This is a genomic window from Altererythrobacter chaiwopuensis, from assembly GCF_054957755.1.
On record NZ_JBTXJG010000002.1, the window covers coordinates 172,148 to 227,238 of the forward strand.

The 55,091-nt window shown below is 61.7% G+C and carries 60 protein-coding genes (2 of these 60 running past the window's edge); 46 read left to right on the top strand and 14 right to left on the bottom strand.

Features of this window, described 5'->3' with window-relative positions; genetic code table 11:
- Window positions 1–763: the 5' portion of an MFS transporter gene (locus tag ACX2DJ_RS11385; RefSeq protein WP_462572758.1), read on the bottom strand. The gene continues 698 nt to the left of window position 1, outside the view; only the first 763 of its 1,461 coding nucleotides appear in the window; it begins with the start codon at window positions 761–763; its stop codon lies beyond the left edge, outside the window.
- A gap of 123 nt (window positions 764–886) precedes the next feature.
- Between ACX2DJ_RS11385 and ACX2DJ_RS11390 the strand changes: the two genes are divergently transcribed.
- The 39 genes from ACX2DJ_RS11390 (at window position 887) to ACX2DJ_RS11580 (ending at window position 29,311) form a co-directional block, all read left to right on the top strand.
- Entirely contained in the window at window positions 887–1,507 is a 621-nt protein-coding gene (locus tag ACX2DJ_RS11390) for a TetR/AcrR family transcriptional regulator (protein ID WP_462572760.1), read from the top strand.
- A gap of 118 nt (window positions 1,508–1,625) precedes the next feature.
- The gene (locus ACX2DJ_RS11395; protein ID WP_462572761.1) at window positions 1,626–3,527 is read left to right on the top strand and encodes a flavin-containing monooxygenase; all 1,902 of its coding nucleotides are present in this window, start codon (window positions 1,626–1,628) and stop codon (window positions 3,525–3,527) included.
- 79 nt (window positions 3,528–3,606) lie between these two features.
- Window positions 3,607–4,254: a 2-hydroxychromene-2-carboxylate isomerase gene (locus ACX2DJ_RS11400; protein ID WP_462572762.1), complete on the top strand. Its 648-nt coding sequence runs from the start codon at window positions 3,607–3,609 to the stop codon at window positions 4,252–4,254.
- A gap of 153 nt (window positions 4,255–4,407) precedes the next feature.
- Window positions 4,408–4,680, top strand: a complete 273-nt coding sequence (locus tag ACX2DJ_RS11405) for an EF-hand domain-containing protein (protein WP_462572763.1) — start codon at window positions 4,408–4,410, stop codon at window positions 4,678–4,680.
- Window positions 4,681–5,482: 802 nt separating this feature from the next.
- Window positions 5,483–5,854: a 30S ribosomal protein S12 gene (gene rpsL / locus ACX2DJ_RS11410; RefSeq protein WP_007164630.1), complete on the top strand. Its 372-nt coding sequence runs from the start codon at window positions 5,483–5,485 to the stop codon at window positions 5,852–5,854.
- Window positions 5,855–6,032: 178 nt separating this feature from the next.
- Window positions 6,033–6,503, top strand: coding sequence for a 30S ribosomal protein S7 (gene rpsG / locus ACX2DJ_RS11415; RefSeq protein ID WP_462572764.1), 471 nt, complete (start codon window positions 6,033–6,035; stop codon window positions 6,501–6,503).
- Window positions 6,504–6,566: 63 nt separating this feature from the next.
- Window positions 6,567–8,660 (top strand): elongation factor G, encoded by a 2,094-nt coding sequence (fusA, locus tag ACX2DJ_RS11420; protein ID WP_462572765.1) that lies wholly within the window; start codon window positions 6,567–6,569, stop codon window positions 8,658–8,660.
- 92 nt (window positions 8,661–8,752) lie between these two features.
- Window positions 8,753–9,943, top strand: coding sequence for an elongation factor Tu (gene tuf / locus ACX2DJ_RS11425; protein ID WP_462572766.1), 1,191 nt, complete (start codon window positions 8,753–8,755; stop codon window positions 9,941–9,943).
- Between the two features lie 352 nt (window positions 9,944–10,295).
- Window positions 10,296–10,607 carry a 30S ribosomal protein S10 gene (rpsJ, locus tag ACX2DJ_RS11430; RefSeq protein ID WP_006831877.1) on the top strand — a complete coding sequence of 104 codons (312 nt, stop codon included), beginning with the start codon at window positions 10,296–10,298 and terminating at the stop codon, window positions 10,605–10,607.
- Window positions 10,608–10,871: 264 nt separating this feature from the next.
- The gene (gene rplC, locus ACX2DJ_RS11435; protein ID WP_462572767.1) at window positions 10,872–11,690 is read left to right on the top strand and encodes a 50S ribosomal protein L3; all 819 of its coding nucleotides are present in this window, start codon (window positions 10,872–10,874) and stop codon (window positions 11,688–11,690) included.
- Between the two features lie 3 nt (window positions 11,691–11,693).
- Window positions 11,694–12,329: a 50S ribosomal protein L4 gene (gene rplD, locus ACX2DJ_RS11440; RefSeq protein WP_462572768.1), complete on the top strand. Its 636-nt coding sequence runs from the start codon at window positions 11,694–11,696 to the stop codon at window positions 12,327–12,329.
- Window positions 12,322–12,630: a 50S ribosomal protein L23 gene (locus ACX2DJ_RS11445; RefSeq protein ID WP_462572769.1), complete on the top strand. Its 309-nt coding sequence runs from the start codon at window positions 12,322–12,324 to the stop codon at window positions 12,628–12,630. Before rplD ends, ACX2DJ_RS11445 begins: the two co-directional genes overlap by 8 nt.
- An 11-nt stretch (window positions 12,631–12,641) precedes the next feature.
- Complete coding sequence (rplB, locus tag ACX2DJ_RS11450; RefSeq protein ID WP_462572770.1) at window positions 12,642–13,478, top strand: 50S ribosomal protein L2; 837 nt, start codon at window positions 12,642–12,644, stop codon at window positions 13,476–13,478.
- A 6-nt stretch (window positions 13,479–13,484) separates the two neighbouring features.
- Complete coding sequence (gene rpsS / locus ACX2DJ_RS11455) at window positions 13,485–13,760, top strand: 30S ribosomal protein S19 (RefSeq protein WP_165197486.1); 276 nt, start codon at window positions 13,485–13,487, stop codon at window positions 13,758–13,760.
- Window positions 13,760–14,137 (top strand): 50S ribosomal protein L22, encoded by a 378-nt coding sequence (rplV, locus tag ACX2DJ_RS11460; RefSeq protein WP_462572772.1) that lies wholly within the window; start codon window positions 13,760–13,762, stop codon window positions 14,135–14,137. The genes rpsS and rplV overlap by 1 nt, the downstream gene beginning before the upstream one ends.
- Before the next feature lies 1 nt (window position 14,138).
- Complete coding sequence (gene rpsC, locus ACX2DJ_RS11465; RefSeq protein WP_462572773.1) at window positions 14,139–14,834, top strand: 30S ribosomal protein S3; 696 nt, start codon at window positions 14,139–14,141, stop codon at window positions 14,832–14,834.
- Window positions 14,835–14,855: 21 nt separating this feature from the next.
- Window positions 14,856–15,293: a 50S ribosomal protein L16 gene (rplP, locus tag ACX2DJ_RS11470; RefSeq protein ID WP_462572774.1), complete on the top strand. Its 438-nt coding sequence runs from the start codon at window positions 14,856–14,858 to the stop codon at window positions 15,291–15,293.
- The gene (gene rpmC, locus ACX2DJ_RS11475; protein WP_462572775.1) at window positions 15,290–15,499 is read left to right on the top strand and encodes a 50S ribosomal protein L29; all 210 of its coding nucleotides are present in this window, start codon (window positions 15,290–15,292) and stop codon (window positions 15,497–15,499) included. The genes rplP and rpmC overlap by 4 nt, the downstream gene beginning before the upstream one ends.
- A gap of 11 nt (window positions 15,500–15,510) precedes the next feature.
- Complete coding sequence (gene rpsQ / locus ACX2DJ_RS11480) at window positions 15,511–15,801, top strand: 30S ribosomal protein S17 (protein ID WP_462572776.1); 291 nt, start codon at window positions 15,511–15,513, stop codon at window positions 15,799–15,801.
- Between the two features lie 59 nt (window positions 15,802–15,860).
- Window positions 15,861–16,229 carry a 50S ribosomal protein L14 gene (rplN, locus tag ACX2DJ_RS11485; RefSeq protein ID WP_066765590.1) on the top strand — a complete coding sequence of 123 codons (369 nt, stop codon included), beginning with the start codon at window positions 15,861–15,863 and terminating at the stop codon, window positions 16,227–16,229.
- On the top strand, window positions 16,229–16,549 hold the full coding sequence (rplX, locus tag ACX2DJ_RS11490) for a 50S ribosomal protein L24 (protein ID WP_462572777.1): 321 nt from the start codon (window positions 16,229–16,231) through the stop codon (window positions 16,547–16,549). The genes rplN and rplX overlap by 1 nt, the downstream gene beginning before the upstream one ends.
- Entirely contained in the window at window positions 16,542–17,132 is a 591-nt protein-coding gene (rplE, locus tag ACX2DJ_RS11495) for a 50S ribosomal protein L5 (RefSeq protein WP_462572778.1), read from the top strand. The genes rplX and rplE overlap by 8 nt, the downstream gene beginning before the upstream one ends.
- A 42-nt stretch (window positions 17,133–17,174) precedes the next feature.
- A complete protein-coding gene (gene rpsN, locus ACX2DJ_RS11500) occupies window positions 17,175–17,480 on the top strand; it encodes a 30S ribosomal protein S14 (RefSeq protein ID WP_462572780.1) in 306 nt (101 codons plus the stop codon).
- Between the two features lie 11 nt (window positions 17,481–17,491).
- Window positions 17,492–17,887: a 30S ribosomal protein S8 gene (rpsH, locus tag ACX2DJ_RS11505; RefSeq protein WP_462572781.1), complete on the top strand. Its 396-nt coding sequence runs from the start codon at window positions 17,492–17,494 to the stop codon at window positions 17,885–17,887.
- A complete protein-coding gene (rplF, locus tag ACX2DJ_RS11510) occupies window positions 17,887–18,420 on the top strand; it encodes a 50S ribosomal protein L6 (protein ID WP_462572782.1) in 534 nt (177 codons plus the stop codon). The genes rpsH and rplF overlap by 1 nt, the downstream gene beginning before the upstream one ends.
- Before the next feature lies 1 nt (window position 18,421).
- A complete protein-coding gene (rplR, locus tag ACX2DJ_RS11515; RefSeq protein WP_462572784.1) occupies window positions 18,422–18,766 on the top strand; it encodes a 50S ribosomal protein L18 in 345 nt (114 codons plus the stop codon).
- On the top strand, window positions 18,766–19,608 hold the full coding sequence (gene rpsE / locus ACX2DJ_RS11520) for a 30S ribosomal protein S5 (protein WP_462572785.1): 843 nt from the start codon (window positions 18,766–18,768) through the stop codon (window positions 19,606–19,608). The genes rplR and rpsE overlap by 1 nt, the downstream gene beginning before the upstream one ends.
- A gap of 5 nt (window positions 19,609–19,613) precedes the next feature.
- On the top strand, window positions 19,614–19,799 hold the full coding sequence (rpmD, locus tag ACX2DJ_RS11525; protein WP_462572786.1) for a 50S ribosomal protein L30: 186 nt from the start codon (window positions 19,614–19,616) through the stop codon (window positions 19,797–19,799).
- Window positions 19,800–19,877: 78 nt separating this feature from the next.
- Window positions 19,878–20,402, top strand: a complete 525-nt coding sequence (rplO, locus tag ACX2DJ_RS11530; RefSeq protein ID WP_462572787.1) for a 50S ribosomal protein L15 — start codon at window positions 19,878–19,880, stop codon at window positions 20,400–20,402.
- A 115-nt stretch (window positions 20,403–20,517) separates the two neighbouring features.
- A complete protein-coding gene (secY, locus tag ACX2DJ_RS11535; RefSeq protein WP_462572788.1) occupies window positions 20,518–21,882 on the top strand; it encodes a preprotein translocase subunit SecY in 1,365 nt (454 codons plus the stop codon).
- Window positions 21,883–21,915: 33 nt separating this feature from the next.
- Window positions 21,916–22,560 (top strand): adenylate kinase, encoded by a 645-nt coding sequence (locus ACX2DJ_RS11540; RefSeq protein ID WP_462572789.1) that lies wholly within the window; start codon window positions 21,916–21,918, stop codon window positions 22,558–22,560.
- Window positions 22,561–22,653: 93 nt separating this feature from the next.
- Window positions 22,654–23,337: an SRPBCC family protein gene (locus tag ACX2DJ_RS11545; RefSeq protein WP_462572790.1), complete on the top strand. Its 684-nt coding sequence runs from the start codon at window positions 22,654–22,656 to the stop codon at window positions 23,335–23,337.
- 320 nt (window positions 23,338–23,657) lie between these two features.
- The gene (rpsM, locus tag ACX2DJ_RS11550; protein ID WP_462572791.1) at window positions 23,658–24,026 is read left to right on the top strand and encodes a 30S ribosomal protein S13; all 369 of its coding nucleotides are present in this window, start codon (window positions 23,658–23,660) and stop codon (window positions 24,024–24,026) included.
- A 64-nt stretch (window positions 24,027–24,090) separates the two neighbouring features.
- Window positions 24,091–24,480 (top strand): 30S ribosomal protein S11, encoded by a 390-nt coding sequence (gene rpsK, locus ACX2DJ_RS11555; RefSeq protein ID WP_462572792.1) that lies wholly within the window; start codon window positions 24,091–24,093, stop codon window positions 24,478–24,480.
- A 101-nt stretch (window positions 24,481–24,581) separates the two neighbouring features.
- Window positions 24,582–25,637, top strand: coding sequence for a DNA-directed RNA polymerase subunit alpha (locus tag ACX2DJ_RS11560; protein ID WP_462572793.1), 1,056 nt, complete (start codon window positions 24,582–24,584; stop codon window positions 25,635–25,637).
- Between the two features lie 171 nt (window positions 25,638–25,808).
- The gene (gene rplQ, locus ACX2DJ_RS11565) at window positions 25,809–26,228 is read left to right on the top strand and encodes a 50S ribosomal protein L17 (protein ID WP_462572794.1); all 420 of its coding nucleotides are present in this window, start codon (window positions 25,809–25,811) and stop codon (window positions 26,226–26,228) included.
- A 137-nt stretch (window positions 26,229–26,365) separates the two neighbouring features.
- Entirely contained in the window at window positions 26,366–27,727 is a 1,362-nt protein-coding gene (locus ACX2DJ_RS11570; RefSeq protein WP_462572795.1) for a serine hydrolase domain-containing protein, read from the top strand.
- A 135-nt stretch (window positions 27,728–27,862) separates the two neighbouring features.
- The gene (locus ACX2DJ_RS11575; RefSeq protein WP_462572796.1) at window positions 27,863–28,420 is read left to right on the top strand and encodes a hypothetical protein; all 558 of its coding nucleotides are present in this window, start codon (window positions 27,863–27,865) and stop codon (window positions 28,418–28,420) included.
- Between the two features lie 120 nt (window positions 28,421–28,540).
- Window positions 28,541–29,311: a hypothetical protein gene (locus ACX2DJ_RS11580; RefSeq protein WP_462572797.1), complete on the top strand. Its 771-nt coding sequence runs from the start codon at window positions 28,541–28,543 to the stop codon at window positions 29,309–29,311.
- Here the strand turns inward: ACX2DJ_RS11580 and ACX2DJ_RS11585 are convergent, their stop codons facing one another.
- The 3 genes from ACX2DJ_RS11585 to ACX2DJ_RS11595 are packed head-to-tail and all read right to left on the bottom strand — an operon-like array spanning window position 29,312 to window position 31,977.
- On the bottom strand, window positions 29,312–29,950 hold the full coding sequence (locus tag ACX2DJ_RS11585) for a trimeric intracellular cation channel family protein (protein ID WP_462572798.1): 639 nt from the start codon (window positions 29,948–29,950) through the stop codon (window positions 29,312–29,314).
- Window positions 29,947–30,624, bottom strand: a complete 678-nt coding sequence (locus ACX2DJ_RS11590; RefSeq protein WP_462572799.1) for a PepSY domain-containing protein — start codon at window positions 30,622–30,624, stop codon at window positions 29,947–29,949. Before ACX2DJ_RS11590 ends, ACX2DJ_RS11585 begins: the two co-directional genes overlap by 4 nt.
- 6 nt (window positions 30,625–30,630) lie before the next feature.
- Complete coding sequence (locus ACX2DJ_RS11595; RefSeq protein ID WP_462572800.1) at window positions 30,631–31,977, bottom strand: amidase family protein; 1,347 nt, start codon at window positions 31,975–31,977, stop codon at window positions 30,631–30,633.
- A 155-nt stretch (window positions 31,978–32,132) separates the two neighbouring features.
- Here ACX2DJ_RS11595 and ACX2DJ_RS11600 point away from each other — a divergent pair, with 155 nt between their 5' ends.
- Entirely contained in the window at window positions 32,133–33,803 is a 1,671-nt protein-coding gene (locus ACX2DJ_RS11600; RefSeq protein WP_462572801.1) for a DUF8614 domain-containing protein, read from the top strand.
- A 115-nt stretch (window positions 33,804–33,918) separates the two neighbouring features.
- Window positions 33,919–35,733 carry an SLC13 family permease gene (locus ACX2DJ_RS11605; RefSeq protein ID WP_462572802.1) on the top strand — a complete coding sequence of 605 codons (1,815 nt, stop codon included), beginning with the start codon at window positions 33,919–33,921 and terminating at the stop codon, window positions 35,731–35,733.
- Window positions 35,734–35,785: 52 nt separating this feature from the next.
- Here ACX2DJ_RS11605 and lpdA read toward each other — a convergent pair whose 3' ends face one another.
- The 7 genes from lpdA to ACX2DJ_RS11640 form a co-directional block, all read right to left on the bottom strand.
- Window positions 35,786–37,186: a dihydrolipoyl dehydrogenase gene (lpdA, locus tag ACX2DJ_RS11610; RefSeq protein ID WP_462572803.1), complete on the bottom strand. Its 1,401-nt coding sequence runs from the start codon at window positions 37,184–37,186 to the stop codon at window positions 35,786–35,788.
- 99 nt (window positions 37,187–37,285) lie between these two features.
- Window positions 37,286–38,542, bottom strand: a complete 1,257-nt coding sequence (gene odhB / locus ACX2DJ_RS11615; protein ID WP_462572804.1) for a 2-oxoglutarate dehydrogenase complex dihydrolipoyllysine-residue succinyltransferase — start codon at window positions 38,540–38,542, stop codon at window positions 37,286–37,288.
- A gap of 12 nt (window positions 38,543–38,554) precedes the next feature.
- Window positions 38,555–41,392, bottom strand: a complete 2,838-nt coding sequence (locus tag ACX2DJ_RS11620) for a 2-oxoglutarate dehydrogenase E1 component (RefSeq protein ID WP_462572805.1) — start codon at window positions 41,390–41,392, stop codon at window positions 38,555–38,557.
- Window positions 41,393–41,456: 64 nt separating this feature from the next.
- Window positions 41,457–42,347 carry a succinate--CoA ligase subunit alpha gene (gene sucD / locus ACX2DJ_RS11625; protein ID WP_462572806.1) on the bottom strand — a complete coding sequence of 297 codons (891 nt, stop codon included), beginning with the start codon at window positions 42,345–42,347 and terminating at the stop codon, window positions 41,457–41,459.
- An 83-nt stretch (window positions 42,348–42,430) separates the two neighbouring features.
- Window positions 42,431–43,393, bottom strand: a complete 963-nt coding sequence (mdh, locus tag ACX2DJ_RS11630; protein WP_462572807.1) for a malate dehydrogenase — start codon at window positions 43,391–43,393, stop codon at window positions 42,431–42,433.
- A gap of 205 nt (window positions 43,394–43,598) precedes the next feature.
- Entirely contained in the window at window positions 43,599–45,563 is a 1,965-nt protein-coding gene (locus ACX2DJ_RS11635; protein ID WP_462572808.1) for a putative bifunctional diguanylate cyclase/phosphodiesterase, read from the bottom strand.
- Window positions 45,564–45,691: 128 nt separating this feature from the next.
- Window positions 45,692–46,015, bottom strand: a complete 324-nt coding sequence (locus ACX2DJ_RS11640; protein WP_462572809.1) for a hypothetical protein — start codon at window positions 46,013–46,015, stop codon at window positions 45,692–45,694.
- A 189-nt stretch (window positions 46,016–46,204) separates the two neighbouring features.
- Here ACX2DJ_RS11640 and ACX2DJ_RS11645 point away from each other — a divergent pair, with 189 nt between their 5' ends.
- The 4 genes from ACX2DJ_RS11645 (at window position 46,205) to ACX2DJ_RS11660 (ending at window position 51,250) form a co-directional block, all read left to right on the top strand.
- Window positions 46,205–47,092, top strand: coding sequence for an ABC transporter substrate-binding protein (locus ACX2DJ_RS11645; RefSeq protein WP_462572810.1), 888 nt, complete (start codon window positions 46,205–46,207; stop codon window positions 47,090–47,092).
- Window positions 47,089–48,066 (top strand): FecCD family ABC transporter permease, encoded by a 978-nt coding sequence (locus ACX2DJ_RS11650; RefSeq protein ID WP_462572811.1) that lies wholly within the window; start codon window positions 47,089–47,091, stop codon window positions 48,064–48,066. Before ACX2DJ_RS11645 ends, ACX2DJ_RS11650 begins: the two co-directional genes overlap by 4 nt.
- Window positions 48,066–48,815 (top strand): ABC transporter ATP-binding protein, encoded by a 750-nt coding sequence (locus tag ACX2DJ_RS11655; protein ID WP_462573083.1) that lies wholly within the window; start codon window positions 48,066–48,068, stop codon window positions 48,813–48,815. Before ACX2DJ_RS11650 ends, ACX2DJ_RS11655 begins: the two co-directional genes overlap by 1 nt.
- A gap of 332 nt (window positions 48,816–49,147) precedes the next feature.
- Window positions 49,148–51,250, top strand: coding sequence for a TIR domain-containing protein (locus tag ACX2DJ_RS11660; RefSeq protein ID WP_462572812.1), 2,103 nt, complete (start codon window positions 49,148–49,150; stop codon window positions 51,248–51,250).
- Window positions 51,251–51,252: 2 nt separating this feature from the next.
- Here the strand turns inward: ACX2DJ_RS11660 and ACX2DJ_RS11665 are convergent, their stop codons facing one another.
- From ACX2DJ_RS11665 to ACX2DJ_RS11675, 3 genes are all read right to left on the bottom strand, one after another.
- Window positions 51,253–51,903 carry a hypothetical protein gene (locus ACX2DJ_RS11665; protein ID WP_462572814.1) on the bottom strand — a complete coding sequence of 217 codons (651 nt, stop codon included), beginning with the start codon at window positions 51,901–51,903 and terminating at the stop codon, window positions 51,253–51,255.
- Between the two features lie 296 nt (window positions 51,904–52,199).
- Complete coding sequence (locus ACX2DJ_RS11670; protein WP_462572815.1) at window positions 52,200–53,753, bottom strand: serine hydrolase; 1,554 nt, start codon at window positions 53,751–53,753, stop codon at window positions 52,200–52,202.
- A 78-nt stretch (window positions 53,754–53,831) separates the two neighbouring features.
- The gene (locus tag ACX2DJ_RS11675) at window positions 53,832–54,863 is read right to left on the bottom strand and encodes a helix-turn-helix domain-containing protein (protein WP_462572817.1); all 1,032 of its coding nucleotides are present in this window, start codon (window positions 54,861–54,863) and stop codon (window positions 53,832–53,834) included.
- Between ACX2DJ_RS11675 and uvrA the strand changes: the two genes are divergently transcribed.
- A protein-coding gene (gene uvrA, locus ACX2DJ_RS11680; protein ID WP_462572818.1) for an excinuclease ABC subunit UvrA crosses the window boundary here: on the top strand, window positions 54,825–55,091 show its 5' portion. The gene runs 2,658 nt beyond the window's last position; the window shows 267 of its 2,925 coding nt (coding positions 1–267); the start codon lies at window positions 54,825–54,827; its stop codon lies off the right edge, out of view. The genes ACX2DJ_RS11675 and uvrA overlap by 39 nt on opposite strands.

A 55,091-nucleotide genomic window follows, 5' to 3' on the forward strand; every position in this document is an offset into this window, starting at 1 on the left:
GCGTTTCGAACAATTCGCCGAAAATCAGACTGAGGGTGAAGCGGCGCTTGGGCGGCGCGGGGCTGAGGTAGGGAATGCGAGAGTGAGTCCCAACCGATCCGATCAGGATCGACAGCAGGATCACCACCGCCGCCGCGATGCCATAGGTGACGTAGGCTTCCGGGTTGAAGCGGCCATCGGCAATCGCCTCGGTCGAGGAGCGCGGGAACAGGATAAAGAACATCCACACCGCAATGGCATTGCCCCCCGTCCATCCGAGGAAATAGCGCAGGCTGATCAGCTTGGTACGCTCGCCGTAATCGGGGGTCAAATCGGGGGTCAGCGCGGCCGAAGGGGTGCGGTAAAACGTGATCGCGGTCCGCACCGTGACGGCCAGCACCAGCAGATACCAGAACAGCACCGTCTGGCTCGCGCCTTCGGGCGGCGACCACAGCAGGAAGAAGCCGACCGCTACCGGGATAGCTGAAGCATACATCATCGGGTGGCGTCGGCCCCAGCGCGAGCGGAAATTGTCCGACCAATAGCCGACAATCGGATCGCTGATTGCATCGCAAACGAGCGCAATCAGAATCGCCAGCCCCACCAGTCGCGCATCAAGCCCGACCACCTGGCTGTAATAGATGAGCAGGAAAAACTCGAAACCGCCCGTCGTCACGCCCGGCGCGACCGCGCCGAAACCAAACGCCAGCTTCGTCCAGCGCCCCAGCGGCTTCGAAGCTGCCACAGGCTTTACGGCAACAGCGCCGTGATCAGCTTCATTCACAGGCGCTCTCCCAAGGACGCTCCACGCCTTTGCCTTATCATTGCCCTCCGCTTGCTATCTCCTTGGGAGCAATGATAAGACACGACATTGCCATTCTAATGCTTGGCATTATTAGCGGGTGTTATGGAAGTATCAAGTCGTCAGGACACCAAGGCCGAATTGCTGCGATCGGCCGAGCGGCTGATCGCCGAAAAGGGGATCGGCTCGGTCTCGGTGAAGATGATCACGACCGATGCTGGCGCGCGCAATCCCAGCGCGGTGCATTACCATTTCGGCAGCATCGAGGGCCTGATCAGGGAAGTCTTTGCCCAGCGCTATCGCGCGATCGAAGCTGAGCGGGTTGTTCGGTTTCAGAATATCGACGAAAGTGATCCGGATCGCCGTTTGGTGGCGCTTATCGAGGCGGCAATCGGCCCCTTCATGGAGGCATGCCTAGAAGAAAGCGGCCGGATGTATGTCAGCTTTGCCCTGCAGTTCGCCACCGACCCGCGTTTTGACTTTTCGCAGTCGACAGTGGAGGCTGGCATGCAAAGCCTCGTATGGCTGCGCGATGAACTGGTCTCATCCCTGCCGAACGTGCCGCTCGAAAAGCTGGCGTCGCGGATGCGACACAGCTTTATGATCTCGCTGGTTCAAGCGGCCGATTATGCCGGTAAGGTCGAGGCCGGAACCGCGCCGCCGCTTGAAGATGCAGTCAAGGAGGCGGCCACCTGCATTGCAGCCTATCTTGGGGCATCGGCTTAGGCGCAGGTGATCACCCTGCCCGCTTGACTTTATAATGTGATACATTAATTCTCTGGGCGTCGCAGTATCGGCGCTGCGGCGGCGCTTTGGCGCGCCGGAATTCGCGACTGGACCCTGCATGGGTCGGCGAGAAGCCCGGCGCGAGGACCAGATCAGACATGAGGCAAACACGATGACGACGGTGCTCGACAAGGCTGACATCAAGGCGAAATACGCCGCCGAGCGCGCAAAGCGCCTCCGCCCTGATGGGAACGATCAGTATCAGAGGCTCTCGGGCAAGTTCGCCGCGCTCGCCGCCGATCCCTACACGCCGTATACCGAGCGCGAGCCGGTGGCCGATCATGTCACGTTCGCCTTTGTTGGTGCAGGCATGTCGGGGCTCGTGGTCGGCGCGCGGCTCAAGGAAGCAGGGATCGACAGTTTTCGCCTGATCGACAAGGCCGGCGGCGTGGGCGGCACCTGGTACTGGAACCGCTATCCCGGCGCACGCTGCGACACAGCGGCGATGATCTACCTGCCGCTGCTCGAAGAGACCGGCTATCGCCCAAGCGAGAAGTATGTGCGCGGGCCCGAAATCCTCGCGCATTGCGAACGGATCGCCCAGCATTACGACCTCTATGACAAGGCACTGTTCCACACCGAGGTGTCGAGCATGGCATGGCAGGAGGCCTCACGCCTCTGGCGGATCACCACCAATCGGGGCGATAACTTCACCGCCAAATATGTCGCGATCGGCACTGGGCCGCTGCACGTGGCGAAGCTGCCGGGCATTCCGGGGATCGAGACCTTCAAGGGCAAATCGTTCCACACCAGCCGCTGGGATTACGACTATACCGGCGGCGATGCGCTAGGCGCGCCCATGGACAGGCTCGCCGACAAGCGGGTCGCCATCATCGGCACCGGGGCAACCGGCGTGCAATGCATCCCGCAGGTCGCCAAGACCGCCAAGCAGCTCTACGTGTTCCAGCGCACGCCGTCCTCGGTCGATGTGCGGAACAACCATCCGATCGATCCCGAATGGTTCGCCAGCATTGCCCAGCCCGGCTGGCAGAAGCGCTGGATGGATAACTTCGTCGAGAACATGGGCGGCGGCCTCCCGGCAGAAGACCTGATCGACGACGGCTGGACCGCAATCTCGCGCCGAATCCGTGAAAAGGCACTGGACGGCACGCCGCTTTGGCTCGCCCGGCTGGTGGCGCGGCTTCGCAAGGTCTTCAACACCGCGCCCGGCCAGCAAAGCACCGCGCGCGTGCGCGCCGCCTTCGAGGACGCGGATATCGAGAAGATGGAGCAAATCCGGGCCCGGGTAGAAACCGTGGTCCACAATCCGGAAACCGCCGAGCACCTGAAGCCGTGGTATTCGCAGCTCTGCAAGCGTCCGTGCTTCAGCGATGAATACCTGCCCACTTACAATGCTGCCAACACCACTTTGGTTGATACTGATGGCAAGGGAGTCGAACAGATCACCGAGACCGGCCTGATAGTGGGCGGCAAACTCTACGAGGTCGATTGCATCGTTTATGCCTCGGGCTTCGAGTATGGGGCCAATTTCCAGCTCAAGACCGGCTTCGACCTCAAGGGGCGCGACGGACAGATGCTGTCGGACTATTGGGCGGATGGATTGCAGACGCTGCATGGCCTCCACATGCATGGCTTCCCCAACACCTTTGCGGTGCAAATGAACCAGGGGGCCAACATGGTTTCCAATATTCCGCATAACATCGTCGATCACGCCGCGACGATCGCGCAGGTGGTCGCCCATGCCGAGCAAGGGGGCTATGCCGAGATCGAGCCGACGCAGCAGGCGGTGTCGGATTGGGTGAGGCTGATCATGACAACGCCGCCTTCCATGATCACCTCGTCGGATTGCACGCCCGGCTTCTGGAACAACGAGGGCCAGGGCTGGAACGAAAAATTTCGCCGGTCACAAGGTCACCCCGGCGGTGCCGAAGGCTTCTTCCGGCACATCGAGGCCTGGCGCCGGTCGGGTGACTTCAAGGGCCTTGTTTTCAGCGCCTAGCCGCCAGCGGCGCACAGGGGTTTGCGGCGCGTGTGCTTCCCGATCGGGCATTGCGCGGACAGGATAGGGGACAGCTATCATGAGTGAAATTGTTGACGTGTTCTGGTCATTCCGCAGCCCCTATTCGCGGCTGGTGACGGCGGACCTGCTGCAGCTGCGCGAGGACTATGATGTCGATGTGCAGCTGCGCGTCGTCCTGCCGCTCGCGGTCCGCAATCCGCAGGCGCTGTTCGATTCCGCCAACCGCAAGCCGCCGCTCTACATTATGATGGATAGCGTCCGTCGGGGCGAAATGCTGGGACGGCCGATTGTCTTCCCAACAGACCCCGACCCGATCGTGCAGGATTTCCGCACGATGGAGGTCGCCAAGGAGCAGCCCTATATTTACCGCCTGTCCAAGCTGGGGGTGGAGGCCAATCGCCGGGGCCGGGGCGTGGAAATGGCTGACCGGGTCGCCGCGCTGATCTTCGGCGGAACCAGGGGATGGGATAAAGGTGACCTCCTCAAGGATGCGGTGGCAGATGCCGGGCTTGATCTGGCTGAGCTTGATGCCGCAATTGCCGACGGCGATCACCTGGAAGAGATCGAGGGCAATCAGGAAGCGCTCGATGCCGCCGGCCACTGGGGCGTGCCGACCATGGTGTTTCGGGGCGAACCCTTTTTCGGCCAGGACCGGATCGACACCCTGTGCTGGCGGCTCGACCGCGCGGGACTCGCCGAGAGCTAGGCTTTGCGCGGCACCCGCGCAGCGCCAAACCTACGACTGTATGGCCTCGGTTAATGTTGTACATTATACCAGGCAAGTGAGGCGGCTGGTCGCGGTATTGCGATTCTCTGGCCGCTCTCACGCCTGACCCATGACCTCGCTGGAGATTGTCCCATGAAGACCCTTGCACAGATTGCTGCATTCGCCGCTACCAAGATGATTTTCGCCCCCGCCGCTCACGCCGACGCCTACCAGGACCGGCTGACCGAACTGCGGACCAAGTTCAGGGCCTCCGACAAGAACAAGGACGGCAAGCTGACCCAGCAGGAAGCCCGCAATGGCGGCATGACCCGCATCGCTTCCAATTTCGGCCGCATCGATACCGACAAGGATGGCTATGTCACGCTGGCGCAACTTGAGGCTCAACTGGCCGCGCGATTCAAGTAGGCTGGTCAGCGCGGAGCGTGCCGCTCTGGTGAGTCGGCGCGCTCCACACCTTCGGCCAGTACGGACCGAGCTAACGGCTAGATCGCGCCCAGCGAACGCGCCTTCGATACAGGCACGCATTCTAGCGGAAGTGCCTTTGCCGTCACTGCGGTAGAGTGGCGATGAACAAGTGAGGGCAAGATCGGTTGACGCCTACAACAGCAGACATCACAACAGCACGGCCCTTTTGACTGCTTTCAGGGTGCGGATATGTCTGCCGGGATGACCTAAACTGGGGCGCAATGCAGCCGACCTACCCCCACCCACACCCTTGACCTTTCCAACATTCCAACATAAAGGCGCGCCAACCGAGCGGGGCTTTCGAGTCCCTATCGGGCAATAGAGCTGAACATTGCCGGTTTAGTCCCGGGGGCCTGGTGCGCTTGCGCCGAGGCTCTTTTCTATTGGACTCACCTATGTGGATTCCCGCTTTCGCGGGAATGACGAAAGTGGGTTTGGGGGCAGCCGTCAAAGTAACCCGGTGGCCGAAGGGCCGGTTTGGGTGGAGCGTTTCAGCCTGGTAGCCAGATGTCGCCTTGCGGCGGCGTTATCGTCTCGCTGGATCCCGGATCAAGTCCGGGATGACGGATGCGGGCAGGGCACCAGGCAAACCTCCCTCCACATCGCCCATGTGCCGCCAGCCCGTGTCGGGCAGGATCGAGCCCCTTCATGCAAAAGTGGGCACCGGTTTTGCCTGAGAAGGGGCGAGCCCAAGGCTGCACTACCGCAGCCTTGGAATACGAAGGTGAAGAGAAAGAAGTCTATGCCGACGATCAACCAGCTGGTCCGCAAGGGCCGCACCCCGCAGAAGGCCAAGAGCAAGGTCCCTGCGATGGAGCAGAACCCGCAGAAGCGCGGCGTTTGCACCCGCGTCTATACCACGACGCCGAAGAAGCCGAACTCCGCCCTGCGCAAGGTTGCCAAGGTGCGCCTGACCAACCAGCGCGAAGTCATCAGCTATATCCCGGGCGAAGGCCACAACCTGCAGGAACACAGCGTTGTGCTGATCCGCGGCGGGCGTGTGCGCGACCTTCCCGGCGTGCGCTATCACGTGCTGCGCGGCGTGCTCGACACGCAGGGTGTGAAGGACCGCAAGCAGAGCCGTTCGAAATACGGCGCCAAGCGGCCGAAGTGATCCATCCGGGGGATGGGTCATCCTGAAAAGCTCGCCACAAGCGAGCGCAGTTCAGGATCCATGGATCCCCCTGGTGCTGAGTTCGCAAGTTATTTGAAAGGTCTGCCCCAAGGTTCGAAATGGACCCTGAAACAAGTTCAGGGTGACGAACCGGGCAAGTCCGACAGGAGAATATCCGATGTCACGTCGTCGTCGTCCCGAAAAGCGGGAAATCCTGCCTGATCCCAAGTTTGGTGATCAGGTGCTGTCGAAGTTCATGAACAACCTCATGCTGGATGGTAAGAAGTCCATTGCAGAGCGCATCGTCTATGGCGCGCTCGACACGGTCGAAACCAAGGCCAAGGCCGATCCGGTGCAGCTGTTCCACGAAGCGCTGAACAATGTGAAGCCGCAGGTTGAAGTGCGCAGCCGCCGTGTGGGCGGTGCCACCTATCAGGTGCCGGTCGAGGTCCGCCCCGAGCGTGCCCAGGCGCTGGCGATCCGCTGGCTGATCACCGCCGCGCGCGGCCGGCCCGAAACCACCATGAGCGCGCGCCTTTCGGGCGAGCTGATGGATGCGGCCAACAACCGCGGCAATGCCGTCAAGAAGCGCGAAGATACGCACCGCATGGCAGACGCCAACCGCGCCTTCTCGCATTACCGCTGGTAACAGGAATTTCTCCGCTCACCCTGAGCCTGTCGAAGGGAAGCGGAGGCAAGCAAGGAACCCAACATGGCACGCGAATATCCGCTGGAGCGGTACCGCAATATCGGCATCATGGCCCACATCGATGCCGGCAAGACCACGACTACCGAACGTATCCTCTACTACACCGGCAAGTCCTACAAGATCGGCGAAGTGCACGATGGCGCGGCGACGATGGACTGGATGGAGCAGGAGCAGGAGCGCGGGATCACCATTACCTCTGCCGCGACGACGACCTTCTGGTCGGCCGAGGATGGCCAGGGGCCCAAGCACCGCATCAACATCATCGACACGCCCGGCCACGTTGACTTCACCATCGAGGTCGAACGTTCGCTGCGCGTGCTCGACGGAGCTGTGGCGGTGTTCGACGGGGTGGCCGGCGTCGAGCCGCAGTCCGAAACCGTGTGGCGCCAGGCCGACAAGTATAAAGTACCCAGAATGTGCTTTATCAATAAATTGGACCGTACCGGTGCTGACTTCTATTACTGCGTGCAGTCGATCATCGACCGCCTCGGCGCGAACCCGCTGGTGCTTTACCTCCCGATCGGTGTGGAAAGCGACCTTCAGGGCGTGGTCGATCTCGTCAACAATCGCGGCATCGTGTGGGAAAATGAAAATCTGGGTGCGACATTCAACTATGTCGATATCCCCGCTGATCTTGCCGACAAGGCTGCCGAATATCGCGAAAAGCTGATCGAGACTGTCGTCGAGCAGGACGATGACGTGATGGAAGCATATCTTGAAGGCGAATTGCCTGATGCGGCAACGCTGAAGCGGCTGATCCGCAAGGGCACCATGGCGCAGGCTTTCGTGCCGGTGCTATGCGGTTCGGCGTTCAAGAACAAGGGCGTGCAGCCGCTGCTTGATGCAGTGGTCGATTACATGCCGAGCCCGCTTGACGTTCCGGCGATCAAGGGCGTGCTGCCTGACAGCGACGAAGAAGCGGAACGCCCGTCGAGCGACGATGCACCCTTCAGCGCGCTGGCGTTCAAGATCATGAACGACCCGTTCGTTGGTTCGCTCACCTTCACCCGCATCTATTCAGGCAAGCTCACCAAGGGGCAGGTTCTGAACTCCGTCAAGGACAAGAAGGAAAAGATCGGCCGCATGCTGCTGATGCACTCGAATAATCGCGAGGACATCGAAGAAGCATTCGCCGGTGACATTGTTGCGCTGGCGGGCATGAAGGACACCACCACCGGCGATACGCTGTGCGATCCAGCCAAGCCGATCATTCTCGAGCGGATGGAGTTCCCCGAACCGGTTATCGAGCTGTCGGTTGAGCCCAAGACCAAGGCCGACCAGGAAAAGATGGGCGTCGCGCTCAATCGCCTGGCTGCCGAAGATCCAAGCTTCCGTGTTTCAACCGACCACGAAAGTGGCCAGACGATCATCAAGGGCATGGGCGAGCTTCACCTCGACATCCTGGTTGATCGCATGAAACGCGAATTCAAGGTGGAAGCGAACGTGGGCGCGCCGCAGGTGGCCTATCGCGAATCGCTCGCTCGCGAAGTCGAAGTTGACTACACCCACAAGAAGCAGTCGGGCGGCTCGGGCCAGTTCGGCCGCGTCAAGGTCCGGGTTACGCCCGGTGAGCGTGGGCAGGGCGTGATCTTCCAGGACGAGATCAAGGGCGGCAACATTCCGAAGGAATATATCCCTGCGATTGAAAAGGGTTTCCGCGAACAGGCCGAAAGCGGCCACCTCGTCGGCTTCCCGATCATCGACTTCTCCATCACGCTGTTCGATGGTGCGTATCACGACGTCGACTCGAGCGCGATCGCGTTCGAAATCGCCGGTCGCGGTGCCATGCGCGAAGTCGCCAGCAAGTCGGGGATCAAGCTGCTCGAACCGATCATGAAGGTAGAAGTCGTCACGCCAGAGGATTACCTTGGCGATGTGATCGGCGATCTCAACAGCCGCCGTGGCCAGATCCAGGGAACCGATACCCGTGGCAATGCCCAGGCAGTTGATGCCTTCGTGCCGCTGGCCAACATGTTTGGCTACGTCAACGAGCTGCGATCGTTTACCCAGGGCCGTGCCCAGTACACGATGCAGTTCAGCCACTATGACGAAGTGCCGGCGAATGTCGCGCAGGAAGTCAAGGAGAAGCTTGCCTAAGCGAGCGACACGGTCTAGGGGCGGCGCCGTATTCAGCGGGTGCCGTCCTCGTCCCGCAGAGATTCAATTTCAACTCAGAGGTTATTCGAGAAATGGCTAAGGAAAAATTCGAGCGCAATAAGCCGCACTGCAATATCGGCACCATCGGTCACGTTGACCACGGCAAGACCACGCTGACTGCGGCTATCACAAAGGTTATGGCTGAAACCTATGGCGGTTCGGCTGTCGACTTTGCGAACATCGACAAGGCTCCGGAAGAGCGCGAGCGCGGCATCACCATCTCGACCGCACACGTCGAGTACGAAACCGCTGCCCGCCACTATGCCCACGTCGACTGCCCGGGCCACGCTGACTATGTGAAGAACATGATCACCGGCGCGGCGCAGATGGACGGCGCAATTCTGGTTGTGAACGCTGCTGACGGCCCGATGCCGCAGACCCGCGAGCACATCCTGCTGGCCCGCCAGGTCGGCGTGCCCGCGCTGGTTGTCTACATGAACAAGGTTGACCAGGTTGACGACGAGGAAATCCTCGAACTCGTCGAGCTGGAGATCCGCGAACTGCTGTCATATTATGACTTCGACGGCGACAACATTCCGGTCGTGAAGGGTTCGGCTCTGGCTGCGCTTGAAGGCCGCGACGACGAGATCGGCAAGAATTCGATTCTTGAGCTGATGAAAGCCGTGGACGAGCACATTCCGCAGCCCGACCGTCCGGTCGACAAGCCGTTCCTGATGCCGATCGAAGACGTGTTCTCGATCTCGGGTCGTGGTACGGTGGTTACCGGCCGCGTCGAAACCGGTGTTGTGAACGTGGGCGACGAAGTTGAAATCGTCGGCATCAAGGACACCGCCAAGACAACCGTGACCGGCGTTGAAATGTTCCGCAAGCTGCTTGATCGCGGCGAAGCTGGCGACAACATCGGCGCGCTGATCCGCGGCATCGGCCGTGAGGATGTGGAGCGTGGTCAGGTTCTGGCGAAGCCGGGCTCGGTTACGCCGCACACCGAATTCAGCGCGGAAGTCTATGTCCTTTCGAAGGACGAGGGTGGCCGTCACACGCCGTTCTTCGCCAACTACCGTCCGCAGTTCTACTTCCGTACGACTGACGTGACCGGCGAAGTGATCCTTCCCGAAGGCACCGAAATGGTGATGCCGGGCGACAACGTGACCATCTCGGTCAAGCTGATTGCACCGATCGCCATGGACGAAGGCCTGCGCTTCGCTATCCGCGAAGGCGGCCGCACCGTTGGCTCGGGCGTGGTTTCGAAAATCACCAAGTAAATCGCGTTTGCACCCACGGGTGCACGCAGGTTTGAAAAGGATCCGGTGCTCAGAGATGGGCGCCGGGTTCTTTTTTATGAAGGCTGCATTTTGCGGATGAGGGTGGGGCGCAAGCGCCCCGGCTGACAGCAGGCCCCGATTGCGGCGAAGGCGCGCAATTCAGGGCTTGCCAGAAGCAGGCCTCCTACGTATATGCGCGCCAACAGGCGGGGATTCGTCGCTGCCGTAACAAGAATTTTGAAGGGCCGCCCTTTCCGGGAAACCGGGCATAAGCGGGGCGGGCCTTTGTTTTTTTAAGGGGTCGCCCAAGAGATTGGAACGCTCCTTTGGCTCTTTCGCATCGGTGTAGGTAATGGAAGCTCAGAATATCCGCATTCGCCTCAAGGCGTTCGATCATCGCGTTCTTGACCAGGCTACTGGCGAGATTGCAGACACCGCGCGCCGGACAGGTGCTCTTATTCGCGGCCCCATTCCCATGCCGACGCGTATCGAGAAGTTCACCGTGAACCGCGGCCCGCATATCGACAAGAAGTCGCGCGAGCAGTTCGAGGTGCGCACCTACAAGCGGCTGCTCGATATCGTGCAGCCTAACGCCCAGACCGTCGACGCGCTGATGAAGCTCGATCTGGCTGCGGGCGTGAACGTCGAGATCAAGCTCGCCTGATTGGTGAGCGATCCCCGGAGTTGATCCGGGGTCCAGGGCACCAAGGCTCTGGGTTCCTGCTTTCACAGGAACGCACGGTGGGAAGGTCAACTTCCCGCAGACATTGGGATACCGCCGGATTTGATCCGGGTCTGCGTCCCCCGTCTCGCTTACCATGCCATCCGGCACGGTAAGCATTCAGCCCGGACGGGGCGATGCACAACAATTTGGGCTGGCACGCACGCGGGGATGGGCCTCGTGTGCCTCTGTGTAGGAGTTTTGACGATGCGCACAGGCGTTATCGCAAAGAAAGTCGGGATGACCCGCCTGTTTCAGGAGGATGGACGTCACGTTCCCGTGACGGTTCTTTCGCTGGAAGACTGCCAGGTCGTTTCGCACCGGACCGCCGATCGCGATGGCTATTTCGCGGTCCAGCTGGGTGCGGGCGAAGCCAAGCAGAAAAATGTCAACAAGCCGCAGCGCGAGCATTTTGCCAAGGCTCAGGTCGGCCTGAAGAAGCGCGTCGCCGAATTCCGTGTCGAAGGTGAAGACGGGCTGGTCCCGGTTGGCGCCACGATCAGTGCGGACCACTTCGTCGCCGGCCAGAAAGTCGACATCACCGGGCACACCCAAGGTAAGGGCTTTGCCGGTGTGATGAAGCGCTGGGGCTTCGGGGGGCTGCGCGCAACGCACGGCGTTTCGCTGAGCCACCGTTCGCATGGTTCGACCGGTCAGCGCCAGGATCCCGGCAAGGTGTTCAAGGGCAAGAAGATGGCCGGCCACATGGGCGACCGTCAACGTACCCAGCAGAACCTCGAGGTTGTGCGCACCGATGCGACCCGCGGCCTCATCTTTGTCAAGGGTTCGGTCCCTGGCTCGAAGAATGGCTGGCTGCTGGTCCGCGATGCGGTGAAGCTGCCTCTGCCCGAGGATCTGCCGTTCCCCGGAGCGGTGATCGATACGAACGCGCCGCAGGTTGAAGAGCCCGCAGTGGAAACACCGGTTGAAGAAACCGCTGTAGATGCCGCAGCTGAAACACCCGCTCCCGAAGCAGACGCTCCCGCAGCTGACGCTCCGGCAAGCGACGAAAACAAGGAGGGCTGAGCCGTGAAGGTGAAGGTCCAGAAAATCGACGGCAAGGCCGTTTCGGGTGCAGGGAGCGATATCGAGCTCGATGATGCCGTGTTCGGGGTTGAGCCGCGTGCCGACATCCTGCATCGCATCGTCACCTGGCAGCTTGAAAACCGCCGTGGCACCGCACGTCCGACGCGCGAGCGCAGCGATGTTGCCCGCACTGGCAAGAAGTTCGGTCGCCAGAAGGGCGGCGGCACGGCCCGTCACGGTGACCGCGCGGCCCCGATCTTCATCGGCGGCGGCAAGGCTCACGGCGCTCGCAAGCGTGACTTCAACCAGTCGCTCAACAAGAAGCTGCGTGCGCTCGGCCTGAAGATGGCGCTTTCGAGCAAGGCAAAGGATGGCCTGGTGGTCGTCGACAGCCTCTCGCTGAAGGACGCCAAGACCAAGGTGCTCAAGGGTCACCTCGACAAGGCTGGCCTGACCGGCAAGGTTCTGGTGATCGACGGCGAAAGCGTGGATGAAGGCTTCAGGAAGGCCGCTGGCAACTTGCCGGGCGTCAATGTGCTCCCCGCCATTGGTGCCAATGTCTACGACATCCTCAACCACGACACGCTGGTCCTGACCAAGGACGCTGTCGCCAAGCTGGAGGCGCGCTTCAATGGCTAAGAAGCAGGAAATCGATGCGCGTCACTATGACGTGATTCTGGCTCCGCACATCACCGAGAAGTCGACCCTGGCTTCGGAACAGAACGCAGTTGTGTTCAAGGTGGCTGGCGATGCGACGAAGCCGCAGATCAAGGAAGCGGTGGAAGCGATCTACGACAAGAAGGTCGTGGCGGTGAATACCATCGTCGTGAAGGGCAAGACCAAGCGCTGGAAGGGCAAGGCCTACAAGCGCTCCGATATGAAGAAGGCGATCGTTACCCTGGCAGAGGGTGACTCGATCGACGTCACCAGCGGGATCTGAGGGCAGAGAAGATGGCACTCAAGAACTACAAACCGACGAGCCCCGCACGCCGCGGTCTCATCCTGATCGACAAGTCCGGGCTCTATAAGGGCAAGCCGGTCAAGTCGCTGACGGAAGGCAAGCGCAAGACCGGTGGCCGGAACAACAAGGGCCATGTCACCTCGCGCGGCATGGCAGGCGGTCACAAGCAGAAGTACCGCTTCATCGATTTCAAGCGCCGCAAGTGGGATGCTCCCGCGACGGTCGAGCGCATTGAATACGATCCCAACCGCACTGCTTTCATCGCGCTCCTCAAGTATGAGGACGGCGAGCTGGCCTATATCATCTGCCCGCAGCGCCTTGCTGTTGGCGATACGGTGGTGGCCGGCGAGCGGACCGACACGAAGCCGGGCAACGCGATGCTGCTGGGCCAGATGCCGGTCGGCACCATCTGCCACAATGTGGAGATGAAGCCGGGCAAGGGCGGGCAGATCGCGCGTTCGGCGGGCACCTATGTGCAGATCGTCGGCCGTGACCGCGGCATGGTGATCGTGCGCCTGAACTCGGGCGAGCAGCGTTACCTGCGTGCGGATTGCATGGGCACGGTTGGTGCGGTGTCGAACCCCGACAACCAGAACCAGAACTTTGCCAAGGCCGGTCGCAAGCGCTGGATGGGCGTGAAGCCGCTGACCCGCGGCGTCGCCAAGAACCCGGTCGATCACCCCCACGGCGGCGGTGAAGGCCGCACCAGCGGGGGCCGCCATCCGGTGACCCCGTGGGGCAAGCCGACCAAGGGTGCACGCACCCGCAGCAACAAGCAGACGGACAAGATGATCATCCGTTCGCGCCACGCCAAGAAGAAGAGGTAAGGACACATGGCACGTTCCGTCTGGAAAGGTCCGTTTGTCGAACTCAGCCTTCTCAAGAAGGCGGAGGACGCACAGGAAGCGAACAGCACCAAGCCGATCAAGACCTGGTCGCGCCGTTCGACCATCCTCCCGCAGTTCGTTGGTCTGACGTTCAACGTCTACAACGGGCAGAAGTTCATCCCCGTCTCGGTTTCCGAGGAAATGGTTGGCCACAAGCTTGGCGAGTTTGCGCCCACGCGCAACTTCCCCGGCCACGCTGCCGACAAGAAGGGCAAGCGATAATGGGCAAGGCAAAGGCACCCCGCCGCGTAGGCGATAACGAGGCGCTGGCCGTCGGCACCACGATCCGTGGTTCGGCGCAGAAGCTCAACCTCGTTGCTGAGCTGATCCGCGGCAAGAAGGCCGAAGAGGCTCTGAACATCCTCGCTTTCTCGAAGCGGGCGATGGCGAAAGACGCCAGCAAGGTACTCGCATCGGCGATTGCCAATGCGGAGAACAACCACAATTTGGACGTTGACTCGCTCGTCGTGGCCGAAGCTTCGGTTGGCAAGTCGATCACCATGAAGCGTTTCCACACCCGCGGTCGCGGCAAGTCGACCCGGATCCTCAAGCCGTTCAGTCGGCTTCGGATCGTGGTGCGCGAGCAGGAAGAGGCGTAACATGGGCCAGAAGAGCAATCCGATCGGTCTGCGCCTGCAGATCAACCGCACCTGGGACAGCCGCTGGTACGCCGAAGGGCGTGACTATGCCAAGCTGCTCAAGGAAGACATCGAGATCCGCAAGTACATCGTCGAAACCGTGCCGCAGGCAGCGATTTCGAAGGTGGTGATCGAGCGTCCGGCCAAGTTGTGCCGCATTTCGATCTATGCAGCGCGGCCGGGTGTCATCATCGGCAAGAAGGGCGCAGATATCGAGAAGCTGCGCGTCCAACTGTCGAAGATGACCGACAGCGAAGTGAAGCTGAACATCGTTGAGATCCGCAAGCCGGAAATCGATGCCAAGCTCGTCGCTCAGGGCGTTGCTGACCAGCTGGTTCGCCGTGTCGCGTTCCGCCGTGCGATGAAGCGCGCCGTGCAATCGGCGCTGCGTCTTGGCGCTGAAGGCATCAAGATCACCTGCGGCGGCCGTCTGGGCGGTGCAGAAATCGCACGTGTCGAATGGTATCGCGAAGGCCGTGTGCCGCTGCACACCCTGCGCGCCAATGTCGACTATGCCGAAGCCGAAGCGCTCACCGCTTACGGGATCATCGGCATCAAGGTGTGGATCTTCAAGGGTGAAATCCTCGCTCATGATCCGACCGCACAGGATCGCCTCATGATGGAAGCCCAGACCTCTGGCGTCCGTCCGGCGCGCTGATTGCAGGATAGGTAAGATAAAATGCTGCAACCGAAGAAAACCAAGTTCCGCAAGGCGTTCAAGGGCCGGATCCATGGCAATGCCAAGGGTGGCACCACGCTGAATTTTGGCGCCTATGGCCTCAAGGCTCTCGAGCCCGATCGCCTTACCGCGCGCCAGATCGAGGCTGCTCGCCGTGCCATCACCCGTGCCATGAAGCGCCAGGGCCGTCTGTGGATCCGCGTATTCCCTGACGTGCCGGTTTCGAAGAAGCCTGCCGAAGTCCGCCAGGGCAAGGGCAAGGGTTCGGTCGAATACTGGGCCGCCCGCGTAAAGCCGGGCCGCATCCTGTTCGAACTCGATGGTGTACCCGGCCCGCTTGCTGCGCTCGCTTTCGAACGCGCGGCGATGAAGCTGCCGATCAAGACCAAGGTCGTCGCCCGCCTGGGTGACACTTCGCACCTGGGAGGCGACAAATGAGCAAGATCGAAGATCTGCGCACCAAGACCGACGACCAGCTGGCTGGCGAACTTGTCGAGCTGAAGCGCGAGCAGTTCAACCTGCGCTTCCAGGCGGCAACCAATCAGCTTGAAGCGTCGGCCCGGGTAAGGGAAGTGCGTCGCACGATCGCCAAGATCAAGACGCTGCAGAGCGAACGTGCGGCCGCTGCCGCCGTCAAGGCTTAAGGAGTCAGACAATGCCGAAACGTATCCTGATCGGAACTGTCACCTCCGACAAGACCGACAAGACTGTGACCGTGCTGGTCGAACGCAAGGTGAAGCACCCGCTCTACGGGAAGATCATCCGTCGTTCGAAGAAGTATCACGCGCACGATGAAGCGAACGAATACACGATTGGCGATGTTGTCCGCATCGAGGAAACCAAGCCGATCTCGAAAACCAAGACCTGGGCCGTGAAGGACCGGGTGCAAGCAGGTGGCACGCAGGCGATCGAGGCTGATCTCGAAGTCGAAGCCGCCGGTAACTGATTTAGACGTAGGGAACTGCCGGACTTGTTCCGGCAAGCCAGTGAGAAGGAAACGGATCAATGATCCAGATGCAATCCAATCTCGACGTCGCGGACAATAGCGGCGCCAAGCGCGTCCAGTGCATCAAGGTGCTGGGCGGCTCGAAGCGCCGTACTGCGTCCGTCGGCGACGTGATCGTGGTTTCCGTGAAGGAAGCCCAGCCGCGTGCAAAGGTCAAGAAGGGCGACGTACACCGCGCCGTGATCGTGCGCACCAAGAAGGACGTTCGCCGTCCCGATGGTAGCGTGATCCGCTTTGACAGCAATGCTGCCGTGTTGGTCAACAAGAACGAGGAGCCGATCGGCACCCGTATCTTTGGCCCGGTGGTGCGCGAGTTGCGCGGCCGCGGCTTCATGAAGATCATTTCACTTGCGCCGGAGGTGCTGTGATGTCTGCTGCCAAGATCAAGAAGGGTGACAACGTCGTTGTCCTTTCAGGCAAGGACAAGGGCAAGACCGGTACGGTCGCCCAGGTTCTGCCCAAGGAAGGCAAGGTCCTTGTCGAGGGCGTGAACGTCGCCACCCGTCATCGCAAGCCCAGCCAGGCCAACCCGCAGGGTGGCATCGAACGCCGCGAGGCCCCGATGCACATCTCCAAGGTGGCTGTAGCTGATCCGAAATCCGGCAAGCCCACCCGTGTCCGCTTTGAAGAAAAGGGCGGCAAGAAGGTGCGCGTGGCCGTGAAGAGTGGGGAGACCATCGATGGCTGATAAGTCCAAAGCTTCGGCCCCACGCCTGAAGCAGATGTATGAAGACCAGATCGTCAAGGCGATGACCGAGAAATTCGGCTACAAGAATCGCCTCGAAGTTCCCCGGCTTGAAAAGATCACGCTCAACATGGGTGTGGGCGAAGCTAGCCAGGACAAGAAGAAGGTCCAGACGGCTGCCGAGGAAATGGCGCTGATTGCCGGCCAGAAGCCGGTCATCACCAAGGCGAAGAAGTCGATCGCACAGTTCAAGCTGCGCGATGGCATGCCGATCGGCTGCAAGGTCAATTTGCGCCGTGACCGGATGTACGAATTCCTCGATCGTCTGGTGACGATTGCGATGCCGCGCATCCGCGACTTCCGTGGCCTCAACCCGAAATCGTTCGATGGCAATGGCAACTACGCCATGGGCATCAAGGAGCAGATCATCTTTCCGGAGATCAGCTACGACAAGATCGAAAAGGTGCGGGGGATGGATATCATCGTCACCACCACTGCGAAAACCGACGAGGAAGCGCGCGAACTGCTGAAGCTGTTCGGTTTCCCGTTCCCGGCCGAAGCGTCGGAAGAAAAGGAAGCGGCGTAAGCCGCCCCCTTTGATTGAGATAAGGAAGAGAGCTTAAGTCCAATGGCGAAACTGAGTTCCATAAACAAGAACGAGCGGCGCAAGAAGCTCGTGAAGAAGTACGCAAACAAGTACGCCAAGCTGAAGGCGATTGCGGACGATGAATCGCTCGATGAGAGCGAGCGTCTGATGGCACGCCTGAAGATGGCCGAAATTCCGCGCAATGCGAACCCTACACGGGTGCGCAACCGTTGCGCCACCACCGGCCGCCCGCGCGGCTATTACCGCAAGTTCGGCATCAACCGCATCGAGCTGCGCGAACTCGGCAACATGGGCCTGATTCCAGGCCTGACCAAGTCGAGCTGGTGAGGATCTAGATTATGGCAATGACCGATCCACTGGGTGATATGCTCACCCGTATCCGCAACGGCCAGCAGGCGAAAAAGGACAGCGTCCTTTCGCCGGCTTCCAAACTGCGTGCGAACGTGCTCGAAGTGCTCCAGCGTGAAGGCTACATCCGTGGCTACAGCGAAGACGCAACCGGCAAGCACCCGGCGCTGCGGATTGAACTGAAGTATTTCGAGGGCGAACCGGCTATCAAGCACGTCGCTCGCGTCTCCAAGCCTGGTCGGCGGATCTATTCGGGTTCGAAAGAACTTCCGACTGTCCGCAACGGCCTTGGCATCACCATCGTCTCGACGCCCAAGGGCGTGCTTTCGGATGCCGAAGCGCGTAGCCAGAACGTCGGCGGCGAAGTGCTGGCGGAGGTGTTCTGATGAGCCGCATCGGCAAGAAGCCGGTGGCGATCCCCAGCGGGGTGACAGCCACCATCGAACAGGGAACGCTTACCGTGAAGGGGCCCAAGGGCGCCCTTTCGCTCGGGCTTTCCGACCTGATCGACTACAAGGTCCAAGGTGAGGAAATCAAGGTCAAGCCGGCCAATGACACGAAGCAGGCGCGCTCTTTCTGGGGCATGCAGCGCACGCTGGTGTCGAACCTGGTCGAAGGCGTGACCGATGGGTTCACCAAGGTTCTGGAAATTTCCGGCGTTGGTTACCGTGCGCAGGCGCAGGGCAACAAGCTCAAGCTGCAGCTCGGCTATAGCCACGATGTCGATCTCGATGTGCCGGCAGGCCTTGAGGTGAAGACACCGGACCAGACCACTGTGGAAATTTCCGGCATCGACAAGCAGGCCGTTGGCCAGTTCGCCGCCGAGATCCGCCGCTGGCGCAAGCCTGAACCCTACAAGGGCAAGGGCATCAAGTACCGCGGTGAATATATCTTCCGCAAGGAAGGGAAGAAGAAGTAAGATGGCAAAGCTTTCTCTCTTTGAACGTCGCCGCCGCCGTGTGCGCACTGCTCTCAGGAGCAAGGGTGGTGGCCGTCCTCGCCTGTCGGTGCATCGCACCGGTCGCCACATCTATGCCCAGATCATCGATGATCAGGAAGGCAAGACGCTCGCCGCAGCTTCGACCCTTGGGGCCAAGAATTCGGGTGCGAATGTCGATGCCGCTGTCAAGGTCGGCAAGGATATCGCCGCCGCCGCCAAGAAGGCGGGCGTGACATCCGTCGTGTTCGATCGCGGCGGTTTCCTGTTCCACGGCCGCGTCAAGGCGCTGGCCGATGCCGCTCGCGAAGGCGGGCTGGAGTTCTGATGATGCCAGAAAACGCAAACGAAACCGAAAACAAGAACGAAGAAGCGAAGGTCGAAGCGACCGAAGCTCCGGCCCAGGAAGCCGCAGCGCAAGACGCTGCGCCTGCCGCTGAAGAGGCTGCGCCTGCCGCTGAGGAAGCCGCACCTGCTGCTGAATCTGCACCGGCAGCTGCGGAAGCTGAGCAGCCGCAGCAGGAAGGCCGTGGACCTGGCGGAAACCGGGGCCGTGGCGGCAACCGTGATGGTGGACGTGGCCGTGCCCGCGGTGGCCGTGACGATCGCCGTGGCAACCGCCGCGAAGAAGAAGATGACGGGATCATCGAGAAGCTGGTTCACATCAACCGTGTTTCCAAGACAGTGAAGGGCGGCAAGCGCTTTGGCTTTGCGGCACTGGTTGTTGTGGGTGACGGTTCAGGCCGCGTCGGTTTTGGGCATGGCAAGGCACGCGAAGTGCCCGAAGCCATCACCAAGGCCACCGCCGCCGCGCGCAAGAAGATGATCCGCGTGCCGCTCAAGGAAGGTCGCACGCTGCACCATGATGGCAATGGCCGTTTCGGGGCAGGTAAGGTGACGTTGCGCACAGCACCAGCGGGTACGGGCATCATTGCCGGTGGCCCGATGCGTGCCGTGTTCGAAAGCCTGGGCGTTGCTGACGTGGTGACCAAATCGGTCGGTTCGTCAAACCCCTATAACATGATCCGCGCCACGTTTGACGCGCTTGTCAACCAGACTTCGCCGAAGTCGGTTGCCCAGCGTCGCGGCAAGAAGGTCGCTGACCTGCTTGGCCGTGGTGGCGCCAGCGAGGCGGAGGCGGAAGCTAGCGCCGCCGCGATAGCGGAGTAACCCCGATGGCTGAGAAGAAAACCATCAAGATCAAGCAGATCGGTTCGCCGATCCGTCGCCCCGAAAGCCAGCGCAAGATCCTTATCGGTCTTGGACTGAACAAGATGCACAAGGTGGTAGAGCGCCAGGACACCCCCGAGGTGCGCGGCGCGATCGCCAAGATCCCGCATCTGGTTGCGGTGGTCGATTAAGCAGACAGACATCAGTGGCCCGGCGTATTGCCGGGTCGCTCATTTCAGCGCGAAACAAAGCGAAAGCGAGTGCACACAATGAAACTCAACGACATTCGTGACAACGACGGTGCCCGCAAGGGCCGCATCCGCGTCGGCCGGGGCATCGGTTCAGGCAAGGGCAAAACCTCAGGTCGCGGCCAGAAGGGCCAGAAGGCCCGTTCCGGCGTGGCCATCAAGGGCTTCGAAGGCGGCCAGATGCCGCTTCACATGCGCCTGCCGAAGCGCGGCTTCAACAATCCCTTCGCGAAGGATTATGCCGAGGTGAACGTGGGCATGGTGCAGAAGTTCATCGACGCCAAGAAGCTCGACGCCAAGAAGGACATCGACGAAGCAGCCCTTCGTGCAGCCGGCCTTGTGCGCGGCGGCAAGGATGGCGTGCGGCTGCTGGGCAAGGGCGAAATCTCGGCCAAGGCCAAATTCGTCGTTACCGGCGCAACCAAGGGCGCGATTGCAGCGATCGAAAAAGCCGGAGGCAGCGTTGAAGTTATCGCTGCTGCCCAGCCAGAGCATGAAAAGAAGGCTGCGCGCCGCGAGGCAAACAAGGCCGCCAAGGCCAAGTAATTGATGAAATGGCAAGCGGGGGGTTCGACAATGGCTCCCCCGCTCCCTATCTATCCTGTCTGAGCCGGGAGGGTCCGGCGATACAACGCACAGACGCTAGGATTAACCTGAAACAATGGCATCACGCGCCGATAGCATCGCGAGCAATCTGAACCTCGCCAATTTCTCGAAAGCCACCGAGCTGCGCCAGCGTATCTGGTTCACGGTCGGGGCGCTTATCGTGTTCCGTTTCCTCAGCTTTGTGCCGCTGCCGGGGATCAACCCGCTCACGCTGGCGCAACTGGCCGACCAGACGCAGGGCGGAATCCTGGACATGTTCAACATGTTCACGGGCGGCAGCCTTGAACGCATGAGCCTGATCGCGCTTGGCGTGATGCCCTATATCACCGCCTCGATCGTGGTGCAGATGGCCGCCGCGCTCCATCCGACACTGGCTGCGCTCAAGAAAGAGGGCACCACCGGTCGGCAAAAGCTGAACCAGTACACGCGCTATGGAACGGTTTTTCTGTGCTCCATCCAGGGCTGGTTCCTGGCAGCGGGCCTTGAAAGTTTCTCCAATTCCGCCGGGCTTCAGGCGGTCGTCGATCCGGGCTACATGTTCCGCGTGGGCGCGGTCATCAGCCTGGTTGGCGGCACCATGTTCCTGCTGTGGCTGGGCGAACAGATCACCAGCCGCGGCATCGGTAATGGTGTGTCGCTGATCATCATGGCGGGGATCGTGGCGCAATTCCCTACCTTCGTCTCGAACCTGCTCGAAGGTGGCCGCACAGGCTCGATTGCGCCGGCGATCATCATCGGTTTCATCGTCATGGTGGTGGTGCTGATCCTGCTGATCAGCTTTATGGAGCGGGCCCAGCGGCGATTGCTGATCCAGTATCCAAAGCGCGCGACGCAGCGCGGCATGATGCAGGCGGATAGCTCGCACCTTCCGCTCAAGCTCAACACTGCCGGCGTTATTCCGCCCATCTTCGCCAGTTCGTTGCTGCTGCTGCCGCTGACGATTTCGCAGTTCGCAGGCAACTCGATCGATCCGTCGAGCACCACAGGCGGCGTGATCCAGTCGCTCAACCAGTATCTGCAGCACGGCCAGCCGATCTACATGTCGCTGTATGGGATCGGGATCATCTTCTTCGCCTTCTTCTACACTGCGGTGGTGTTCAATCCGGAAGAAACGGCCGAAAATCTCAAGAAGAATGGCGGCTTCATTCCCGGGATCCGCCCGGGCAAGCGGACGTCGGACTATCTCGACTATGTGCTGACACGCATCACGGTGGTCGGCGCACTCTACCTTATGCTGGTTTGCGTCATCCCTGAATATATGATCGCGCAGACCGGTATCCCGTTGTTCCTTGGTGGCACCAGCCTGCTGATCGTGGTCAATGTTACCGTGGATACGATCAGCCAGATCCAGTCACACCTGTTGGCACACCAGTATGGTGACCTTATCAAGAAGGCCAAGCTAAAGGGCCGCACGCGCTAATCCGGCCACGCTCTTCGGGGGTTGAGTAGTCAGATGAATATCATTCTTCTTGGGCCTCCGGGTGCTGGCAAGGGCACGCAAAGCGCTCGGCTGGTCGAACAATACGGCATGCGCCAGCTCTCCACCGGCGATATGCTGCGCGCGGCGGTGAAGGCGCAAACACCGGTTGGCATCAAGGCGAAAGCCGTGATGGACGCAGGCGAACTGGTGTCCGACGAGATCGTATCTGACCTGATCGACGTCGAACTTGCCACAATGGAAGCCGATACCGGTGCGATCTTTGATGGCTATCCGCGCACTGCAGCGCAGGCGCAGAGCCTTGATGGCCTGCTTGAAAAGCACGGGCGCCGTCTCGACTACGTGATCGAACTCGAAGTCGATGAAGATGCGCTGGTGGAACGCATCACCGGCCGTTTTTCCTGCGCCAATTGCGGCACGCTGTATCATGACACAGCCAATCCGCCCGCCAAAGCTGGCGTGTGTGATGTGTGCGGATCGACCGAGTTCAAGCGGCGCCCCGACGATAATGAAGAAACGGTGCGCACGCGTATGCAGGAATATCGTGCCAAGACCGCGCCAATCCTGCCGGGCTATGAAGCGCGCGGCATCGTGCGCCGGGTGGACGGCATGGCCAGCATCGGCGAAGTGGCCGCGGCGATCGACGCAATCCTGAAATGATGTTTGTGCGGGCGCGTGTGCGCCTCGCATAATCGAACTTTCCCTGCCTCTGCCTCTCGCCTAAACACCTTGGCCAAGGGAGGACCTTTCACCATGAGATATTTGGCGGCTGCAACGCTGGCTCCACTGCTGGCATGGGCCACGGCTGCGCAGGCCGAAGTGATTGCCAGCGATGATACGGGGTTCGTTACCCGCGATGTTGCCGTGGTCGATGCGACCCCCAAGGAAGTGTGGCTGGCACTGATCAGCCCGGCCAAGTGGTGGAATTCTGCCCACACATGGTCAGCCGATGCCGCCAATCTGACGCTCAAGCCGCAGGCCGGCGGCTGTTTTTGCGAGCGGATTCCCGAAGTTCCCGATCCTTCACGCATCACGCTCGAGGGCAGCGTTGAGCATATGCGCGTAATCCAGGCCTATCCCGAACGCGCGCTGCGCATGCGCGGGGGGCTGGGGCCATTGCAGAGCGAACCGGCGAGCGGCGTCCTGACGATCTCGATCAGCGAAGCCGAAAACGGCACTAGGATCGTGTGGGAATATGTCGTGGGCGGGTATATGCGTTACGAAGGGCCGGTGATCGCGGCCGCGGTTGACGGGGTGATGAGCCAGCAACTTGATGGCCTGGCGACTTTGCTGGGCCGGGTGGATCAGCCCGCCGATTCCGGCGCAGGCAAGGCCGCAGCGGAGCTGGACGAAGGCGATGAAGGTGAAGTCGGCGCGCGCGCCGAGCCGGTCGAGCCGACACTGGAAGAGGCTATCGATGCGCTGGCGGACAATTAGTTTTCACACAGCGTGATCGTTGGCACTTTTGGCCGCCGTGAAAAACTGATATAGGCTCGGAACTGCAATGCGGCGGCCCATATCTGGCTGCACGATGTGCTGCGCCCGCTTGGCTGTTGACGTGGCCCAAGAATCGCACTAAGCGCCCCATTCATTCGACATGTTCGAAAACAGTCCGGCAGGTGGCAGCCCAATGCTCGCCAACCGGGCTTTTTGCCGTGTGAGCATCTGCTCGGCGGTTTCGGGCATTGAGATTGAAAGCGTTGAGATAGGGGCAGGTGGCCCAAGCTGCCTAGACCCTGTGGAGCATGGAGAAGTAAGTGGCTCGTATTGCCGGGGTCAATATCCCCACCAACAAGCGCGTGATTATCGCGCTTACCTATATCCACGGTATCGGCCGTACCACGGCCGTGCAGATTGCTGATAAGCTGGGTATCGATCACACCCGCCGTGTGCAGGACCTTTCCGATGAGGAAGTGTTGCGCATCCGCGAGACGATCGACGCAGAGCTCACCGTGGAAGGCGACCTGCGTCGCAACACTGCGATGAATATCAAGCGCCTGATGGATCTGCGTTCCTACCGCGGCCTGCGCCATCGCAACCAGCTGCCGGTTCGCGGCCAGCGTACCCACACCAACGCCCGTACCCGCAAGGGCAAGGCGAAGCCGATTGCCGGCAAGAAGAAGTAAGCGCGGCGGGCCCTTGGGCCTCACGCTTTTGCCTTCTTTGGATTGTTAAAGAGGAATACGAGACATGGCACGCGAACCCGGCCGCATTAGGCGCCGCGATAAAAAGAATATCACAAGCGGCGTTGCGCATATCAACGCCAGCTTCAACAACACCATGATTACCATCACCGATGCGCAGGGCAATGCGATCAGCTGGTCTTCAGCTGGAACGATGGGCTTCAAGGGCAGCCGCAAGTCGACTCCCTATGCCGCCCAGGTTGCTGCCGACGATGCCGGCAAGAAAGCTGCCGAGCACGGCGTTCGCACGCTGGAAGTCGAGGTAAAGGGGCCGGGCTCGGGGCGTGAAAGCGCACTGCGCGGTCTTGCCGCAGTCGGCTTCAACATCACTTCGATCCGTGACGTTACGCCGATCCCGCACAATGGTGTGCGGCCGTCCAAGCGTCGTCGCGTCTGATCCGTTGCTGACGGGCGATCTTCGGGTCGCCATTCAGAATTCGGACCGGACGCGCCACCAGCGCTCCGGTCCTGTCCGCACTTGAACCCTAGGGGAAATCCATGTCCGTCAATATCAAGAACTGGCAGGAACTTAAGAAGCCCAACACTCTCGAGATCAAGGAAAGCGGCGAAAAGGCCCGCAAGGCGACTTTCGTTGCCGAACCGCTTGAGCGTGGCTTTGGCCTTACTCTCGGCAACGCGCTGCGCCGGGTATTGCTGAGCTCGCTTCAGGGCGCCGCCATCACCTCGATCAAGATCGAGAACGTGCTGCACGAATTCAGTTCGCTTTCCGGCGTGCGTGAAGACGTGACCGATATCGTGCTCAACGTGAAGCAGATTGCGCTCAGGATGGAGGGCGAAGGCCCCAAGCGCTTGCAGCTTTCCGTCACTGGCCCGGCCGAAGTCAAGGCCGGCGACATCGCCGTTTCGGGCGACATCGAAGTGATGAACAAGGATCTGGTGATCTGTCACCTCGATGAAGGCGCGACGCTCAACATGGAGCTGACCGCCGACACCGGCAAGGGCTATGTCCCGGCTGTGGCCAACCGCCCGGTCGATGCGCCGATCGGCCTGATCCCGGTCGACAGCCTTTATTCGCCGGTGCGCCAGGTCAGCTACAAGGTCGAGAACGCCCGCGTCGGGCAAGAGCTTGACTATGACAAGCTTTCGCTGACGGTCGAGACCGACGGCACCGTGGCGCCTGAAGACGCGGTGGCCTATGCTGCGCGCATCCTGCAGGACCAGTTGACGCTGTTTGTGCATTTTGAAGATGGCATCCCGCAGCCACAGGCGACAATGATCGGCCAGGCTGCTGCCCCGCAGGAGGATGATGCCAACCAACTCAACCGTTACCTGCTCAAGAAGGTTGACGAGCTGGAACTGTCGGTGCGTTCGGCCAACTGCCTCAAGAACGACAACATCATCTATATCGGCGACCTGGTCCAGAAGACCGAAGCCGAGATGCTGCGCACGCCGAACTTTGGCCGCAAATCACTGAACGAGATCAAGGAAGTGCTTTCCAGCATGGGTCTGCGCCTTGGCATGGATATCCCTGGCTGGCCGCCGGAGAACATTGAAGAAATGGCCAAGAAGCTCGAGCAGGAACTGCTGGGCTAAGTCAAAATTCGTCATCCCCGCGAAAGCGGGGATCCAGAGCGGAGCCACGAAGGTTGCATATGGATTCCCGCTTTCGCGGGAATGACGAGAATGGGCAAAGGTTCGAAGCCCTGATTTGAACCGGAACTGGGGTACCTGAAACGGCCCCTTTGCAAACGAAGGAAGAATACAATGCGTCACGGTATTTCACAGCGCAAGCTGGGCCGCAAATCGGGCCACCGCACGGCCCTGTTCCGCAATATGGCAGCCGCGCTGATCAAGCATGAGCAGATCCTTACCACGGCCCCCAAGGCCAAGGAACTGCGCCCCTATGTCGAAAAGCTGGTCACGCTGGCCAAGCGTGGCGGGCTTTCCAACCGCCGCCTGGCGATGAGCCGTCTCGGTGACGAGACCCAGCTCAAGAAGCTGTTTGACGTTCTGGCAGAGCGGTATGCTGATCGTGATGGCGGATACACGCGCGTTATCAAGGCCGGATATCGCGGCGGCGACGCTGCGCCGATGGCGATTATCGAACTGGTTGACCGCGACGTGGATGCCAAGGGCCAGGATAGCGGTCCGGTGCAGGCCGAGGAAGAATTCGAAGAGGCGTAATGCCGGGCTGTGCGTTCCTGCGAGGGCAGGAACCCATGGACTGCCGTTCTCGCAGGACTTCACAGAGACAAGAAAGGGCCGGGGCGGAAACGCTTGCCGGCCCTTTTCTTTTTGGCGGGAATTGGCATGAAAGTGGGATGAAAACCCTGATCCTTGCGGTTGCTGCCGCCACACTCGCTATATCGTCCCCGCTCGTTGCCCAAAGCCAGCAAGAACAGCTCGATACCCGGTATGACCGCGCGCTCGCCGCCGGTTACAAGGCGCTGATGCTGTGCGGCGGCATCGCCAATGCCGAACGGGTTGGGGAGGATAGAACTCCTGAAAGCGTGGTTGAATGGGAACTTGTCGGCATCCAGGCGCCGCTTGATGCGATCATCGGCGGACTCCCGCATCAGATCGTGCGCAATGCAAACGGCGTGATCGACCATGTCGAGGTTCAATGGTCTGACGATATGCCGCCCAGGGTGGCGCAATATCGCGGGGAAGCCGGCTGCGCTGTCATGCCCATCGGGCATGAGGCGCCGAAGGTCGCGAGCCACGAATACCCGCCTTACCGTGACGCCTTGGTGCGCAATTGGCACGCGCGGACCACAACGCCGATCCGCGCGAATTTGCAGGCCGCCCTTTCAGGCGATTACGGTGCGGGAACGCGCACTACGGCAGTGATCGTCGACCAGCGCGGGGAAATCGTCGACGGGTTATTTGCGCGCGGTTTTGGCCCGTTCATGCCCCAGCGCACATGGTCGGTCGCCAAGAGCATTGCGGCAACGCTGGTCGGCATGGCGGTGCATCGCGGCGAGGCCGATGTGAACGCATCTGCCGGGCTGGGCGCAGACGATACCGATCCGCGCCGCGCAATCACCGTGGATCACCTCTTGCGCATGGCCTCGGGCCGCTATTCCGACACGCCGGGCAACCGCACCGACCCGCTCTATTTCGGCGGTGCGACAGTGGGCGAGCGCGCCGCAAACTGGCCCCTGATCCACCAGCCAGGAACGGTTTATCGCTATGCCAATAACGATACGCTGATGGCAGTAGCGGCAATTGCTCACGGGTTTGCCGATCAAAGCGTTGCAGATCAGTTGCGCACTATCGCGATGGTCAACACCACGGCAGAGGCCGATTGGCAGGGGAACTATGTGCTTTCCAGCCAGGTCTGGGCCAGCCCGTTCGACCTGGTCGAGCTAGGGCGTCTCTACCTTAACGATGGCAAGCTGCGAGATGGCACCCGGGTGCTGCCCGAAGGCTGGATCAAATACGTCTCCACGCCAGCCGGCCCGCAGCCCGATGGACCGTTTGGCTATGGCGCGGGGTTCTGGCTGATGAACCGGTCCGACGGCGTGCCGCCCGATACATTCGCCGCCTTTGGAAATCGCGGGCAATATGTCGTAATCGTGCCAAGCCGCAATGTCGTGATCGTGCGGCGCGGGGAGGATCCAGTGGGTGCGCGCTTCGATATTGCTGCCTTCACCCGCGATGTTCTCGCGGCGCTGGAGTAGCATTCGTTCATAAAAAAATGTATAAACCTGAACAATCGCTGCAAGCCCGATTCAGCGTCGTATCAGCGCGAATCGCTTAGGAGGTTCCTCACAGCCGCGGCAATCCCGCCACGGCCCAGATGAGGAGAGCCTCAAATGAGCAAGTCAATCAAGACCATTGCGAAGGGTGGGATCGCAACCGCAGCTCTGGGCGCCATGGCGCTGTTTGGAGCGAGCCCGGTACAGGCGCGCGACCGCGACGGTATCAGCACGGGCGATGTAATCGCCGGTGCATTGATCATCGGCGGAATCGCGGCCGTGGCCAGCGCGGCGAGCAAGGACCGCTATCGCGATGGATATGGCTATCGCGACAGCAATTATCGTGACAATCGCTATGGGCACGGCAATTCGCGCGCCGCAATCCAGCGATGTGTAACTGCGGTCGAGCGTGACGCGCGCCGCGCCGGTTATCGCTATGCCGATGTGACCGAGATCCGCGATGTCGACCGCGAGCGGCGCGGCTGGGAAGTCACCGGACGGCTTGTGGTCGATGATGGATACCGTCGCGACTATCGCCAGCGAGTGAGCTATGGCGACCGGCGCGACCGCTATCGCCACGGTGGTCGTGATCTCGATCGGGGCAGCTTCAAGTGCGAAATCCGCCGCGGGCAGGTAATCGACATTGACTATCGCGGGATTCGCGGACTGAGATAAGCGCCGCAGGTTCCAGCAAAAAGACACGGGCGGTTCAGGCTTCGCTAAGCCTGGGCTGCCTAATCCAATCGCCATCATCCGGGCGGTGGTGGCGCTCGCTGCAAAATTGAAGGCACCGATATGGCCCAATTCTACCGAGTCGCCGCATTCAGCGGTTTGGTCGCGGCACTTTCGATGGCTGCTGCGCCTGCCGCCGCCGCTGAACTTCCCACCCGCAGCCTGCTTGTCCTGCCCGACTATGCCGCCCCCACTGCCTTTGATGAAGGCAGCCTTACTGCCCAGCGCCACCGCTATTGGCGCTATCGCCGCCATCATGGCCGGGTCGATGGCGGGGACGTGCTGGCAGGGATTCTGATCATTGGCGGAATTGCCGCGATTGCCAATGCCGCCTCGAATTCGGAGCGGCGCGATCGCGATGTGCGCTATCGTGACTACCGCGAAGACCGCAATGATTACCGCGATCGCCGCACCACGCGCCGTTCAGGCGGTGGTCGCGGGATCGAAGGCGCGGTTGACATGTGCCTGGCTGAAATCGAGCGCGATGTGCGGGTCGAGAGCGTCGACAGTGTCGATCGCTCCGGTGAAGGGTGGCGTGTGATCGGCACGATCTTCAATGGCGATCGCTTTACTTGCGAAATCGGGGAGGACGGTCGCATCGAGCAGGTCGACTATGGCAGGGGCCTGGCCGCTGCCACCCCTGCGGAGGACGGCCAGTACAGCGATGATCGCTATCGCGCCGCCTGGGCGCGGGTGGATAGCGAGACCACTCCGAGCCCGGCTGGCGAAGACGCCGAACCACTGCCCCCATATCCTGGCGGTCCGGTTGATGGCGACCTTGAAGGCGAAACGCCAGATGACCGTTATACCATGGCGCAGGCACCAACCGATTGATCAGCGATCCGCGCTGCTTTCCTCCTGGTAGGAAGGCAGCGCGATCTGCCAACGGATAGCTGCGCTGCGCAGGGCGAAACCAACGATCCACGCGCCGCCCCACACCAACGGATTGGCCAGGCCCAGCGCCATCCCGCCAACGGTGAGCGCGGCAGTGGCTGCGGCTGCGGTGACATAAAGTTCCGGCCGCATGATGATCGACGGGCGCCCCGCCACGACATCGCGGGTGATTCCCCCCACGCAGCCGGTAATGATGCCCATCAGCGCAGCGGGCACGGGCGGAATGCCATAGGACATCGCCTTGGCGCTGCCGAGCACAGCATAGGCGGTAAGCCCGGCGCCATCGGCATAATCCAGCAGCTTGCCTTCCCACCAGCGCACCGGTGTAAACCACGCGATCAGCGCGGTGCCCAGGCAGATTGGCGCAACCCAGGGATCGGTCATCCAGAACACCGGCGCCCCGATCAGCAGGTCGCGCACCGTGCCGCCGCCAACGCCCGTTACCAGAGCGAAAAACGCCATTGTTACGAAGGTCTGGCGCAGCTTGGCGGCCAGCAGCGCGCCGGTGAGCGCGAAAATCGCCAGCCCCAGGATGTCGAGCACATCGAGGACCGGCGTGAGGACCTCCGTTCCGGTCATCGTGTCCTTATCCGTGCCTTGCGGCGCCGGAACATCAAAACGCAGCCGAATAGCGCCCCGATCACGCCTAGCAGCGCGAACACAATCAGGATCGGATGGCTGGTATCCTCGCGGGTCTGCAAATCCATGATGTGCAGGCCCCACATGAAATCGAACGCCCGCCACCAGCGCGTGCGCACCGCTTCGATCTGGCCGGTATCGCGCCCGACATAGACATGCGCGCCATTTTCCAGCGCCACCTGCCACACCGGCATGGGTCGGCGGAAATCGAATGGAACCCGGTCAGCTGCGAACGCGGTGACGCTGCGCACATTGTTGCCGCCTTTGACCCGTGCGGCCACGATGGCCCGCGCATCACTGGCGGTGAGCGCCGGCAAGGCAGCGCCGCTCGCCATGTCGACCCGCTGCACGTTGCCGTCCATTCCCGTCAGGATCGCCACGGCGCGGCCATCCTGCATCACCGCGCGCATTTCTCGCAGCGGGAATTCGGCGCTTGCCAGCGCGCTGCCGGGCAGCACCAGCGGCTGCGCCTCCTGTTCGACCAGCAGGTGGTTGCCGCGCACTTCCTCGATCGGCCTGGCGGCCATGAACAGCCCCGTCACCATCCACATCAGGATCGGGAAGCCGACCAGCCAGCCGAGCCAGATATGCCATTTGGCGAGACGTAGCATCATGCGGCTCTATCCGTTTACAATCAGATCGATGTCGCGCGCAGCGGCCACGCAGTCGAGATCGCGCCAACGCGGGCCCATCACCTGCATTCCGCAAGGGAGGGTGGAGCCGAGATAGGAGCCCTGGCCGATCGGCAGCACGGTTGAGGGCAGGTTGGGGAAGGTTGCCAGGCCCGCCCAGGCCAGCCCGCCCGAGGCCGGGTGATCTTCGCCATTGATGTCGAGGTCACCGCGAAACACCGCTTCATTGCGGTGCGGCACGGCCAGCACCGGCGCGGGCGGGGCCAGCACGAAATCATAGGCCTCGAACACCTGCTCCCACGCCAGTTCGTTGCAGGTCTGCCGATCAAGCAAATCGAACCAGTCGGTTGCGCTTGCGCGCTTGCCATCGGGCGAAGGCATGCCGCGGGCCATGGCGATGTTGAGCATGCGCAGATAGTCGGCCTGCTGCGTCGCAAGATCGGGTACCAAATCGCTTGCGCGGTCGATCTTGACGCCTGCCGCCTCGAGCGTGTCCAGCGCAGCCTCCATGGGGCCGCGCACGCTGCTGTCGAGCGGGCTGTCAGGGTGGTCGAGCAGCGCCAGAAAGCGGCATTGCCGGATCGGCTTGCGGCGTTCGAACAGCGGGAAATCGGCGGTGAGCCGCAGCAGAATTTCGATATCGGCGGCATTGCGCGCCAGCGGCCCGGCAATCGAGAGCGCACCGTCATGCGCGTCCTTGCCCGCCATAAGGGGATGATCGTGGCCATGCTTGCTGACCAGGCCCCAGCTGGTCTTGTGCCCCCACACGCCGCAGAAATGCGCCGGCACCCGCACCGAGCCGCCGATATCGGTGCCATATTCGATCGGCACCATCCCGCTGGCCACTGCTGCTGCCGAGCCACCCGAAGAGCCGCCGGGCGAACGGGAATGGTCGTGCGGGTTGTTGGTGCGGCCATATACAGCGTTGAAGCTCTGCCAGTCCGCAAGGTCAATCGGGACATTGGTCTTGCCCAGCAAGATCACCCCTGCAGCCTTTAGTCGGGAGACAACCTTGGCGTCGCGCCGCGCGATATTCTCGGCATGTTCGGTATGCCCCCAGCAGGTCGGCAGCCCGGCGATATCGAAGCTTTCCTTGATTGTCATCGGGACGCCGAACAGCGGCTGGTGTTCGCCGGGAACCTTACCGTCCATGGCTTTTGCGGCAGCAATGGCGCGTTCGAAATCGCATACGGCAACGGCATTTATGTGCACGTCGAGATGTTCGATCCGCGCGATGGCATCTTCCACCGCTTCGTGCGGGCTCAGCTCGCCAGCACGGATGGATGCAGCGATCTCGAGCGCGCCGGGCTGATCGGTCAGTTTCGGATATGCCAACGGAATCTCCCCCAGGGGCCTGAACCTTTGCGCTTGATGCTGTGCGCCTGCCAGCGCGTCAATGGGGCCGGTGCAATTGGTGGCAATTGCATTCACCCCGGCCATGCGCTTAATGGGCGTTTACCCAAGGGCACGAAAACCAATCGAGGATTTCCATGCGCATCGCGATACTTCCCCTGCTGCTTGCCACCGCCGCCTGCGCCACTGTTGCGCCAGAAGCGCCGGTTGAAACCGCCGCCGCAACTGCACCCGCCTATGATCTGCGCGCGCAGATGGGCAAGCATGCCGTGGTCGAGATGGCGCCCGACACCAGCTATCTCAGCGCAGAGGAGCGGCAGGTGGTCAATCTGCTGATCGAAGCGTCAGGCTATATGAGCGAGATCTACAAGCGCCAGCGGCTGGTGAATTACGATCAGGCCCGCAGCGCGGTTGCCAACAATCGCCGCGCTGACCGGGATTTGCTGCTGGCCATGTTCGATCGCAACTTCGGCCCATGGGACGAACTGGCCGAGCTCCACCCCTTCTGGGGGGCAGAGGAAATGCCGCTGGGTGCCGGTTTCTATCCCGCCGATCTCACGCGCGCAGAATTCGATGCCTATCTCGCGGCGCATCCGGATGAGGCGGCGGCGCTTACCAGCGACTATACTGTGGTACGCCGACAAGGCGACCGGCTGATCGCCGTGCCCTATTCGCAGGCTTATGCGCAGTGGCTGGTGCCCGCCGCGCGCCTGCTGGAGCAAGCATCACAGGTGACGAGCAATCCCAGCCTGAAGAAATTCCTGTCGCTGCGCGCCAAGGCTTTCCTGACCGACGATTACTTCGAGAGCGAGCTGGCCTGGATGGACCTGGAAGGCACGCCGATCGAAGTCGCGATCGGGCCTTATGAGGTTTATACTGACCGGCTTTATGGCAAGAAGACCGCGTTCGAGAGCTTCGTGACGCTGAAGGATCCCGAAGCTTCCGCCGCGCTTGACAAATACAAGGGTTATCTCCGCGACATGGAGGCCAACCTGCCGATCCCCGACGAGCACAAGAATTTCCAGCGCGGATTTGCCAGCCCGATTGCGGTGGCGGACCAGGTCCAGGGCGGCGGTGACAATGTTCCGGGCGTGCAAACGATCGCTTTCAACCTGCCCAATGACGAGCGCGTGCGCGAGGCCAAGGGCGCGAAGAAGGTGATCCTGTCGAACGTGCTGGGCGCCAAGTTCGATCGCATCCTCGATCCGATTGCCGATGTCGTGCTGAGCGACGCGCAGGCCCCGCTGGTGGTGAAGAAATATATGCAGCTCGAAACGCTGTTCCACGAGCTTTCGCACAGTCTGGGGCCGGGCACGATCACGGTTGACGGCCGCAAGACCACGGTGAACGAGGAACTGAAGGATCAGTATTCGCAGCTCGAGGAATCAAAGGCCGATTTGATGGGCGTGTGGAACATCCTTTACATGATGGAGCGCGGTGAATTGCCCGCGGCAGAAAAGGACCAGCTGTTCGCGACCTATTTCGCCGGCATATTCCGTTCGGTCCGCTTCGGCACCGAAAGCGCACATGGCAATGGTTCGGCGCTGCAATATGGCTATCTCAAGGACTACGGCGCATTCCGCTGGGACGCGGCGCAGGGCCATTTTGTGATCGATCCGGTGAAGATGGAAGCGGGCATCAAAAGCCTGCTCAACAAGGAGCTGATGCTTCAGGCCACGGGCGATTACGATGGCGTGAAGGCGTTCTTTGCCAAATATGCCCGTCTCGATGAGCATGCGCGCCAGGCCATTGCGCGGATGGACGCCATCCCGGTCGATATCCTGCCGGTCTATCCGAATGGGGTCTGAAAGGCGCACTGCGGCGAAGGGGTGTTGAGGCATCCTCGCCCGTAATGTGCGAAATCAGGCCGAAGCTTGAAAATAATTCTGGCAAGCCGTTCAGCCGCAACGCAAAGGCAGGCTTATGGTTGAGCTGATAAGCAGCATGTTGCCCGCAGCTGCGCCCTACGCGGGGCTATTTCTTCTGATCGCAATGCTTGCCGCCTTTGCGTTCGAGCGCAGGCCGCCGGTGGTTGTTGCGATCATTGGCGGGCTGCTTATGATGGCTGCGGGTTTTCTCTCTCCCGCTGAGCTGCTCGGCGTTTTCAGCAATTCCGCGCCCATTACGATTGCGGCCATGTTCGTGCTCAGCGGAGCTCTGCTGCGCACCGGGGCTCTTGAAGAGGTTTCAGGCTGGGTGATCCGCCGCACGCTACGCAAGCCCCGTCTGGCGATCGCGGAAATCGGCGGCGGAACAATGCTTGCTTCTGCCTTCATGAACAACACTCCTGTGGTGATGGTCATGATCCCGATCATACAGCGTCTTGCTCGTGTAATTGGCGTTGCCGCAACGCGCTTGCTTATTCCCTTGTCCTATATCTCGATCCTTGGCGGCACGCTGACACTGATAGGAACTTCAACCAACTTGCTGGTGGATGGCGTTGCACAGGAGCAGGGGCTTGAAGCCTTCGGTATTTTCGAGATCACCATTGTCGGCATTTTTGCCGCGTCCGCAGGCGTGCTGCTGTTGGTCCTGACAGGAAAGTTCCTGTTGCCCGACCGTCCTGCGCATAGTCTTGACGAACAGGGCGAAAGTGACACGTTTCTTTCGCATCTCACGCTCACATCGGGCAGCGATTACGTTGATCGCAAAATCGGCGAAATCAGCCTGTTCCGCAGACCAGGCCTGCGATTGCTGGGGGTCCAGCGCGGCAAGACTATCGAACGTCGGGGATTCGATAAGTGGAAATTGAGAGGCGGCGACCAGCTGATTGTTGCCGCCAGTCCCGTTGAACTGGCTTCTCTCGCTGAAGCGCATGACTTTCGGACGGGCCTGATGGGTGTTGGCGGCGGAGTGGCGACGGCCGGAACCGGACGGCCAGAGGATTTGCGGCTTGTTCAGGCTGTTATCTCGCCCACGCATCCCATCATCGGGCGAAGGCTGGCGGATATCCCGCTTCTATCGCGTTTGAAGGTACGTGTGCTGGGCCTTGCCAGGCCGCGCCATCTTGCAGGGCCCGATCTCGCCAATGTGCGGGTGAGAGCAGGTGACCGGCTCTTGATTGCCGCGGGGAATGACGCCGCGCAGGCGTTGCAGACAAATGCCGGGCTGGTCGACGTAAGCAAGGCATCCGTCAGGGCGTTCCGCCGCACAAAGGCCCCCATAGCTATCGCTACCCTTGCCGGGGTCGTCATTCTCGCCGCTCTGTTCAACTTGCCCATTTCTGCCTTGGCCCTTGCCGGGGCAGGGGTGGTTCTGCTCTTGAGGTGCCTTGAGCCGGAAGATGCCTGGAGTTCGATCGACGGCAACACGCTCGTCCTGATCTTCGGTATGCTCGCGTTCGGGAAAGGGCTTGAGAATGCCGGAACCGTCGATCTGATTGTATCCGGCTTGCTGCCATTGCTTGCTACCCTGTCGCCACTTTTTTTGCTGATAGCGGTTTATGCGGTTACAAGCATTCTGACCGAAATAGTGACCAATAATGCTGTGGCGGTTATCATGACACCTATTGCGATTGGCCTTGCCAGTGCGCTGGGAGTCGATCCGCGCCCGCTGGTCGTCGCAGTGATGTTTGGTGCAAGCGCCAGTTTTGCGACACCGATCGGCTACCAGACCAATACGCTGGTCTACGGCGCCGCGAATTATCGCTTCATGGATTTTGTGAAGGTTGGCTTGCCCATGAATATCGTGGTCGGAATTGCAGTGTGTTTCGGGATCAATCTGGTTTTCTTGGGTTAAATCCAAAGCTGCCCTGGCTCTGGCCAAGGCGCCGTTTCACATTTGGATCGGCCTAAATGTGAATAGGTTTCCCCCGCACCGCCATCGCCGCTTCCTTGGTGGCTTCGGGATGGGTCGGATGGGCGTGGCAGGTATAGGCGATATCCTCTGAGGTCGCGCCGAATTCCATGGCAATCGCAGCTTCGGCGATCATCGTGCCGGCCACGCTGGCGATCGCCCAAACGCCCAGCACGCGGTCGGTTTTGGCATCGGCTATCACCTTCACGAAACCGTCAGGTTCGTGATTGGTCTTGGCCCGGCTGTTGGCCAGCATCGGGAACTTGCCAACCTTGATTTCGCCCTTTTCCTTCGCCTGCTCCTCGGTCAGGCCAACCCCTGCAATCTCGGGCATGGTATAGACCACGCTGGGGATCACATCGTGGTTCACAATGCCGGTTTCACCAGCGATGTTTTCCGCCACCGCGATACCTTCATCCTCGGCCTTGTGCGCCAGCATGGGGCCGGGGATCACATCGCCTACCGCCCATACACCCTCGACCGAGGTGCGGAATTCGTGATCGGTCTCGATCTGTCCGCGATCATTGGTTTCCAACCCGATGTTCTCGAGGCCCAGCCCTTCTGTATTGGGCCGCCGTCCGATCGAAACCAGCACGCAATCGGCCTCGAGCTTTTCTTCATCGCCGCCGGCAGCCGGTTCGAGCGTTAGCGTGGCCTTCTTGCCCTTGACCGTCACGCCGGTGACCTTGGTTGAGAGCTTGAAACTGATCCCCTGTTTCCTGAATATCTTGTGCGCTTCCTTGCGCACATCGCCGTCCATGCCGGGCAGGATCTGGTCGAGAAATTCGACCACAGTGACCTCGGCGCCCAGCCGCCGCCATACGCTGCCAAGCTCGAGCCCGATCACGCCGCCGCCGATCACCACCATGTTCTTGGGCACCTTCGGCAGTTCGAGCGCGCCGGTGGAATCGACCACCACGCCCTTGTCGTTGTCGATCTCGACACCAGGGAGCGGGGTAACCGAGGAGCCGGTGGCGATCACGATATCCTTGGCCGTGACGGTCTCGTCACCGATTTTGACGGTGTGCGCATCCTGGAAGCTGGCGTAGCCCTTCTTCCAGTCGACCTTGTTCTTCTTGAACAGGAACTCGATGCCGCCGGTCAGCCCCTTCACCGCATCGCGGCGCTGGCCATGCATCTTGTCGAGGTTGAGCTTCGGCGTCACTTCCACGCCCATGCTCGCCATCTTGCCATTGGCGGCTGCGTCGAAATATTCCGACGCATGCAGCATCGCCTTCGACGGGATGCAGCCGACGTTGAGGCAGGTGCCGCCCAGCGTTGCGCGATCTTCCACGCAGGCGGTTTTCAGGCCCAGCTGCGCCGCGCGGATCGCCGCGACATAGCCGCCGGGGCCGGCACCGATGATGAGGACGTCGTAGTCAAAATCCTTGCTCATGTTTCTTCTCTCGTCATCCCCGCGAAAGCGGGGATCCAATTGGCGCCCTTCGCATATGGATTCCCGCTTTCGCGGGAATGACGAAGGGTAGCTATCAAATCACAAATCGATCAGCATCCGCGTGGGATCCTCGATCGCTTCCTTGATGATCTTGAGTGCGGTCACCGCCTCGCGCCCGTCGATCAACCGGTGATCATAGCTCAGCGCGATATACATCATCGGGCGGATCACGATCTCGCCATTCACCACCACAGGGCGCTCGTCGATCCGGTGCAGGCCCAGCACCGCGCTTTGCGGCGGGTTGATGATCGGGGTCGACATCAGCGATCCGAATACGCCGCCGTTCGAGATGGTGAAAGTGCCGCCGCTCATGTCTTCCATGGTCAGCGTGCCTTCCTTGGCGCGCTGGCCGAAATCGGCAATATCCTTCTCGATCTGCGCGAAGCCCTTCCTGTCGGCATCGCGCACCACCGGCACGACGAGGCCGTTGGGGGCCGAGACCGCGACCGAGATATCGACATAGTCGTGGTACACGATCTCGTCACCCTCGATATAGGCATTGACCGAAGGCACATCCTTCAGCGCCAGGCAGGCAGCCTTGGCGAAGAAGCCCATGAAGCCCAGCCGCACATCGTGCTTCTTGGCGAAGGTATCCTTGTAACGGTTGCGCGCCTCGATCACCGCCGACATGTCGCAATCGTTGAAAGTGGTGAGCAGCGCGGCATTGTCCTGCGCGCTCTTGAGCCGCCTGGCGATGGTCTGGCGCATGCGCGTCATCTTGACGCGTTCTTCCTTGCGGGTGCCCGCTCGTCCTTCGACAGGCTCAGGATGAGCGGGACTTTGCGCAACATCCGCTCGCGCTGAGCTTGTCGAAGCGCCTTTGCTCTTGGCTGCTTCCAGCACATCTTCCTTGGTCAAGCGGCCATCCTTGCCGGTGCCCTTGATCGTGGTGGGATCGACCCCGTGCTCGAGCACCGCACGGCGCACCGCAGGGGACATGGTGACTGCGTCGCCGCTGCTTTCCGTGTCTTCCTTGGCCTTCGAGGCCGCGCTCTTTTCTTTCTCGGCCGGCTTGGCGGTTTCTTCCTTGCTCTCCGCCTTCTTGGCTGGTGCGCCTTCGCCTTCTTCAACCGTCGCGATTATCGCGCCGACTTCGACCGTATCGCCAACCTTGACCTTGTGCTCGCCGATCACTCCGGCGACGGGCGAGGGCACGTCAACCGCGACCTTGTCGGTTTCGAGGCTGGCGATCGGCTCATCGGCGGCAACGCTGTCGCCGGGCTGCTTGAGCCATTCGCCGAGGGTTGCCTCGGTGACCGATTCGCCCAATGCGGGAACCTTGATTTCAGTGGCCATGTGCTTGTTTCCTCAGCCCTTCTTCTTGGGGGATTTGGTGGAATTGGCGGCGCCATCGAGCCCCAGCGCAGCGGCGACCAGCGCCTCCTGCTGCTGCTGATGCCGTTTGGCCAGGCCGGTGGCAGGCGAAGCGGAAGCGTCGCGCCCGACATAGCGCGGGCGCATGCCCTGATGCCCGGCATTGGTCAGCGCTTCCTCGATCTGGCTTTCGACAAAGTACCAAGCGCCGCTGTTCTTCGGTTCTTCCTGGCACCAGATGACCTGTTCCAGATTGCTCATGCGCTTGAGCCGTACGCTCAGCGCTTCGCCGGGGAAAGGATAGAGCTGTTCGATCCGCACGATCGAAACGTCATCCAGCCCTTCCTCGTCGCGCTTCTCCATCAGGTCATAGGCAACCTTGCCGCTGCACAGCACCAGGCGATGCACTTTCTCGTCATCGATCTTTTGCAGATCGGACTTGATGCGCATGAAGTGCTGCTCGCGCATGAACTCGTCGGCACTGCTTTTCGCCTTGGGATGGCGCAGCAGGCTCTTGGGCGTCATGATGATCAGCGGCTTGCGGAACGGGCGCAGCATCTGGCGGCGCAGCACGTGAAAATAGTTCGCCGGCGTGGTGATGTTGCAGACCTGGATATTGTCATTGGCGCACAGCTGCAGGAAGCGTTCGAGCCGGGCCGAGCTGTGTTCCGGCCCCTGGCCCTCATAGCCATGCGGCAGCAGCATCACCAACCCGTTGGCGCGCAGCCATTTGGCCTCACCGCTGGCGATGAACTGGTCGATCATGATCTGTGCGCCATTGGCGAAATCGCCAAACTGCGCTTCCCACAAAACCAGCGTTTTGGGATCGGCCATGGCAAAGCCATATTCGAAGCCGAGCACGCCATATTCGCTCAAGGGGCTGTCATAGACCTCGAACTTGCCATGCGGCAGCTGGCATAGCGGGATGTATTTCTCTTCGCTCTTCTGGTCCACCCACACCGCGTGGCGCTGGCTGAAGGTGCCGCGGCCGGAATCCTGGCCGGACAGGCGCACGCCGAAGCCCTCGGTTACCAGGCTACCGAAAGCGAGCATTTCCGCGGTGGCCCAGTCGAACCCCTCGCCTTGCTTGAACATTTCGGCCCGCCCATCGATCACGCGGCGCAGCGTCTTGTGCGCTTCGAGATCGTCGGGGATGGTGGTTATCGTGCGGCCAATGCTGTCGAACAGCTTTTTCTCGATCGCGGTTTCGACATTGCGCCGCGCGCCTTCGGGATCGGCCGGCTTGTTGAGGCCCGCCCAGCGCCCCCCGAACCAGTCGGCATGGTTGGGCTGATAGCTCTTGGCGGCCTCGAATTCCTCATCCAGTTGGGCGATGAATTCGTCGCGCAGCTGGGGAGCATAGCCCTTTTCGATCACGCCTTCCTCGATCAGCCGGTCGGCGTAGATCGAGCTCACCTTGGGGTGCTGGCGGATCGCGTCATACATCAGCGGCTGGGTGAATTTCGGCTCGTCGCCTTCATTGTGCCCGAAGCGGCGATAGCACCACATGTCGATCACGATGTCGCGTTTGAAGGTCTGGCGATAGTCGATCGCCAGCTTGCAGGCGAAGGTGACCGCTTCGGGATCGTCGCCATTGACGTGCAGGATCGGTGCCTGGACGCCCTTGGCAACGTCAGACGGGTAGGGCGACCCGCGTGAGAACTTGGGCGCGGTGGTGAAGCCGATCTGGTTGTTGATGATGAAGTGCAGGCAGCCGCCGGTGTTGTAACCGGGCACGCCCGACATGCCCAGGCATTCCCACACCACGCCCTGGCCCGCGAAGGCCGCATCGCCGTGGATCAGCACCGGCAGCACCTGTTCGTGCTTGCTCAGATCGTCGCGGATTGCCTGCTGCGCGCGGGCCTTGCCCAGCACCACGGGATCGACCGCTTCGAGGTGCGAGGGATTGGGCACGAGGCTCATATGCACTTCGATACCGTCGAATTCGCGGTCGGTGCTGGTGCCAAGGTGGTACTTCACATCGCCCGAGCCGCCGACATCTTCCGGGCTGGCGCTGCCGCCGGAGAATTCGTGGAAGATCACCTTGTAGGGCTTGCCCATCACGTTCGCGAGCACGTTGAGGCGCCCGCGGTGCGCCATGCCATAGATGATCTCGCGCACGCCCAGCGTGCCGCCATATTTGATCACTGCCTCAAGCGCGGGGATCATGCTCTCGCCGCCATCCAGCCCGAAGCGCTTGGTGCCGACATATTTCTTGCCGAGGAATTCCTCATACTGTTCGCCGCGGATCACCGCCTGCAGTATGGCGCGCTTGCCTTCTTCGGTGAACTGGATCGTTTCGCCGGGGCTTTCGAACTTGTCCTGCAGGAAGCGCCGCTCTTCAGTGTCGGCGATGTGCATGTATTCGAGCCCGACCTTGCCGCAATAGGTGCTGAGCAGCGCCTTGTGCAGTTCGCCCACGGTCACCCAGTCGAAACCGAACACTCCGCCGACATAGACCTCGCGGTCCTCCTGCCCGGCAAAGCCGTGCCATTCGAGCGTGAGGTCTTCCGGCATGTTGGCCGCATGCAGGCCCAGCGGATCGAGATCGGCGGCCATGTGTCCACGCACGCGATAGAGCCGCACCAGCAACATCGCGCGGATTGAATCGTCCGCCGCCTGCTCGATCGCCTTGGGATCGGTCGGCTTGCCCGCTTTCGCCGCAGCCTGCGCGACCGCTTGCTTGAGCATGGTGGGATCAAGCGCGGAGGTCAGGTCTGCGCCTGCATCTGCCACTGTTTCCAGCCAGCGCGGGTTGGCCCAGCTCGGCCCGGGTTGCGGACCGTCCTGATCGCCCAGCTCGGGCAGGAAATCGTGGTTCTCGTTACCCATGGCTCTTTCTCACGAAACTCTCACAAGCCCCAGCCTTCGCCGGGACTCACAATTTCCGAAACGATCACACCAGTTCCTTGAGCAGCGCATCCAGCGTTGTGCCGAGCTCGCTGGGCGAGGGGCTGACACGGATGCCCGCGGCTTCCATCGCGGCGATCTTGTCATCCGCGCCGCCCTGTCCGCCGGAAACGATCGCGCCGGCGTGGCCCATGCGGCGGCCCGGAGGGGCGGTGCGCCCGGCGATGAAGCCGACCATCGGCTTGCTGCGGCCCTTGGCGCGCTCGGCCTTGATGAATTCGGCGGCTTCTTCCTCGGCGCTGCCGCCGATTTCGCCGATCATGATGATGCTCTTGGTCTCGTCATCGGAAAGGAACAGGTCGAGCACGTCGATGAAGTTGGTGCCGTTGACCGGATCGCCGCCAATGCCGACCGCGGTCGATTGGCCCAGGCCGACCATGGTGGTTTGGTGCACGGCTTCATAGGTCAGCGTGCCCGAACGGCTGACGATGCCGACGCTGCCCTTCTTGAAGATGTTGGCGGGCATGATGCCGATCTTGCATTCATTGGGTGTCAGCACGCCGGGGCAGTTGGGGCCGATCAGGCGGCTCTTGCTGCCGGTCAGCGCGCGCTTGACGCGGACCATGTCGAGCACCGGAATACCCTCGGTGATGCAGACGATCAGTTCCATCTCGGCGTCGATTGCTTCGAGGATGGAATCCGCCGCGAAGGGCGGCGGCACGTAGATGCAGCTGGCGGTGGCGCCGGTGGCCTTCCGCGCCTCGGCAACGGTGTCATAAACCGGCAGGTCGATATGCGTGGTGCCGCCCTTGCCGGGGGTCACGCCCGCAACCATCTGCGTGCCATATGCCAGCGCCTGCTGCGTGTGGAAAGTGCCGGTTTCACCGGTCATGCCTTGCGTGATGACCTTGGTGTCTTTGTTTACGAGGATGCTCATTCAATCAGTCCTTCTCCGTCGTGCCAGCCCAAGCCGGCCCCTCTAGCCGCGCGAGACCCCGGCCTGCGCCGGGGTGACGGCACCTATTTCAGGCTTTCGTCCAGCGCCTTGCACGCCTCGAGCAGTTCCTTGACCGCATCGACGCTGACGCCGAGGTTCGCTTTCTCTTCGTCGCTCAACTCGATCTCGACCACGTCCTCGATGCCGTTCGCGCCGATCACCGCAGGCACGCCAACGTAGAGGCCCTCAAGGCCATATTTGCCGGTGACATAGGCGGCGCAGGGGATGATGCGCTTCTGATCGCCCAGATAGGCTTCAGCCATGGCGATGGCGCTGGTGGCGGGCGCATAATAGGCCGATCCGGTCTTGAGCAGGCCAACGATCTCGCCGCCGCCTGAGCGGGTGCGCGCCACGATCTCGTCGAGGCGGGCGGGGTTTACGCCCCTGATCTTGGCAAGGTCATGCACCGGGATGCCCGAAATGGTCGAGTAGCTCAGCACCGGCACCATGGTATCGCCGTGGCCGCCAAGCACGAAGGCATTCACATCGCGCACCGAAACGCCGAATTCCCACGCGAGGAAGGTGGCAAAACGCGCCGAGTCCAGCACGCCGGCCATGCCGACGACCTTGTTATGGGGCAGGCCGGAAAATTCGCGCAGCGCCCACACCATCGCGTCCAATGGGTTGGTGATGCAGATCACGAATGCGTCAGGCGCGTGGTTCCTGATGCCTTCACCGACGGCCTTCATCACCTTGAGGTTGATGCCGAGCAGATCGTCGCGGCTCATGCCCGGCTTGCGCGGCACACCGGCGGTGACGATCACCACATCTGCGCCCGCGATGTCGGCATAGTCATTGGTGCCCTTGATCTGGGCGTCGAACCCTTCGATCGGGCCGCACTGGCTGAGGTCCAGTGCCTTGCCCTGCGGCATGCCTTCAGCGATGTCGAACAGGACGATGTCGCCCATTTCCTTCTTCGCTGCGAGATGGGCGAGGGTGCCGCCGATCATGCCGGCGCCGATAAGGGCGATCTTCTTGCGTGCCATGGTGGGGGGGAGGTCCTTTCCTCTTTGCGCGTGACGCGCGAACAGCCGTGGCCATATGCGGCGCGTTCCCCTGCTTCCCAGAAGGAAAGTCGCCTGGCGTTTCCAGCTCGGCCTAGGCCGCTGTACGCGCGAAATCAACCGTGAAAAGGCTAGCTTGGGTACTTATCTTTGCAATTGATTTGCAATAACGATAAGCGTGCGCTGCTCAGGCGATATGGCGCGAAGGTATGGTTTCGTCGCGCTCTTGCGCCAGCAGCATGGCGGCAAGGTAATCGGGCACGGCGCGGCTGAAGTAGTAACCCTGGCCCAGCGTACAGCCGGCGCGGCGCACGGCGTTGACCTGTTCGATCGTCTCGATCCCTTCGGCGACGATCTCCATATCGAGCTGCGCACCCATTTCGGCCACCGCACGGATGATCGCCTCGCTCTTCCTGCCGACATTGGGGCCAGACACGAAGCTGCGGTCGACCTTGATCTTCGAGAAAGGGAAGGTGTGGATATAGCCCAGCGAGGAATAGCCGGTGCCGAAGTCGTCGAGCGCAAAGCGCACGCCGCGGCTTGCCAGTTCATGAATGAAGTCCGCAGTGGCGTGATTGTCGTCGACGAACAGGCTTTCAGTCACTTCGAGTTCGAGTCGCCTGGGATCGAGCCCGGCCTCGCGCAGTGCGTTGAGGATGCCCAGTGCTGCACCCGGCGCACGGATTTGCAGCGGCGAGAGGTTGACCGCCAGGCTGACGTCATCGGGCCATTGGGCAGCCGCGCGGGCGGCCTGCGCGGTGATCCAGTTGCCCAGCGTCACGATCACACCGGTTTCTTCCGCCACCGGGATGAATTCGTCCGGGCGCAGTTCACCCTTTTCAGGGTGGAACCAGCGCACCAACGCTTCGAATGAGCGGATCTTGCCGGTTTCGAGGTCGACAATCGGCTGGAAGTAGATTGACAACTCGTCACGCGTAAGTGCGGCGCGCAGTTCGCCTTCGATTTCGCGCCGCCGCACCAGTTCGCGGGTCATCGAAGATATGAAGAAGCTGGTCTGCGAGCGGCCCGCCACCTTGGCATGGTAGAGTGCCAGATCGGCGCGCTGCATCAGCGCGTCGATATCCTCCGCATCCTCGGGCATCAGCGCCACGCCCAGCGATGCGCGCACATCAAGCCGTGAATTGTCGATCCGTACCGGACGCATGATCTCGATATGGACTTCGCTGGCGAGCCGCTCGGCGTCCTTGCGCCCGCTGATCGGACAATAGATAATGAATTCGTCACCGCCGAAGCGGGCGATGGTCGATCCTTCGGGGGCCACGTCGCGCAGGCGATTGGCCACTTCCAGCAGCACGCGGTCACCGATCGGGTGGCCCAGCAGGTCATTGACTTCCTTGAACCGGTCAAGGTCGATCCAGAACATTGCCATCTGCGTTTCGGGTTCAAGCGCCATCATGCTTTCGATCATGGCGTGGTTGAGCCCGGCGCGATTGGCAAGTCCGGTCACGACATCGGTCCGCGCAAGTACCTGCATCTTGTCCGCCAGCCGCGCGCTGGTTTCCGCTGCGGCAATGGAATCGCGCAGCACCTTGAAGACATTGAACGTGATCGAAGCCATCGCCGGGATCAGCAGCAGCATGGTGAAGAACAGCGCCATATAGGCCAGCGACCCGATCCAGAGCGCGGCCAGCATGATCGGCAGGCACACCAGGAACAGCTGCCCCATTGCGATTATTGGCCGCCCTGCATTTCGCGCGCAGATACCTACGCCATAGCCAGTGGCGTTGGCGATCAGCAGCACTTCCACTTCGCCAGGGGCCTTGAGGATAAAAGCCAGAGCGGCAATCGCACCGAGCACGAAGGCATAGCTGAAGGCGCCGACTTCATAGACCAGTTCGAGCTTGCGCGTGCTGACATTGCGCTCCGTGGGGGAAAGCCCAAATGACGCGGTGATGCGCGCCATGGCAATCACGGTCAGGACAATGCAGCCGATATAGAGCGAGTTGATGCCCGATACCCAGGCGGCGATCGCGGTTGAGGCGATGCCGTTGAACGCGCCGATGGCCAGGCTTGTGGGCTGGGTATAAAGGGTTGAGACAAGTGTACGCCGTACCTGCGCGGACAGATCGTCCCTGCGGATACGGAAAAAGAAGCGCTTGCATAGCGCGCCGAAGGTTTCGGACCTTGCCATCACCGTTCCGGTTTAGCGTACAGTGGTCACTGAGTGGTTAACGCGGCACTTACCAAAATACCGCAGCAAAACTGCGCGGATCGGAACGCTGTGCGGCGGCGGCTGATGAGGCGCGCCGCGCCGTCCGCTCACCCTCCCGGCTTTGCGGCTGTTTCGAATCGGCGTGCAGCGATAATCGCCATGCGCCGGTCAAGCAGCCGGCAAATGCCCAGCCACCAGTGATAGGCGGCCTGGTCACCGGCAAAAAAGGCCTGCTGCGCTTGATGGCGCGCTGCGCGCGCAGCACCAAGACCATGTGCGGCAAAGTGGCGCAGCGATGCCTCCAGCATGGCCTGGCTGACCGGCTCGTCAACATTGTCATTGGCGGCCGGGCTCGCAACAGGACGGTTGGCGAGCAGGCGAGTGACCAATCCGCGCCGAAATTTGCGCGCGGCATTGCCAGTGGATTGCATGGGGGCGACCTCGTTATGGGAATTCAACATGTTCTTGATTGCCGCTGTCCTACATCGGCGGGCGCTAAGGCTTGGTTCTGCGAGAGGGTTAACGCCGCGTTATCGATCCCGGGCCGGAAGCGGGCAGGGCGCGATCCGCTTGCAGGCGCACGGCGGGGCATCTATCGCACGCCCCAGCAAAGGGGTGCGATGGGCAGCAAATTTTCAGTCATGGCGAAACATCGGGCAGCGGCCCGGCGATGCCTTGCGCTGGCCGCCGCTCTGGCGCTGGCGGCTTGCGGCGGCGCTGGCGCGGGCACTGGCCGTGACGTGCCCGAACTTGCCCAAACGAACGCCGCGCCGCCGCGCGTGGTCAGCCTGAATCCGTGCGTAGATGCAGTGCTGGTAGAGGTCGCCGCGCCCGGCCAGATCCTGGCGCTATCGCATTACAGCCGCGATCCATTGTCGAGTTCGATCCCTCAGCAGGTCGCCTCACGCTTTCCCGTTACCGGCGGGACGGTGGAGGAAGTGCTTGCTCTGGCCCCCGATCTGGTGCTGGCGAGCAGCTTCATCGCGCCTGCGACGCGGCAGGCTTTCGCCGATCTGGGCATCGAGGTAGTGACATTCGGCATCGCGGATACGCCGCAGGCGAGCTATGCCCAAATGCGCGAAATTGCCGCATTGCTGGGGCAGGGCGCACGCGGCGAAGCCCTGACCGAACGGATAGCGGCCGCGCTAGAGCGCAGCGCCGCGCCCGCCGGTGCAACGCCGGTTTCCGCAATCCTGTGGCAGCCGGGGCAGATCGTGCCGGGCCAGGCCACGCTGGTGAGCCACCTGATGCGGCAAGCGGGCTTTACCAGCCTTAGCGCGGCGCGCGGGATGGGCCAGGCCGATTATCTTTCGCTCGAAGCGCTACTGGCCGACCCTCCGCAAGTGCTGCTGGTGGCGGGGGATGCGCCTGCACAGCAGAATCCGGCGCTAAGCCAATTGCGCCATACAAGCGTCGCGCATTTCGATCCCGCGCTGCTCTATTGCGCGGGGCCGAGCATGATCCGCGCAGCCGAGCGGCTGGCCGAGATCAGGGGCGCAGCAACATGAACCGCGCCGCGCTGGTCTTCGCCCTGCTGCTGGCGCTGCTGATGCCGCTTTCGCTGCTGGCCGGGCGGGTGTGGATCGATCCGTTCGATATTGCGGGCAGCGGGCCGAACGCCGCGCTGATCCTGATGGAACTGCGTTTGCCGCGCGCGCTGTTGGCGGTGGCGATCGGGGCCGGGCTGGGCGCGGCGGGGGCGGCAATGCAAGGCTATCTACGCAATCCGCTGGCCGATCCCGGCCTGTTCGGGATCGCGCCGATGGCGGCGCTGGGCGCGGTGGCGAGCCTGTGGTTCGGCCCCATTCTGCCGTGGGCGGCGAGCCCCTGGCTGCTGCCGCTGATGGCGCTGGCAGGTGCCGGAGCGGGCATGGCGCTGCTGGCGCTGATCGCGGGGCGCACCGGCGGGATCGCGCTGTTCACCCTGGCGGGCCTGATGATCGCCAGCCTGGCCGGCGCGCTCACTGCGCTCGCCATCACGCTTTCACCCAATGCCTTCGCCATGAGCGAGATCGTGCTGTGGCTCAACGGCGCGTTGACCGATCGCAGCTGGCGCGAAGTCATGCTGGCTGCACCCTTGGTTACGGTGGGGATCGCTCTTCTGGTGCTGGCCGCCAAGCCGCTCGATGCGCTGACCTTGGGCGAGGCCGCATCGCGCTCGCTCGGCGTGCGGCCCGGAGCGCTGCTGGCGCTGCTGGTGGGCGGCGTGGGCTTTACCGTGGGCGCGAGCGTGGCGGTGGCGGGCATAATCGGCTTTGTCGGGCTGATCGTGCCGCATCTGGTGCGCCCGCTGACCGACCGGTTGCCATCCAGCCTGATCCTGCCCAGCGCGCTGGCCGGGGCCTGCCTGGTGCTGGCGGCGGATAGCGCGGTGCGTATTTTGCCGCTGGTGACCGAATTGCGGCTGGGCATTGCGCTCAGCCTGCTGGGCGCGCCCTTCTTCCTGTGGCTGCTGATCCGCATGCGGCAGGGGAGGCTGTGATGCTGGCGGCGGACAACCTCTCGCTCCATCGTGGCGGCGTGCCGGTGCTGCAAGGGATCGGCGCTGTGCTCGAACCGGGCCAGGTGACCGCGATCTGCGGTGCCAATGGTGCGGGCAAGTCCAGCCTGCTGATGGCGCTGGCGGGGCTGCTCGATCCGGCGGCAGGGGCGGTCACGCTGGGGGGAGAGGCGCTTTCTTCCATGCATCCACGCAGGCGTGCGCAGCTGATCGGATACTTGCCGCAGGAAGCTGAAGTGGCATGGGATGTCGCGGTCGAAAGCCTGGTTCGGCTGGGGCGTATGCCGCACCGCGATGATCTGGGCGTCTCCGGCAAGGCAGCGGTGGAGGCGGCGATTGCCGCGCTCGACCTGGGAAGGCTCAGACAGCGGCCCGTTTCACACCTGTCGGGCGGCGAGAAGGCGCGTGCGCTGCTGGCCCGTGTATTGGCGGGCGAACCGCAATGGATCCTGGCTGACGAGCCCTTTGCCGCGCTCGACCTGGCGCATCAGCGCGGTTTGCTGCGCCATTTGCGCACAGTGGCACAGGCGGGTGCGGGGGTGGTGCTGGTGGTGCACGATCTCGCCACTGCGATGAACCATGCCGAACGGGTGCTGGTGCTGCATGAAGGATTGCTGCTGGCCGACGGTGCGCCGCAGCAGGCGCTCACGCCTGCGATCATCGCTCAGGGCTGGGGTGTTGCCGCGCGCTGGATCGGTGAACCGGGCGCATTCGCGCTGGTGACGGAATAGCGCGCCACAGGAAAATGCCGGACATGCGGGAGAGGAGCATGCCCGGCCGGGCCGAAGGCCCGTCTCTTGCGACCCTGACCTGCGGCCCTGGCGCGACCCGAAAGGCTCAGGAATAGACTCGCAAAGAGAAGCCGTACCTGCCGCTTCAGGCGCCCTGCCGCGACTTCACTTTTCCTGTAGGGCACCCGGGGTGAACGCGAGAAAAATGCCTGAAGTTCGGGCATTGCCGGGATTTTTGCGGCGCATCAGCCTCCACGCCCCCGCATGCGCCAATCCCTTTGCTCTGACCCAAGGATCGAGTAGACTGGCGCAGGTCGCCGAGCGCAGGATGGATGCGCCATGCACCCATCGCGCTGCGCCTGGGCAAAGGAGCAGGGGTGAGCAACTACCGCTACAAGGCGTTCATCAGCTATAGCTGGGCCGATGCGAAGTGGGGCAAGTGGCTCCATCACGCGATCGAGACCTATCGCACGCCCGCCGCCCTGGTGGGCAAGCAGGCTGCCCATGGCGAGGTGCCCGCGCGGCTGCACCCCCTGTTCAAGGATCGCGAGGAAGAAGCCGCCGGCACCAGCATCGGTGCAGCGGTGGAAAAAGCGCTGGCCGATTCCGAATTCCTGATCGTGATCTGTTCGCCCCGATCGGCACAGTCGCAATGGGTCAATCGCGAGATCGCCTGGTTCAAGACGCACCGCAATCCGAACAAGGTGCTGGCGCTGATCGTAGATGGCGAGCCGGGCGGCGGTGAGCAGGAATGCTTTCCCAGGGCGCTGACGCATGAAGTGGCGCCTGATCTGACGATCACCAACACGCTGGTCGACACCCCGCTGGCAGCCGATGCGCGCGATAGCGGCGACGGCAAGCGCCGCGCCAAGCTGAAGATCGCGGCGGCGATGCTGGGGGTCAGGCTCGACGAGCTGGTCAATCGCGACGAACGGCGGCGCACGCTGCGCACGCGGATCGTGGTCGCCGCATCGCTTTTGCTGGCGCTGGTGATGAGCACGCTCGCCTGGGTGGCGGTGCAGGCGCGCGACGAAGCCGAACGCCAGCGCGCCGAGGCCGACGGGTTGATCGAATTCATGCTCACCGATTTGCGCGAAAAGCTCGAGCCTGTCGGTCGGCTTGATGCGCTGGACGTGGTGGGCCAGCGCGCGCTCGATTATTATGCGGCGCAGAAGCTATCCAGCCTTGATGCGGATTCGCTGGGGCGGCGCAGCCGCGCGCTGCATCTGGTGGGCGAAATCCGCAATCTGCGTGGCGATAGCGCGGCGGGGCTGGCGGCGTTCGAACAGGCAGCGAAAACGACCGGCGAGCTGCTCGAACGCAATCCGGACGATGCACAGCGGGTGTTCGACCATGCGCAAAGTGTGTTCTGGGTTGGCGCCATAGCTTTTGAACGCGGCGAGACCAAGCAGGCCGAGGCGCAGTTCCGCGAATATCAGCGGCTGGCGGCGCGGCTGGTGGAACTCGATCCCGCCAAGCCCGAATGGCAGCTGGAAAGCAGTTATGCCGAAACCAATCTGGGGGTGATGCTTTTCGGACTAGGCCGCTTCGCCGAAGCGGAGCCCTTCTTCGTCCGGGGTGTGGAACGGATCGAAGCGGTCGCCAAAAGCGAAGGTTACGATGCCGGAAGGCAGATTGAAGTCGGGGCGACGATCAACTGGCTTGGCCGAACTCGTGCGCAGCTTGGCAAGATTGCGCAGGCCCTGTCACTGCATCGGCGTGAAGCTGCGCATTATGAGGATATCCTGCGGCGCGATCCTGCCAACGCGCCCGCCAAATATCGCCTTGCCGTGGTGATGCAGTTTCTCGCAGAGCAGGAGCTCAATTCGGGCAAAGTCGACGCGGCGATTGACGCTATCGAAGGCTCGCTGGAAGTCGGCAGCCAGTTGAGGGCATTGGAGCCGGACAATACCGAATGGCAGGAAACCGAAGTGCGCGGAAAGTTCGCACAGGCGGAATACATGATTTATGCCGGGCGCTTCGAGGCAAGCCGTGCCTTGCTCGATCAAGCGGCGGGATTGCTGACAAAGATGATTGCAGCCGATCCGGTCAACACGATCTGGTCGGGCGAACTGAAATGGATCGAACTTGGCAATCGCGCAAGGCTGGCATTGGCGTTGGGCGAGATTGGGCGGGCGCAGGCTTATTCCGACCGGGCCCTGGCCTTGCTGGAAAAGTATGGCGATGAGGGGGATCGGGCGTTTTCGGCCAGAATGCGGCGCGTGGCCGGCGACATTGCGCTGAAATCGGGCGATCGCGCGCGTGCCCGGCAATTCTGGGAGGAAGCCCTTGCGCTGTCACCCTCGCACCCGGGGGCGGAGGGCGACAAATATATCTTGCTGAAGCGGCTCGGGCGAAGCGAGGACGCGATGCAGCTTGCTGAAAGGCTCGACAGGCGGGGCTACCGCCACCCCGCCTATCTTCGCGAACGGTAACGCTATTTCTTCAGCATGAAGGAATCATTACTCCCCAGCCCCTTGCTGGTGAGGATCGGATCGATGCTGATATAGTAGTCATTGGAGCCTGGCAGCACGAACGCCATCATGTAGGCATAGGCGGGGCTGGCATCGGGCGTATCGTCATCGATCAGCAGTTTGGTGCCACTGCTCCGATTGAAGCTCATCTTGTCGATGCTGATCGGAGGCGACACATCGTAATCCAGCGGCGGGCCAAGATCGTTGATCTTGCAGAACCAGCCAAAGCCCAGATGCTTGGTCTTGCCCTTCGAATCCGTATAGGTCGGCCCTTCGTCATCCTTTGCCCAGCGCGGGGTAGCGTTACCGGTCAAGGGGTTGCCATTGGCGTCCTTCATCTGGCTCGTATCGAGCAAAAGTTCGATGTCGATATTCTCATTGTAGCCGGTGTCTGGAGGCATGTGCGAGATATCGATCTTGCCGGTGGCGCTATCGACCGTTGCGGTATCGGCTGGCTTGCAGTCTGACGCCGCAAAGGCAATCGACGCAGTGATATCGAGCGGATCGGTGCTGTTCCAATGCAATGTTGGCGTGACCGTTATCGTCAGTTTGCGATCCTTCTTGTCATCCTGCGGCGAGCTTTGCATCTGCGCGGACATTTGCTGTTCCATCATCGGTTCCCTTTCCCCTTGATACGCATGGGCGCGCAGGCCGGCACAGGGGTATTACCCCGGCTTGCGCAGCTGCTTTGCAGACCCGATTGCGTTGCGGCACCTCCAGTCTTGCTTTTCGCCCGCCATTCGTGCGGGCATTCAGCCTATTGGGTGCCGATCTTGCGCTGCTCTGTCAGACACAGCGCCTACGTGGCAGACTGCGCCTGAATCGGGGAAATGTAAATGTCTGTGCGGAAGGGTGGGGCTGGGCGCCTTGCAGTGCGCGCGAGCATAGCCTCAAGGGTATTTCTGTGTTTTCAATCGCAGCGCGGGTAATCCTGCCCATCGGCCTGCAAGCTCTCCACGCGGCCATCCGCGATTTGAAAGCGGATCACCTGGCCGCTGCCGGGGACAAGCTCGACCCGCGCAGAATCGCTCTCGGTAAAGGGCTCCATCGCTGCCTTCAGGCGGCCAAGTTGCATGAAAAGGCCATCGTCCTTGGACTGAACCGCGATCGTTCCGAAGGCATGGTTGCAATAGCTGCCTTCATAGGCGCTTGCGGGAAGCGAAAGCAGCCAGCTCCGTTCCGCGCGCTGGGCGATGCTCTGGCGCATTTTCTCGATCTGCCTGGCGGATCCTGCACTCAGCAAATCCATTGCCTGAGCGGCATTGCCCCTGGCCTGCTCCGGTCCAAGAATGAACCAGCCATAGGCAAAGTCGGCGATGACATCGGCCAGCATGAAGCCCGTTCCCTCGTCATTCACCATCACTGCTACACCAAGGTCATGTTTCGGGAGGAAAGACGCATGGGCGCGCGTTCCGGAAAATGATCCGAATGCGTGATAAAGGGTGGCACCCCGATAGGGGCCTGAATACCAGCCCAGACCGTAGCCTGTGCGCTTGATCGACGGTCCGAAACTTTTGTTGAAACTGCTTAACGGCTGGTGCGCCTGGGCCGCCGCGAGCGCCAAGGGCGGGCGGGCAGAGCTGCTGGCCGCGCTCAATTGCAACTGGAGCCAGGATGCCATGTCATTGGCGCTGGAATAGAGCCCGCCTGCCGATTGCATCGTATCGTCATGCTTTTCGAGATAGAGCCGCTCGGTCCCATCGGGATGCAGGCTTTGGTAGGGCGCGGCAAATTGCGCTGCCTTGCGCGCTTGGATCAAGCCCTGGGCGTGCGTCTGACGCAGGCCAAGCGGCGCGAAGACCTCATTCTCCAGAATTTCCTGCCAGCTCATGCCCAGTCTGCGCTCGATCAGCAGAGTGGCCAGGTTGAATCCCAGATTGTTGTACTGGAATGTCCCCAGCGGAGCGTCCGGATTGGTTTCGGTCCGGCTCAGCAGGGACCACAGGGTCTGTGTGTCCGCCTGCCCGCTATAGGCCAGCCGGAACGGGATCGCATCATTGCGCAAACCATGCCGCAGCGAAATCATGTGCCGCAAACTGACCTCGCCTGCGCGCACTTCCGGCTTGAATGTGACATCGGGTGCCAATTCGGCCAGCGTCCAGTCGAGGTCGATTTCGCCCCTCGCATCCAGCACAGCCAGCGCGGTGCCGACATAGGCCTTGGTGGTCGATGCAATGTAATATCTCGTATCCGCAGTTGCCGGAATTTGCCGTTCCAGATCAGCCATGCCCCAGCCCCTGGCCAGCACGGGTCCATCGCTGCGGGTCACTGCCACCGCCAGGCCCGGCACGCGGTCGAACCGCGCCAGGGTATCGTTTACCAGTGCATCAAGGTCGCGTTTGAACGCCATATCTTGGGCCTCTATCGCGGGCGCAGTCCGGGTTTCCTGTGCCGCCGCCATTGAGGGGAAGGTGACCGCGATGCACGTTGCCGCAAGGAGAGATTTGAGGGAATTCCGGGTCATCGATCGTCTTTCGCAAATTGCCTGATTGCCGCACACGATAGGATGCGAAAGACGGCACGGCTTGTATCGATGAAACCATCAACAGCGGAATAATGCGCGGGCCTGGGACAGATTGATTCCCAACTCGCCGCGCAGCGACTTTGCGGCGTGGCTCTGGTCGTAAAAGCCTGCATCCTGGGCGCTGAGGGAAAGCGGCAGATCCCCGTTTGACATATGGTTTATCAGGCTCGCAGTCATCATGCTCCGCCTGAACAGGCTCGGGCTGGTTCCGAAATAACGGCGGAACTGGCGCGCCAGATAGACCCGGTGGACCCCTGCGGCTTCAGCAATGTGTTCAATCCTGCAGCCCGCCGGATCGCCGGCGATCGCGTCCCTGACACGCGTAAGCCATTGCGGTGCCTGCTGCGGCGCCGCAAACCCTTCACGTCGCCTGGCCAGGGCCAGAAGGTCAATCTCCGTCTCGTTTTTGAATTCTGCGGGCTGGCCAGCGAGCAACAGTCCGATTGCCTGGATGGTTGACGATGGCAATGAATTGGGCGTCCATCCCGGCTCTTGCGCACCAAGCAGCCGGTCCGCCAATTCCTGCGGCATCGATAGTGTCAGCAGCATGGCTCCGGCCGCGCCCCACCGGTCTTTATGCCGAGATCCTGCGGGTTTGAAGCCGATCGCGCTCCCCAAAGCTTCATATTCCTGCCGGGAAATGCACTCCTGCAACATGCCAGCCAGCTGGAAGGTCAGTTGCGCATGATCATGGCAATGCAGCTCTTGTTCGTGACCGGGCGGATAATAGGCCAGCGAGATCGCAAGGCTTTCGGTGCGCTGATTGAACCAGCCCACCGGGCCGCCGCCGCCACCCATTCGCCGCCAGCCAGAAGCTGCCGGTTGAAACCCCAAGTCCGTTAACATCATACTGTGTTGTCGATATAATACAGTGCTGTCAAGCCTTGCGCTGTGGGCGAGCGGTTCACACCTCGCAAGTGGCGACAGAAGCCCCTTGACAATTGCGAACATTACCGGAACACGGCCCAGCATGGCACTCACGCATATTTCCGCCTTGCATGAGATTCGCTCATGCTGACCCACATCAAAGTAAGGGGCGCGCGCGAGCACAACCTCAAGGGTTTCGATATCGACCTGCCGCGCGATAGCCTGATCGTGGTCACGGGCCTGTCAGGCAGCGGCAAGTCTTCGCTCGCCTTCGATACGATCTATGCCGAGGGGCAGCGGCGCTATGTCGAAAGCCTGAGCGCCTATGCGCGGCAATTCCTCGAGATGATGCAGAAGCCCGATGTCGAGCATATCGACGGGCTTTCGCCCGCCATCTCGATCGAGCAGAAG

Excerpts from the sequence above, each read along its gene's own strand:
- ACX2DJ_RS11405 (WP_462572763.1), top strand. The coding sequence starts at position 4,408 with ATGAAGACCCTTGCACAGATTGCTGCATTCGCCGCTACCAAGATGATT.
- ACX2DJ_RS11620 (WP_462572805.1), bottom strand. The coding sequence starts at position 41,392 with ATGGGTAACGAGAACCACGATTTCCTGCCCGAGCTGGGCGATCAGGAC.
- rpsL (WP_007164630.1), top strand. The coding sequence starts at position 5,483 with ATGCCGACGATCAACCAGCTGGTCCGCAAGGGCCGCACCCCGCAGAAG.
- ACX2DJ_RS11575 (WP_462572796.1), top strand. The coding sequence starts at position 27,863 with ATGAGCAAGTCAATCAAGACCATTGCGAAGGGTGGGATCGCAACCGCA.
- rplB (WP_462572770.1), top strand. The coding sequence starts at position 12,642 with ATGGCACTCAAGAACTACAAACCGACGAGCCCCGCACGCCGCGGTCTC.
- rplX (WP_462572777.1), top strand. The coding sequence starts at position 16,229 with ATGTCTGCTGCCAAGATCAAGAAGGGTGACAACGTCGTTGTCCTTTCA.
- rplN (WP_066765590.1), top strand. The coding sequence starts at position 15,861 with ATGATCCAGATGCAATCCAATCTCGACGTCGCGGACAATAGCGGCGCC.
- secY (WP_462572788.1), top strand. The coding sequence starts at position 20,518 with ATGGCATCACGCGCCGATAGCATCGCGAGCAATCTGAACCTCGCCAAT.
- rplE (WP_462572778.1), top strand. The coding sequence starts at position 16,542 with ATGGCTGATAAGTCCAAAGCTTCGGCCCCACGCCTGAAGCAGATGTAT.
- ACX2DJ_RS11400 (WP_462572762.1), top strand. The coding sequence starts at position 3,607 with ATGAGTGAAATTGTTGACGTGTTCTGGTCATTCCGCAGCCCCTATTCG.
- rplR (WP_462572784.1), top strand. The coding sequence starts at position 18,422 with ATGGCAAAGCTTTCTCTCTTTGAACGTCGCCGCCGCCGTGTGCGCACT.
- ACX2DJ_RS11600 (WP_462572801.1), top strand. The coding sequence starts at position 32,133 with ATGCGCATCGCGATACTTCCCCTGCTGCTTGCCACCGCCGCCTGCGCC.
- ACX2DJ_RS11655 (WP_462573083.1), top strand. The coding sequence starts at position 48,066 with ATGCTGGCGGCGGACAACCTCTCGCTCCATCGTGGCGGCGTGCCGGTG.
- lpdA (WP_462572803.1), bottom strand. The coding sequence starts at position 37,186 with ATGAGCAAGGATTTTGACTACGACGTCCTCATCATCGGTGCCGGCCCC.
- ACX2DJ_RS11665 (WP_462572814.1), bottom strand. The coding sequence starts at position 51,903 with ATGATGGAACAGCAAATGTCCGCGCAGATGCAAAGCTCGCCGCAGGAT.
- ACX2DJ_RS11640 (WP_462572809.1), bottom strand. The coding sequence starts at position 46,015 with ATGCAATCCACTGGCAATGCCGCGCGCAAATTTCGGCGCGGATTGGTC.
- ACX2DJ_RS11590 (WP_462572799.1), bottom strand. The coding sequence starts at position 30,624 with ATGATGCTACGTCTCGCCAAATGGCATATCTGGCTCGGCTGGCTGGTC.
- ACX2DJ_RS11605 (WP_462572802.1), top strand. The coding sequence starts at position 33,919 with ATGGTTGAGCTGATAAGCAGCATGTTGCCCGCAGCTGCGCCCTACGCG.
- ACX2DJ_RS11445 (WP_462572769.1), top strand. The coding sequence starts at position 12,322 with ATGGCTAAGAAGCAGGAAATCGATGCGCGTCACTATGACGTGATTCTG.
- tuf (WP_462572766.1), top strand. The coding sequence starts at position 8,753 with ATGGCTAAGGAAAAATTCGAGCGCAATAAGCCGCACTGCAATATCGGC.
- ACX2DJ_RS11670 (WP_462572815.1), bottom strand. The coding sequence starts at position 53,753 with ATGACCCGGAATTCCCTCAAATCTCTCCTTGCGGCAACGTGCATCGCG.
- ACX2DJ_RS11660 (WP_462572812.1), top strand. The coding sequence starts at position 49,148 with ATGCGCCATGCACCCATCGCGCTGCGCCTGGGCAAAGGAGCAGGGGTG.
- sucD (WP_462572806.1), bottom strand. The coding sequence starts at position 42,347 with ATGAGCATCCTCGTAAACAAAGACACCAAGGTCATCACGCAAGGCATG.
- rplP (WP_462572774.1), top strand. The coding sequence starts at position 14,856 with ATGCTGCAACCGAAGAAAACCAAGTTCCGCAAGGCGTTCAAGGGCCGG.
- mdh (WP_462572807.1), bottom strand. The coding sequence starts at position 43,393 with ATGGCACGCAAGAAGATCGCCCTTATCGGCGCCGGCATGATCGGCGGC.
- odhB (WP_462572804.1), bottom strand. The coding sequence starts at position 38,542 with ATGGCCACTGAAATCAAGGTTCCCGCATTGGGCGAATCGGTCACCGAG.
- ACX2DJ_RS11390 (WP_462572760.1), top strand. The coding sequence starts at position 887 with ATGGAAGTATCAAGTCGTCAGGACACCAAGGCCGAATTGCTGCGATCG.
- rplQ (WP_462572794.1), top strand. The coding sequence starts at position 25,809 with ATGCGTCACGGTATTTCACAGCGCAAGCTGGGCCGCAAATCGGGCCAC.
- rplF (WP_462572782.1), top strand. The coding sequence starts at position 17,887 with ATGAGCCGCATCGGCAAGAAGCCGGTGGCGATCCCCAGCGGGGTGACA.
- rpmD (WP_462572786.1), top strand. The coding sequence starts at position 19,614 with ATGGCTGAGAAGAAAACCATCAAGATCAAGCAGATCGGTTCGCCGATC.
- ACX2DJ_RS11645 (WP_462572810.1), top strand. The coding sequence starts at position 46,205 with ATGGGCAGCAAATTTTCAGTCATGGCGAAACATCGGGCAGCGGCCCGG.
- fusA (WP_462572765.1), top strand. The coding sequence starts at position 6,567 with ATGGCACGCGAATATCCGCTGGAGCGGTACCGCAATATCGGCATCATG.
- ACX2DJ_RS11540 (WP_462572789.1), top strand. The coding sequence starts at position 21,916 with ATGAATATCATTCTTCTTGGGCCTCCGGGTGCTGGCAAGGGCACGCAA.
- rpsS (WP_165197486.1), top strand. The coding sequence starts at position 13,485 with ATGGCACGTTCCGTCTGGAAAGGTCCGTTTGTCGAACTCAGCCTTCTC.
- rplC (WP_462572767.1), top strand. The coding sequence starts at position 10,872 with ATGCGCACAGGCGTTATCGCAAAGAAAGTCGGGATGACCCGCCTGTTT.
- ACX2DJ_RS11585 (WP_462572798.1), bottom strand. The coding sequence starts at position 29,950 with ATGACCGGAACGGAGGTCCTCACGCCGGTCCTCGATGTGCTCGACATC.
- rpsJ (WP_006831877.1), top strand. The coding sequence starts at position 10,296 with ATGGAAGCTCAGAATATCCGCATTCGCCTCAAGGCGTTCGATCATCGC.
- rpsE (WP_462572785.1), top strand. The coding sequence starts at position 18,766 with ATGATGCCAGAAAACGCAAACGAAACCGAAAACAAGAACGAAGAAGCG.
- ACX2DJ_RS11570 (WP_462572795.1), top strand. The coding sequence starts at position 26,366 with ATGAAAACCCTGATCCTTGCGGTTGCTGCCGCCACACTCGCTATATCG.
- rpsQ (WP_462572776.1), top strand. The coding sequence starts at position 15,511 with ATGCCGAAACGTATCCTGATCGGAACTGTCACCTCCGACAAGACCGAC.
- rplV (WP_462572772.1), top strand. The coding sequence starts at position 13,760 with ATGGGCAAGGCAAAGGCACCCCGCCGCGTAGGCGATAACGAGGCGCTG.
- ACX2DJ_RS11635 (WP_462572808.1), bottom strand. The coding sequence starts at position 45,563 with ATGGCAAGGTCCGAAACCTTCGGCGCGCTATGCAAGCGCTTCTTTTTC.
- rpsC (WP_462572773.1), top strand. The coding sequence starts at position 14,139 with ATGGGCCAGAAGAGCAATCCGATCGGTCTGCGCCTGCAGATCAACCGC.
- ACX2DJ_RS11650 (WP_462572811.1), top strand. The coding sequence starts at position 47,089 with ATGAACCGCGCCGCGCTGGTCTTCGCCCTGCTGCTGGCGCTGCTGATG.
- rpsN (WP_462572780.1), top strand. The coding sequence starts at position 17,175 with ATGGCGAAACTGAGTTCCATAAACAAGAACGAGCGGCGCAAGAAGCTC.
- rplO (WP_462572787.1), top strand. The coding sequence starts at position 19,878 with ATGAAACTCAACGACATTCGTGACAACGACGGTGCCCGCAAGGGCCGC.
- rpsK (WP_462572792.1), top strand. The coding sequence starts at position 24,091 with ATGGCACGCGAACCCGGCCGCATTAGGCGCCGCGATAAAAAGAATATC.
- rpmC (WP_462572775.1), top strand. The coding sequence starts at position 15,290 with ATGAGCAAGATCGAAGATCTGCGCACCAAGACCGACGACCAGCTGGCT.
- rpsH (WP_462572781.1), top strand. The coding sequence starts at position 17,492 with ATGGCAATGACCGATCCACTGGGTGATATGCTCACCCGTATCCGCAAC.
- rpsG (WP_462572764.1), top strand. The coding sequence starts at position 6,033 with ATGTCACGTCGTCGTCGTCCCGAAAAGCGGGAAATCCTGCCTGATCCC.
- ACX2DJ_RS11580 (WP_462572797.1), top strand. The coding sequence starts at position 28,541 with ATGGCCCAATTCTACCGAGTCGCCGCATTCAGCGGTTTGGTCGCGGCA.
- ACX2DJ_RS11560 (WP_462572793.1), top strand. The coding sequence starts at position 24,582 with ATGTCCGTCAATATCAAGAACTGGCAGGAACTTAAGAAGCCCAACACT.
- ACX2DJ_RS11545 (WP_462572790.1), top strand. The coding sequence starts at position 22,654 with ATGAGATATTTGGCGGCTGCAACGCTGGCTCCACTGCTGGCATGGGCC.
- ACX2DJ_RS11395 (WP_462572761.1), top strand. The coding sequence starts at position 1,626 with ATGGGTCGGCGAGAAGCCCGGCGCGAGGACCAGATCAGACATGAGGCA.